Below are 57,671 nucleotides of genomic sequence, written 5' to 3'. Positions count from 1 at the left end.
ATTCTAAAAAATATTTTTTTAACATTTTCAGCTGGAATATTAAATTTTTAAGTCTAAATTTGTCGCTCCGATTATAACTTAAAAATTAGATAAATTATGGCTTACGTAATTAATGAAGATTGCATTGCTTGTGGAAGTTGTGTTGATGAATGTCCGGTTGAAGCTATTTCAGAAGGTGATATTTATACTATAGATGCAGATACCTGTACCGATTGTGGTACATGTGCTGATGTTTGTCCGACTGAAGCTATTAAACCGGCATAGTGCAATCAAAAAAATTTATTAGCCGCTTCGAGGAATTGAAGCGGCTTTTTTTATATTTGTTCACAAAGAAAAAAATAAATAGGTAACGATTGCGTTTCAAGATTAAAATACAGCCCATGAGGTCTACACTGATTGTTTTATTTATTATTTATTGTCTGTCTGGTTGGGCTCAGAAAGGTGAAAACACATATGAATTTTTAAACCTCCCGGGGTCGGCGCATACCGGAGCACTTGGTGGAACCAACGTTTCACTTCAGGACGTGGATCCTTCGATGGCTTTGGGAAATCCGGCACTTTTACGCGATACAATGCATAACAATCTGGCCGTCAACTATGTCAATTACATTGCGGATATAAATTTTGGCTACGCCACCTATTCCAGAGATTATAACGCTTTTGGAACATTTGCTTTAGGGGTTCAGTACATCAACCAGGGAAATTTTGATGGTTATGATGAGCTGGGCAATTTTACAGGCAATTTTGTAGCACAGGAAACGGCACTCAGCCTCATATGGAGTTATCCCATTAACGCAAAATGGAATGGCGGTCTGGCTTTTAAACAGGTGTTCTCTGCTTTTGAACAGTATTCATCCTACGGCATCCTGTTTGATGCCGGTATTAGCTATCTGAATAACAATTTTTCAGCTGGTCTGGTATTAAAGAATTTCGGAACACAGGTAAAAACATATACTGAAGATAATTTTGAGCCTATGCCCTTTGAAATACAGATGGGGTTTACACAGAAGCTGAATCATGCACCACTCCGTTTTTCATTGACTGCTAATCATATCCAGATGCCGGATCTGACTTATGCTTCAGGGCTGGATAAATATGCAAATCCTTTGTTAACTGAAACAGATAACGGACCTACAGTCGGCGCAAAGATACTACGGCATGTTGTGTTTGGAGTTGAATTTGTCCCCTCCAAAAACCTTTATGTGGCAGCAGGTTATAACTTTCAACGCCGTTATGAACTTGGTATTGAAAATGCCATGTCAACCGTTGGTTTTTCCTGGGGATTTGGAGTAAAAATCAGTAAGTTTCGGATCAGCTATGGTTCGGCCCGTTATCACCTGGCAGGAACCAGCAACCATATTTCCATTGCCACGAATCTGAGTAGTTTCTAAAACGTTAACGGGGCATATTATCGTAATCCGGCCACTTACAATTACTGAATACGCTGACTTACTATCGTTCTTCAAAGCCTGATCCGGTCAACACTCCAAAAACAATTTCAATTGAAAATACTTTTTAAAATTGAACGTCAGCGTTAATCTGCGAAAGTATTCTGCGTGTATCTGCGAGAAATTAACTGACACCCATATGTAATTGCCGGAACAATCCTTTTTTCAATACCTTCGCAATAAAAAGCTAAAACCATGTTTTTTCTGATCCGACATATCATTGACTTCCTGAAAATAAAACCGTACAGGAACCTCACCATTGCCACGTTCACTGTTTTGCTGAACGGGACTTTTATCTATCACTTTGTGGAACACTGGAAATGGTTGGATTCACTTTACTTTTCTGTGATGACACTAACCACGGTCGGCTACGGAGACTTTGTACCACAAACGGCCTTTGGTAAGATCTTTACCATGGTTTATGTATTAACCGGTATCGGCATTATCTTTGGGTTTATCAATTCATTTTACCAACACAGGACCAATAAAATGAAGGAAGTTGCTGAGAAAAGATCGAAAAATAACTTAAAAAAATAAGGTTTGTCCGGATCATATACCCTGTATTTGTTAGTTTTACCCTGAAAAAATAAACGCATGGATTCCGCACTACAAATTCTTAAAAAACAGTTTACCATCAATCCCAAAGATGTCGATTTTCGTTGCACGTTAAAAGTAAGTTCTCTTATTAATTATTATATTGAAGCTGCCTGGAATCATGCCGAGGCTTTAAACCTGGGATTCAGTCATCTGACACCTTTAGGATTAGCGTGGGTATTAACACGTTTAAAATTCATTATACACTCTGTGCCAACCTGGCCTGGTGAATTAGTCCTGGAAACCTGGCCAAAAGGCATGGACAGAATACAATACATAAGAGATGCCGAAATAAAAGATGGAAATAATAAAGCTGTTGCATCCATCACAAGTACCTGGATGATCATTGATGCAAAATCCAAAAGACCGAAAGTTCACCTGAAAGATGAGGAGTTATTATATAAACTAAAAGACAAACATGCAGTGGAGGAAACACTTCCTGCTTTATCCTTTTCCGGTGAACCGGAATCGGTTACACCATACACTGTCAGATACTCCGATGTAGATATGAATCATCATTTAACCACTCTTCGCTATCTGGAATTTATGTTCGACACCTATTCGGAAGACTTTATCCTCAAAAACCAGCCAAAAGAAATAACCGTAAATTTTCTAAGAGAAGTAATGTTTGGATCCAGGCTTGAGATGAAACGCTTTATCTCAGATAACTACCATGGATTCGAATTACTGAATACGGATACAGGAACTGTAAGTTTCAGGGGCGAAATTGTTTACTGATCCTTCTCACTCAGTTCAAGCCACCGCATTTCTGTCTCATCCAGTTCATCCATGATGATTTGAATCCGGTTCGATTTATCCATCAACTCGTCATTGCTTAAATTTCCTGAACTCAGGGCCGATTCGATCTCTGTTTTTTCAGTTTCGAGCTGACCAATTTTTTGTTCAAGCGCCTCCATTTCCTTACGCTCCTTCCAGGTTAGTTTGTTGGTTGCTTTTTTGGGTTCAGGCTTTTTGTCCGGCTGTTTTTTCTTCTGTTCATCCAGTTGTTCCTGTCGCTGTTCTTCCTTTATTTTCTGACGAAATTCCGTATAATTACCGGGAAAATCCCTGACAACGGCATTTCCTTCAAAAACAAACAGATGATCCACCACGCTGTCCATAAAAAAGCGGTCGTGCGACACCACAATCAGTGAACCCTGAAACTCCTGCAGATAACTCTCCAGGATGCCCAGCGTCATGATATCGAGATCGTTAGTCGGTTCATCCAGAATCAGAAAATTCGGATTCTTCATCAGTACCGTCATCAAATACAACCGTCGTTTTTCACCACCACTCAGCTTTTCAACCAATACATGGTGCATGGAATTTGGAAACAAAAAATGGTTCAGATATTGCGCCGGAGTGACCTTATGCCCGTCACCCAGTTCAATGTGCTCTGATATATCTGTAATCACCTCAATCACCTTTTTACCAGCACTGAAATCCATACCATCCTGTCTGAAATAACCTATATTAATGGTTTCACCGGTATCAATAGTACCGGAATCCGCTTTCAATGCTCCCGTTAGAATATTCAGGAAAGTCGATTTCCCGGTTCCGTTCTCTCCAACGATTCCGAGCTTTTCGAACCGTGAAAATATATATGAGAAATCTTCCAGAATCGTAAGATTACCGAATGATTTACCGATATGCTTCAGTTCGATGATCTTCTTACCCATACGTGATGATTTCACCCGGATATCCACCTGATCCTCGTTGAACCGCTGCGAAGCTTTATCCTTCAGGTTATAGTAATTATCTATCCTGTATTTGGCTTTATGGCTACGGGCTTTTGGCATCCGGTTCATCCAGTCCTGCTCTGTACGCAACAGGTTCTGGGCTTTCTCCACTTCGGCTTTCATCACCTCAATGCGCTCTTCTCTTTTCTTAAGAAAATAACTGTAATTGCCCTGGTAGGTATAAATGGTCTGATCCTCCAGTTCAATGATCTGGTTGCAGACACGGTCCAGAAAATAGCGGTCGTGTGTCACCATAAACAGTGCTGCAGACATCCGTTGAAGGTATTCCTCCAGCCACTCAATCATATCCAGGTCCAGATGGTTGGTCGGTTCATCCAGGATCATCAGATCAGGTTCACTGATCAGAATTACAGCCAGTGCCAGTCGTTTTTTCTGGCCTCCGGAAAGCTGTCCCACTTTCTGCTCAAAACGTGGTATTTTCAGTTTGGTCAACACCTGTTTTATCCTGACTTCATAGTCCCAGGCTTTGGCCACATCCATGGCATCAATGGCTTTATGAATACGGTCAGGATCATTGCTTTCAACAGCCTCTTCGTAGTCCCTGACAATTGTTGCTGTTTTATTGCTGACATCAAACAACGTATCCACTACAGTCAGTTCCGGATCAAATTCTATATCCTGCTTCAGGTAACCGATGGTCACATCCGGTAATACATTTACAGTACCACTATCCGCAATATCAAGACCGGTAAGGATGTTCAGTAATGATGTTTTGCCGGTACCATTACGCGCTATCAGCGCCATTCGGCTATCATCTGCTAGAGTAAAATTAATGGCATCAAACATTAATATCTCGCCCCAGTACTTACTTAAATCCTTAACTTCTAACAGTGCTCCCATCTTAAAATTTTATGGTGCAAAGAAACAAAATAAATGTTAGGGACATCCGATTCGGGTGTCCCTAACATTTATTATTTCATTTAATTTAATTCAGTACCTAGGAAAACAAAAAACCCGGCTAAAATTAGCCGGGCTATAGACTTGAAAATTTTTCTCAATTAAGCAAACTTATAATTGCTCATCTGATCAATGCTGAAGTTTTCAATGAAATCAGCATGTTTGTGGTTTTCAGATTTCGCAAACTGCAGGAATACCTGGGCAGACCTTCTGAAACGGTCGTCGCGGTTGGTATCCAGAACAAGTAAATAGCTCATAATAATGTTACCAGCCATTTCAACCAGACGACGTGCCTGGAAATCGAGGTATTCATTATCTTTTAAAGCCTGTACCTTATTAACTGTCTTTTCGTATTCCTCCGTCATTCCGATCAGTGTACGGCGCATCGGATGCAACTCAGGTACCAGATCCTGCATTTCGTATTCCCGCATCTGTGCCAGCAGACCATGCGTTGTTACACCACGGATGGCAGCAACCACCTGCAGCTGTGTCGTTCCTTCATAAATAGAAGTGATACGGGCATCACGGTAAATTCGCTCCACCGGATAATCCTTCATAAAACCGGATCCACCATGAATCTGCACAGCATCATACGCATTCTGGTTACAGAATTCACTGGATAATCCTTTTGCCAGTGGTGTAAACATATCGGCCAGCTTCTGATATTTCTTCATTTCCGCACGCTCATCCTTTTCAAGTGAACGCTCTTCGGCAATGTGCATATACGTTTTGTAAATATCCACAAAGCGCGATGTTTCATACAACAGAGTTCTGGAGGCATCCAGTTTGGCTTTCATGATGGACAGCATTTCGTAAACTGCCGGGAAATCCAGGATCGCCTTATCAAACTGCTGACGTTCTTTAGCATAAGCCAGTGCTTCCTGATATGCGGCTTCTGATACACCTACCGACTGGGCAGCAATACCCAGACGGGCACCGTTCATCAGGGCCATCACATATTTAATCAAACCCAGGCGGCGTGATCCAACCAGTTCTGCTTTGGCATTTTTGAAGACCAATTCACAGGTTGGCGACCCTTTGATCCCCATTTTATTTTCGATGCGGCGCACAGAAACACCACCATCATTTTTATCATAAATAAACATGGACAATCCACGACCGTCTGTTGTTCCTTCCTCGGAACGGGCAAGCACCAGTGAAATATCGCCGTCACCATTTGTAATGAAGCGTTTTACGCCATTCAGAATCCACTCGTCTTTCTTCTCATTGTAAGTCGCTTTCAGCATCACAGCCTGAAGGTCAGAACCGGCATCCGGCTCTGTCAGGTCCATAGCCATGGTTTCTCCTGCACAAACACGCGGCAGATATCTTTCCTTCTGTTCCTCAGACGCAAACTCATTTATGGTTTCGGCACAGTCCTGCAATCCCCAGATATTCACAAAACCGGCATCAGCACGCGATACGATGTCTGCTGCCATAATGTAAGGTACAATCGGGAAATTCAGTCCGTTATACTGACGGGGCAATGTTATCCCCATCAGACCAGCCTTAACCAGGGCGTCAATATTTTCTGCAGTTCCTTTGGCATACTGCACACCATGATCAACGAGTTTGGGACCTTCGGCATCAACCGATTCTGCATTCTCTGCAATGATATCCGCACTGATCTCTCCTACAATTTTCAGCACCTCATCGTAGCTGTTCATGGCATCCTCGAAATCTATCGGGGCATAATCGAACTTATCTTTTTCAGTAAAATTTCTCTCTTTTAACGCCACAATTTTTTTCATCAGTGGATGGTCGAGATGAAACCTTAAATCGGGGTTATCTGTATAATAATTAGCCATTGTTTCAAAATTTAAGATTAAACCTTACTTGGTGTTTTGTTTGTAGTATTTGATCATTTTCGGGATGATGTTCTCCAGGTTCCCGTGAATGGCATAATCGGCAATGCGATTGATCGGTGCATTCGGATCATTATTAATTGAAATAATCATGGCACTTTCCTCCATTCCGGCAACATGCTGAATCTGACCCGAAATACCGCAGGCAATATACAGCTTGGGCCTTACGGTAACACCGGTCTGTCCGATCTGACGATCCTTTTCGCAGAAACCGGCATCAACAGCCGCTCTGGATGCACCGACCTCGGCACCAAGTACAGAAGCCAGTTCAAACAACAGATCGAAATTCTCCTTTGAACCGACCCCATAACCACCGGATACGATAATGGATGAATTCTTGATGTTCACTTTGGATTTCTCCATGTGGCGCTCAATGATTTTCACCACCAGATCTTCCTCTGAAAGCATTTTATCCACATCAATCTTCTGGGTCTTTCCTTTATAAATGTCAGAAACGATTTCTTTTTTCATCACCCCTTCGCGAACTGTAGCCATTTGCGGACGACAGTCAGGATTGATAATAGTTGCCACGATGTTTCCACCAAAGGCCGGACGGATCTGATACAACAGATTTTCATACGTTTTACCTGCCTTTTTATCCACATGAGGACCAATTTCAAGAGAGGTACAATCTGCTGTTAAACCACTGTGCAAGGCCGAAGAAACACGCGGTCCAAGGTCGCGTCCCACACTCGATGCTCCCATAAGGCCAATCTGTGGCTTTTCTTCCTTAAACAGTTCAATCAATATTTTAGAATGCGGTAAAGTGGTGTACGGACTTAAACGAGGATCGTCGCCCACGTGAAGTACATCCACACCATATTTAAATACATATTTACCTATATTTTCCAGCTTTGACCCCAATGCTACAGCTTCGAGTTTACAGTTCAGCTCATTGGCGAGCGTACGTCCCTTGGTCAGTAGTTCAAGGCTGACATCAGCCACATGACCATCTTCAATTTCCAGATATACAAAAACGTTATTCATAATCCTGTGTTTTTCTGATGAGGTTTAACCTATAGTATGATTCAGAATCAGTTCCTTCATCAGATCTTCGATATCTTCATCGTTCGAAGTAAGGATCTTAGATTCTTTAGCCTGAAATACAATGTTCTCAATTGCTTTCACCTTTGTTGGTGATCCGGATAAACCAAGTTGTTCCGATTCGGCTTTGATATCCGCAGCTGTCACTTCCTGAATATTCAGGTACGGTCTTTCGCTATACATCACCATATAATCTTCATTCTCGTCTACCCGCTCAGTAACTGTTTTGGCATGCTTATACTTCATCAGCAAACGTGCGTTCCTAGGGCGACATGCAGCAGCTGAACTATTCACTGTAACCACTATTGGTAACGGACCTTCAACTGTTTCAACACCACGCTCTAAACGGCGTTTAACAACAACCTTGCCCTTTTCGGCAGATAAAATTTCCTCTGAATAGGTTACCTGTGGAATGCCAAGCTTTTCAGCCACCTGCGGACCTACCTGTGCAGTATCACCATCAATAGCCTGACGTCCCGCAACAATCAGATCAAACGGCCCGATTTTCTCTATGGTTCTTGCCAGTGCATAAGAGGTGGCCAATGTATCTGAACCGGCAAAGGCACGGTCTGTCAACAGAAAACCATTGTCCGCACCACGGTATAAACCTTCACGGATGATTTCAGAAGCACGGCCCGGTCCCATCGTCAGGATGGAAACTGTGGCTCCGGCATACTTATCTTTTAATCTTAGCGCCTGTTCGAGTGCATTCAAATCTTCAGGATTGAAGATGGCTGGCAGAGCGGCCCTGTTTACGGTACCATCTGCTTTCATGGCATCTTTCCCAACATTTCTGGTATCGGGAACCTGTTTTGCCAATACGAGAATTTTTAAACCCATAATGTATCAGTTTTTTAAAAAACAACACACAAAAATAGTCGCCAACCCATGTTAAGCAAGCCATCCCGGGAATCCACCGAATATGTTCTTTAGCATAAAAAGCATACTACCTATATAATTATCTGAATATCTATCTCTTACACTACGAGTCCATTCATTCTTTGGGGTTTTGCAAGCGTAGTTTATATTAATTCTGTTTAAAGATAGGCAGCTGATATAAAGTGATCCGGTTACTTTTGGTTCTTCAGTTAATAAAATTATACGCTATGCGAAACAGTATGAAATTTGATTATTATTTTTATTTAATCTAAATTTGTTATGATTTACCTTTTCAGGGCTTGCATTCATAACTCTCCTCCATTGAATTATTAACCTGAAAAGCGTTTTGCACATGAAAACACCATTACTTTATTTCCTTCTGGCTATGCCTATGGCTCTGTCTGCTCAGGATTGCTTTACGGATTACAAATTTAAGCGTACTGTCAGCCTGACAACAGAAACGGACGTAACAACAATTTCGGCTCACACCGTAGCTATACCGTGGCAAACCAAAGAATTGTATGATGCCGGCAAGCTTATGGCTGATGGAACCGATATCCGGGTCACCGATGCGTCATGTAACGAACTGCCCTTTTTTGTACAGGGTATACCTGATTATGAAAATAACGTGTTGTATGTTAGGGTTCCTGACATAACGGAAGAGGGTTTAACCCTGACTGTGTATTATGGTAAAAGCAGCGAAACAACCAGCAAAATTGACGGGCCCTCAGTCTTTGATCTTTTTTTTGATGATTTTGAAGATGGAGAACTCGGCACGGACAGATGGACTACTGTCGGGCAGTATACCAAATGGACTGAGGCTGACGGTAAGATGACCTACAATGGCGCTTACGGCAACGGCAACATGTTTTTATACGTTACCACAAAAGCCTATTTTGAAGGAAAACTCACATTCGATTTCACAGCCTCTGCCAGCAACTCCAAGTTTTTTGGAATAGCTGATACAGCAGGCCTGAACCGGTTTGGATTCAGATATAAATCCGGAGCCAGATCATATGATACCCTTGATATTGTAGCTACCCTGAAGGATACCATAAATGGTGGCACTTCGGATGGCAAGACCTACCCTTTTGTTAAAACACCGAGGGATATACCTAATATTGTCAGTATTTCGGCTTATGTAAACGAGCAAAACAAAGCGCAGGTTACCCACTTTAAGAATTTTAATACCGGTGATGAAAACAGAGATACATTTCAGGTCAGCTTTTTAGACATGTATGTGATGCGCCCGTTCTTTTCATCCTTTGGTGTAGATATTGATATGGATTTTGTGGGCATCAGAACGTCACCAGGCGGTTATCCGCTAATTGCATGGAACGATGAAGAATATCTGGCAACATCCACAAAAAATATTTCAGAAGAGAATAAACCACTAATTTATCCGAATCCCGGAAAGGGAATACTGAACTTCACTGAAGGTATTGAAAGACCGACCAGAATTACAATATTTGATATTTCAGGAAAGCTGGTTTACAGTTCAGATTTCAGACCTGTTCTCCATGTTCAGCACCTGAATTCAGGACAATATATACTAAAAGCAGACTACCCGGATCGGCAGGTAAACTATTCAAAATTCAGCATTGAAAAATAACATCATATACTGATCCGGTTACTGTTATTTCACCGGATTAATTAAAAGCAAAAGAGCTGCTACCGGAAAACCGGCAACAGCTCTTTTTATCGTTTGAAAAATCGCTAAATTATGCGTTCAAAAACTGGTGAACCTTTGCAGCCATCTGGCGGGCATCATCTATTGCACGAACAACCAGACTGGCACCCATAGCGGCATCACCCGCTGCAAACACCTTATCATTAGAGATGGATTGTCTGTTTTCGTTCACTTTAATGTTACCTCTACCGTCAAGTTCAAGTCCAAGTTCGTTTACAAGTCCTTCGTGTACACAATGTACAAAACCCATGGAAAGCAAAACCAGGTCACAATCAACCACCTTGTTTGATCCCTGTATTTCAACCATTTCCATGCGTCCGTCTGAATTTTTACGCCATTCCACTGTAACAACTTCAGCCTGTTTTACCTTTCCGTTTTCTCCGATAAAACGTTTAGTAGCCAAAGCCCATTCACGCTCGCAACCTTCCTCGTGTGACGATGAAGTCTTCATCACGTTTGGCCAGTAAGGCCATGGATTACCAAAAGCACGTTTTGTAGGTGGTTTTGGCATAATCTCGATCTGGCGAACCCCTTTAGCTTTCTGACGGATTGAAGTTCCCACACAGTCGCTACCGGTATCACCACCACCTATTACCAGTACGTTTTTATTTTCTGCCAGAATGCGCTCTTTAGCCTCATATTTCTGACCTCTGTTTACTTTGTTCTGCTGTTTAAGAAAGTCCATTGCATAGTGGATTCCATCCAGATCACGTCCTTCCGCAGGCAGATCTCTGGGTTTCATCGCACCGATAGCCAACACTACTGAATCATATTCTTTCAGTAGTTGTTCGCCGGTTATATCCACACCCACGTTGGTATTGGTTTTAAATTCAACACCTTCATCTACCAGAACCTCAAGGCGACGGTCAATAACTTTCTTGCTCAGCTTAAAATCCGGAATACCATAACGGAGCAACCCTCCGATGGCGTCGTCTTTTTCAAAAACGGTCACCGAGTGTCCCCAGGCATTCAGTCGTTCAGCAGCAGACAAACCTGCCGGTCCGCTACCGATGACGGCCACTTTTTTGCCAGTCCTCACCTTAGGTGGCTTCGGTACTACATACCCAAGTGCAAATGCTTTCTCTGCAACCGAGCACTCATTCTCACGAATGGTCACCGATTCGTTATGAATATTCAATACACATGATTTCTCGCACAAAGCCGGACAAATACGTCCTGTAAATTCAGGAAATGCGTTCGACTCTGTTAATATTTCATATGCTTCTTTGTAATTTCCTCTGTAAAGTGCATCCTGCCATTCCGGGATTTTACTTGCTACAGTACAAGCCCAGTGGCAAAAAGGTACACCACAATCCATACATCTGGAAGCCTGGAGTTTGCGATCCTCATCGTTTAGCGTCTGTTCCACTTCACTGAAGTCCTCAATACGCTCCTCAATCGGCCGGTATCCTCCATCTTTTTTGGCAACTTCCATAAAACCTTTTGGATTTCCCATCTTAATATATTTTTATTCGGGTCAAACCCTTGTAATCAATTAAATTTTATAACACTTATTAATAATGAACCGAAGGTGTATCTTCTGTCTGTTTCAGCTTCTTATTCAGTTCTCTGATCTTCATCTCTTCCATTACTTTCTTGTATTCGAACGGAATAACCTTAACAAACTTCGGCAGATACTCGTACCAGTTCACCAGGATTTCTCTTGCCTTATCACTGTTGGTATGCAACAGGTGGTTATTGATCATTTCCTGTAGTTCTGTGATATCTGCCCTGTCTTCCAGCGGACCGATTTCAACCAGACCTTTATTACAATAGAAATCAAAATCACCTCTTTCATCCAGCACATAAGCAATACCACCACTCATACCGGCAGCAAAGTTACGTCCGGTTGAACCGAGCACCACCACACGTCCACCAGTCATGTACTCACAACAGTGGTCTCCGGCACCTTCCACAACGGCGCTTGCTCCCGAGTTACGTACGGCAAAACGCTCACCGGCAACACCACGAATATAAACTTCACCGGCAGTTGCACCATACAACGATGTATTACCGATAATGATGTTCTCTTCAGGCTTAAATTTAGAACCTGACGGTGGAACAACGGTAATACGCCCTCCGGAAAGGCCTTTGGCTATGTAATCGTTGGTATCACCTTCCAGTCGAAATGAGACACCTTTTACAAGGAAGGCACCGAATGACTGACCGGCTGATCCTGTAAATGTACAGTTAATGGTATTTGCCGGCAGGCCTTCTTCGCCAAAGCGTTTGCTGATTGCTCCCGATAACATGGCACCAACAGTACGGTCAGTATTCTTGATATCTTTTGCAATCCAGACTTTTTCCTTGCTTCTGATAGCAGGATTTGCCAGTTTAATCAATTCTCTGTCAAGCACATCATCAATTTTATGTACCTGATCGTGTGTGTTATGAATATCGAATGTTTTTCCTTCTTCAGGGAAATAAAGTAAGGGTTTCAAATCAATTCCTTTGGCTTTCCATCCGATATTTTCTTTATCAATTTCAATCAGATCAGTACGACCAATAATTTCATCCATTTTACGGAATCCCATTTCAGCAAGGTTCTCCCTGACTTCCTGGGCAATAAAATGGAAGAAGTTTACCACAAATTCAGACTTACCTATAAAACGTTTTCTCAGTACTTTATTTTGTGTGGCAATACCGGCAGGACAAGTATTCAGGTGACATTTACGCATCATGATACATCCCAGTGTGATAAGTGCAGATGTTGCAAAACCAAACTCTTCAGCACCAAGTAATGCCAGCTTAATGACATCCGTACCGTTTTTAAGCTGTCCGTCGCTCTGAATTTTAACACGACCACGAAGGTTGTTCATCACCAGCGTTTGTTGTGTTTCTGCCAGACCAACTTCAACCGGCATACCGGCATGTTTAATAGAGCTGATCGGAGAGGCACCGGTTCCGCCATCACCACCAGAGATGATGATAAGGTCGGCATGTGCTTTAGAAACACCGGCAGCAATTGTACCTACGCCATTTTCCGAAACCAGTTTCACTGAGATTTTGGCATCCGGGTTAGTACATTTCAGGTCATAGATCAGCTGAGCCAAATCCTCGATAGAATAAATATCGTGATGCGGCGGAGGTGAAATCAATGTAATACCCGGTGTTGAATTACGGGTCTTTGCAATAATCCGGTTCACCTTATGCCCGGGCAACTGACCACCTTCACCAGGTTTTGCCCCCTGAGCTATTTTAATCTGAATTTCATCGGCATTCACAAGATAGTTGTTGGTCACACCAAAACGACCAGATGCGACCTGCTTGATAGAAGAACGCTTCGGTGTATTGAAACGCAACGGATCTTCACCACCTTCACCAGTGTTACTTCTACCGCCCACTTTATTCATGGCTACAGCCAGGGCTTCGTGCGCTTCTTTGGAAATTGAACCGTATGACATCGCTCCGGTAATAAAGCGCTTCATAATTTCGCTTACCGGCTCAACTTCGGAAATATCAATTGGATTGCGTTTAACCTTGAACGATCCTCTTAAGAATGCATGCCGGTTTTGCTTGTCAATGAGACGTGAATACTCTTTAAATTTTCCGTAATCATTATGGCTGGTAGCCCACTGCAATAAACCAATAGTTTCCGGGTTCCATGCATGATGCTCTCCGTTACGACGGTAAGCATACGTACCATTCATCTGGAAATTATCAGGTGTCATAACATCATAAGCTTTATTATGACGCATAATGGATTCCTTTGCAATTTCTTCCAATCCAACACCACCAATACGACTCATGGTTGTTGTAAAGTACTTTTCAACAACATCCAGCGATACGCCAACAGCCTCATACATCTGTGCACCATGGTACGAACGCAAAGTAGAAATACCCATTTTAGACATGATCTTCAGAAGCCCTTTACTTATCCCCTTGATATAATTTTCACGGGCTTTCGGATAATCCATCTTAATTTTTCCGGTTTCGCACTGATCACAAATAACGGCAAATGCCACATACGGATTAATTACCGATGCACCATAAGCCAGCAACAATGCAAAATGATTCACTTCCCTGGCCTCACCGGTCTCAACAATCAAACCGGTCTGCATACGTTTTTTTGCACGTATCAGGTAGTGGTGAACCGCTGAAACTGCCAGCAGCGAAGGAATTGCTATATGATCCTGATCGATGGCACGATCAGAAAGTATAATATAATTTTTATTCTCGTCAACTGCTTTCTCAGCATCCTTACACAAATTCTCAAGTGCTTTCTCCAACCCTTTCTCCCCTTCTTTTGCGGGGAACATCATTTTCAGGGTAACATGGGAAAACTCTTCATGCTTCAGATCTTTAATTTTGCCAAGGTCGGTATTTGTAATAATAGGCTGATCAAATTTTATCAGCTTACAAATGTCCGGCGATTCTTCCAGAATATTCTGGTTCACTGAACCAATATAATTGGTTAGAGACATTACCAGTCCTTCACGAATTGAGTCAATTGGTGGGTTAGTAACCTGGGCAAATGTTTGTTTAAAATAGTTGAAAAACAATTGTGAATTGGGCGACAATACAGCCAGTGGCGTATCATTACCCATGGAACCTGTTGGTTCCTGACCGTTAATGGCCATAGGCTCAAGAATATCCTTAACATCTTCTTTTGAATAATCGAAAACCTTAAGGTATTCACTGTATTTGTCCCCGAGCTGAGAAGGTACCCGTTTAATAACCTGAATATCTTCAAGTTCCATACGGTTTTCTTTCAACCAGTTCTGATAAGGGTTACGTCTTGTCAATTCTGCCTTAATTTCCTCATCCGGTATAATGATACCAAACTGAGTGTCGACCAGCAAAATTTTACCCGGACGCAAACGCCCTTTATATACGATGTCTTCAGCAGGAAATGTCTGAACACCAACTTCCGATCCCATAACAATAAGGTCATTCTTGGTGATCACATAACGCGATGGTCTTAAACCGTTTCTGTCGAGCGTTCCACCAATATAACGTCCATCGGAAAATACGATAGAAGCCGGACCATCCCATGCTTCCATAATGGTGGAATGATATTCGTAGAATGCTTTCAGGCTATCCGGAATCGGGTTCTTTTCGTTGAAAGATTCCGGGATCAGCATGCTGAGTGCATGCGGTAAAGACCTTCCTGCCATGAACAGAAATTCCATAGCATTGTCAAGCGACGCGGAGTCACTTTTGTTCGGCTCAATGATAGGAAATACTTTCTTAAGGTCATCCCCCAGAAGGTCAGACTTAAGAAGCGCTTCACGAGCCTGCATCCATAAACGGTTACCACGAATGGTGTTAATCTCGCCATTGTGTGCAATAAACCTGAATGGTTGCGCCAGATCCCATGTTGGGAATGTATTGGTAGAAAAGCGTGAATGCACCAGTGCAATGGCACTGATAAACTTAGGATGATTAAGGTCAAGATAATACTGCCCCACCTGTTCAGGTGTTAACATCCCTTTGTAAACCAATACTTTTGTTGATAAACTGGGTAAATAAAACTTACCCTTTTCCTGAAACTTGGAATCACGAATCTTCCGCTCTGTGATTTTACGCACCACATAAATTTTGCGTTCAAGCACATCCTGCTCCAGGTTTCCTGTAACAAAAACCTGTTTAATCTTCGGTTCTGTGCGCATAGCAATCTCACCTATCGCGGTACTGTCTACCGGTACATCACGATAACCGATGATTTGAAGACCTTCTTCCTTTGCCGTTTCGTTAAATACTCCCATGCAACTATCCGCTTCATACGGATCGTTGGGCAAAAACATTAACCCGGTACCATATCTTCCGGGTGATGGAACTTTTATTCCCTGCGACACGATAAAATCGTGTGGTACCTGCACCAAGATACCTGCTCCGTCTCCTGATTTATTATCAGCACTTTCTGCACCCCTGTGAGTCATATTCACAAGAACCTCTAATCCCCTCTGGATTATTTCCTGGGATTTATGTCCTTTGATATGAGCCACAAAGCCGATGCCACAATTGTCATGCTCATTAGCGGGATGGTACATTCCCTGAGCTTTTGGTAATCCACTCTGCATACTCTAATTTTTTAGGAACTCAGTCAAAAAAATATTTTAAAGAACGTCACCTAACATGGTGTTTTTCAAAAAGATAAAATCTTGTCTCTTGTCAAAATATCAAAATTTAACGGTTTTTGGCCGTTTTTATTGACAGTTTGTCGCAAAAATAGGCTAAATGCTTATAAGTTCCAAATATTAAAGTTACAATACATGTTTTATAACAATATTATAGAACAGTTTTAACAATTTTACATGAAACGAAACAAGGAAAAGGAAAAATATTTTTTAAGTGTATTATTTACATTTAACTTTTTACTATCTTTGTTGCTTAATTGAAATCAGTAAACAACATTAAATATACTAAAATGGAAAATCTTAAAAGTCTGGAAGTTTGGTTCATCACAGGTAGTCAGCATTTATATGGTCCAAAGACCCTTCAACAGGTTGATGAGCATTCTGCACAGATTGCAAAAGCATTCAATGACAATTCAAAAATTCCCGTTAAAATTGTATTTAAACCGGTTTTAAAAACTCCGGATGAAATTTACACGTGTTGTCTTGAAGCCAATACTGATCCGAACTGTATAGGTTTAATAACCTGGATGCATACCTTCTCTCCTGCAAAAATGTGGATCAATGGATTAAGTGTACTGAACAAGCCATTTGTGCATTTACATACACAGTTCAACCGGGATATTCCATGGAATGAAATCGATATGGACTTTATGAACCTGAATCAATCGGCACACGGAGACCGCGAATTTGGTTTCATTTGTACAAGGTTACGTAAGGAACGTAAGGTAATTGTTGGACACTGGCAGGATGAAAAAGTTGTGGATCAGTTGGCTGTATGGACAAGAGCAGCAGTCGGTTATCACGAATCCAAGAATCTTAAAATTTGTCGCTTTGGTGATAACATGCGTTATGTTGCAGTAACTGAAGGTGACAAAGTTGAAGCCAATAAAGTATTTGGCTGGCAGGTGAATGCACATGGTGTCGGTGAGCTTGTTAAGAGCATGGATAATGTAAAAGATGATGAAATTGACGCTGTTGTTAAGGAATACAACGAAAAATATAATCTGGAAGACATGTCCAGTAAAAATGTTCGTTACCAGGCTAAAATAGAGCTAGGGATGAAGAAGTTTTTGGACAAATTTGGTTACAAGGCATTTACAACCAACTTTGAAGATCTTCACGGTCTGGAACAACTTCCCGGACTTGCATCACAACGCTTAATGGAACAGGGATATGGTTTTGGTGCTGAAGGTGACTGGAAACAATCAGCACTGGTGCGCATTATGAAAGTGATGGCAACTGGCCTTGAAGGTGGTTGTTCTTTCATGGAGGACTATACATACCATTTGGATCCTGCCCAACCGGCTATTTTAAGTTCTCACATGCTGGAAATTTGTCCTTCCATCGCTAAAGGGAAACCAAATATTGAGGTTCATCCTTTAGGCATTGGTGGCAAAGATGATCCTGCCCGTCTCGTATTTGACGTACCGGAAGGACCTGGTGTAAATGCGTCCGTTGTTGATATGGGCGGCAGAATGCGTTTGATCGTTAACCCAGTTAACTGTATCAAGTCTAACCCTCTTCCGAAATTACCGGTTGCAAGGGCATTCTGGATTCCGGAACCAAATCTGGAAATCGGAGCTGCAGCGTGGATATTTGCTGGTGGTGCACACCATACCAGCTTCAGTATGGCACTGAACAAAGAATATTTCCAGGACTTCGCTGAAATGGCTGGACTGGAACTTGTCGTAATAGATAATAATACAACCATTCCTGAATTCAAAAAAGAGTTACGCTGGAATGACATGTACTATCTTTTAGCGAATGGTGTAAAATAAAATACACATACAATATTTGTTTAAAACCCGGTTCTTACCGGGTTTTATTTTTTTGAATTACTCCTTCTTCAAAAGCCTGTACAAAACAGTCACCGCTTAATATTTCTGAACCGAAATACTCAACGATATAATAATATATTTATCAACATTAAATAATTGTTAATTATTTTTTTGCTAAATTCGTAGCCTGTTTATCGTTTATGAAAAAAGTTGAAAACAAAGGCAATAAAAGGTCCAGGGTTGAATTAAGAATTGTTATTACATTTCTTATTGTAGGTGTATTGTGGATTATTGGTAGTGATTTCCTTGTTAATTTATTAACTACCGATCCCAAGATACAGACTTACAAAGGATTAATGTTTGTTATATTGACTACTACTCTCATATACTTTCTTGTCAGGAAGGAATCCGTTAAACAGGATAAAATAAAAGCACAGATAAAATTAAAGGAACTTGAATACGAACACCTTATTGAAAATCAGGATGATTTGCTGGTAAAAGTAGATAAGCAAGGTCGCTTCCTGTATATAAACGAGAAATACTGCACATTTTTTGGAAAATCAAAAGAGGAACTTCTCAACCAGAGTTTTATGCCACTGGTACATGAAGATGACAGACATTCAACGACCTTAAAAATGGAAGAATTGTATAAACCACCCTACAAAACAGTTGTGCAGCAAAGGGTTTATACACCAGACGGATGGAAATGGCTGGAATGGAAAGATACTGCTATTGTTAATGACAAAGATGAAGTATATGAGATTATTGCCATTGGCCGGGATATAACAGATAAAAAGGAGGCTGAATCTCTGATAAACACGGCGCATGAAGAACTCGAAACTTTCTTCGCTCTTACTCCGGACCTTTCCTGTATTGTCAAGTCTGACGGAACCTTTCTAAAAGTAAATAAATCGTGGGAGAGAATACTTGGATATTCAATCGATGAACTTCTCAGTTTTTCATTTACCGAATTAGTTCACCCGGAAGACCTCAATGACACCATGTTTCAGATGGATCAGCAAAAGACCGGGAAATATGTAAAAGGATTTATTAATAGATACAGGTGTAAGAACGGAGCTTATAAAACATTAGAATGGATGGGTACTCCCGCCAATGAAGAAGGAATAATATACGCAGTTGCCAGAGATATTACTGAACGAATTAAGATGGATCGCGAACTGAAGGAAAGCGAGGAGAAGTACAGAAAGCTTTTTGAGCAATCCAATGATCCGGTACTTTTAATTGAAGGCGAAAAATTTATTGAATGTAATCAGGCAACGGTTAAATTACTGGAATATAAAAGCAAAAAAGATATAGTCGGCAAACATCCATGGGATCTGTCTCCTGAATTTCAACCTGATGGGCAACCTTCATATAAAAAAGCCGTCGATCTAATTGAAGAAGCTTTAAAAAGTGGATACAGCAGGTTTGAATGGGTTCATCAGAAGAAAGGCGGAAGGAATTTATGGATTGAAGTTTCACTAACCCCACTGAAAGAAAGAGGAGTTGACATTATTTATACCATTTGGAGAGATATAACCAAACGGAAACAATATGAAAAGGAATTACAAACCAGTCAGAGGAACTTTGAAATTATTGCAGAGAATACCTCTGATTTCATTTTGATTGTTGATCCTGACTTTTTAATTACCTATGTAAGCCCTTCTGTAAATCAGGTATTAGGATATTCACATGAAGAAATAACAAACAAAAACATCCTTCTGTTTGTACATAATGATGACGTGGCATATGTAAAAAACAGAATTATGGAAGAGAGGCAGAAAAACATATTCTCTTCCACTTTTATTAATAAAGCCCGGAAAAAAGACGGAACTGAAATCTGGATTGAATTATCTATTGAACGTATTATAAACAGCAACAATAAACAGGAGTATTCTGTATGTATTGGTCGGGATGTAACAGAAAGGATTAAACATGAAGAAGAATTGAAGCAGGCGCTTGCCAAGGCACGTGAAAGTGATAAACTGAAATCTTCATTTCTTGCCAATATGAGCCATGAAATACGGACTCCTCTGAATGGAATTATCGGATTTTCCGAAATTCTTGCAACAGATTCAGAAATGGATGAAGACACCCGTCAGTCGTACAGTAATATTATCAGAAAAAGCAGCAATCAGTTATTATCCATTTTGAATGACATACTTGATATTTCAAAAATTGAATCTCAGCAAATTGATTTAACGATTGAAGAAAACGAAGTTAATACGCTGCTAAACGATATTTATGATCAATTCAAACCCAATGTAGAAGCAAAAGGACTTGATTTTAAACTCATAATACCTAAAAAAGCGGGTAAATTGAAAGTGATGGGAGACAACCAGCGCATTCTTCAGATATTTGGAAATCTTCTTACTAATGCAATTAAATTCACATCTACAGGTTCAATAGAACTAGGTATTGAACAGTTGAATAATGACTGGGTATTTTTTGTTGCAGATACAGGAAAAGGCATTAAGGATGAATATAAAGAAACTGTTTGGGACCGATTCATACAGGGAGATAGGCTCAGTTCTGATCAACACGGTGGCACAGGGCTTGGATTATCTATATGTAAAAGTCTGACGGAATTGATGCATGGAAAAATATGGTTGACATCTGAATATGGAAAGGGAAGTACTTTTTATTTTACGCTTCCGAAAAAACGGGTATGAAAAGAACGATTATTGAAAACGAATTAATTTTTAATTTCACCAGAAGTTCAGGCGCCGGAGGGCAGCACGTCAATAAAGTCAGTACAAGGGTGGAATTAAGATTTAATGTATCCTCTTCTTCAGGCTTGTCTGACAGTGAGAAACATTTAATTTTTCACAAACTTAGAAATCGAATCAACAATGATGATGAATTTATTGTAACATCACAGGCCTCGCGCTCTCAATTTAAAAATAAGGAATCGGCAACAGAACGTTTTTTCAGCCTGATTGAGTCTGCTCTAAAACCGCAAAAAAAGAGAAAACCTACGCATCCTTCCCGCCAATCGGTCGCTAAGCGGCTTGAACGTAAGCATCAAAAATCAGAATTAAAGCAATTGCGCCGTAAACCCGATTTGTGAAGTTTTGCCAGTGCCCGATTAGTTGTTACCTTTGCGGCCTATAATGTATAATATGAGAAAATTTCTTTTCCTTCTTATAGCAGTTTTTTTGCTTTCATCGTGTGGAACACCAAAGCAAATTACGGAACTTAACACAGAAGCCTACAGGCTGGCTGCTGAAAGCAATACACAGGGTGCACTTCAAAGGACTGAGGATATAATTGCCTTCTATGAATCAAAACATAAAGTTGCAAGTGATTCAACGTATGCTTTTGCAGGTGAACTGGCTTTAAAATCAGGCAACAATGATAAAGCACTTACCTATCTCAACAAAGCAATTGAGAACGGTAACAGCAGGCCGGAAACCTATTATAATATCTCTCAGGCGTATAAAAGATCCAATAATCTGTCTTATGAAATCTCTTCTCTGGAAAAGTTTTTAGAAAAGTTTCCGGACAATGAACTAAAAAATTCGGCACAAAAAAAACTTATGACTGCATACATAGAAAGTGAAAACTGGACAAAAGCAGAAAACCTTTGGAAAAATATTGATGATAGCCAAAAATCTGATGCCGGTCTGCTTGAAGACTATGTCATCCTTCAGAACAATCTTGAAAACCCAGAAGAAGCTTATAATTATGCTGCCAAACTGTTTGCTGCAGATCAAAAAAACAGTACTGCGCTGTTTACACTCGGATCGCATTATTACAACAAGGCCGAAAACCTTTACAATACTGAAATGGCAGCTTACGAAAAGCACAAAACACGCCGCCAGTATGCCTATCTTGTTGATCAATTGAAGATTGCAACAAAAGATTATCAGACAGCAAAAAAATACTTTGAAAAGCTATATAAACTTAACCCTCAAAAAGAATATGCCGGATACCTGGCAAATATAAACGCACGGCTCAACAATAAAAAACAAGCCGATTATTACCGAAATTTAGCTAAGTAACATTTTTAGGGATGTGTAATTTACCCATATAAATGTTAAATTTACAAACTATAAACTACGTGTATTTACCTAGTTAATCAACATGAATTAACAATTTACTGCTATTAAATTCAATTTAAATAAACATTGCATTTATTAGATTAACAATCCATTAAACCTTTTCAGCAAAGTCAATAGCTATTATAATATTCGTATTTTTACATTAACGCTTGGAATGTAGATTTATTAAAGCTACTTGCAATTTTAATTAATAGTTAACCCACGATAGTAATGTCGGATCGAATCTTAATTAAGAAAGGCCTAACTATATTGCATAGCAGAATTCATTCGCCTTTGGCAACCTGGGAATGGAATGCTGCTTTGGGGGTTATTACATGCTCTTCCAGGTTCTTTGAAATCCTGAACATTCCACCTGAAAAACACTATCTTTCCGTAGAGGAACAATCCGCATTTTTTACCTATAATGAACTCAAAAAATTAGTCGATATATTAACGTTGGCCTTTACCGAAGGTGTACCCTTTGAAACAGAAATAAAGGTACGAAGAGGAAATGATGATTTCTTTTACTGCATGGTTTACGGTTATCCTCTACTGAATAAGAATAATGAAGTAATATCCGTTAACGGAACGCTGAAGGATATCACAAAAGTCAATGAGGATAAATCGATTTTAAAAGAAGTACTTCAGTATCAGAAGGAGATATTTGATTTCAGTACCGAATCAATTTTCATCCTTGAAACAGAGGATCACAAAATTGTTGAAATAAACAAAACATGTGAGGAACTCATCGGATATACTCAGGATGAGTTGTCGGGGAAGACCATTTTTGACCTGTGTGGTGAAAAAACTGTAAAAACTCTTGATAAGGTATCTTCATATTTCAAAAAAGCTATAATAGACGATGAGCCCCAGACCTTTGACTGTCTCATACAAACCAAATCCGGTGAAGAAATCTGGTTAGAAGTTTTGGCAAAATATGTTGAGATCAATAACATTGAAAGAATCATATTGTCTGCCAGGGATATTTCACAAAGAAAACAGACCGAACAGCAAAGCCAGATTAATGAACTGAGGCAGAAGTTCCTGATCAACATCTCGCTCTTTAAGGCTAAGGGCATGGAAGATCTGCTTGATTACGTACTGGGAGAGGTTTTAAAGAATACTAAAAGTATATTTGGATATCTGCATTACGTGGATGAAGACAGGAAAGGAATTCTGGTTCTTAAAAATCTGAAAGACAGATTTGAATCACTAAGCAACGAGGAAAAAGAAACTTTTGGTTTACTGGAAGATAAATCGATATGGAATGATCTGGTATTACTTCGCAGGCCCATTATTGATAACGATTTTAATATTCATCTGCATAAGAAAGATGTATTTACTGCTGACAGTAGCCATCCCCTGAAATTCATGAGTATTCCGATTTTTAAAAATAATCGTATTGTAGCAACTATAGCGGTTACAAATTCTAAAAAGGATTACCGGAATACTGATGTGGAACAGCTGATTTCTTTTATGGAGTCCATCTGGGAGATAATCGATTTGAAAGAATTCTCTGAGCGTAACAAAGGAGAAGAAAACATCTATATGTCGGCTATCGATCAGGCGCCGTACATCATAGAACAATATAATAAAGAGGGTTTACAGGTTGCTGCAAATAAGGCCTACGAAAAACTGTGGGGTTTTCCGGCATCAACAACCGTTAATTCCTTTAATATTCTGAAAAGCATTGAGATCAGAAATTCGGGTTTATATGAATATGTTCTGAAAGCGTATGACGGAGAATCTGTGATTGTACCGGAATATCTGTACGACGCATCATACAATACCAGAACGCCACTCTGGTTCAATACGCGAATATATCCTGTAACAGATGATAAGGGATTTGTTAAAGGAATTACAGTTGTACATGAAGATGTTACCGAACGTAAGCTTACAGAAATCAAAAATAATGGTGAACGGGAAAGTTTAAAAGAAAGATCACGGTTAATATCAGGAATTATCGATAATATTCCGGCCTGCATATTCTGGAAAGATTCCAAAGGGGTATATAAAGGTTGTAATAAACAATTTGCAAATCAGGCAGGCTTAAGTACAACGGAAGATATTGCTGGTAAAACAGATGACAACTTAAACTGGCCGAGACAATTGAGAAAATATCGCAGCAGAGATATTGAAGTTTTAAATTCTGGTGGTCCTATTCTTAACTCCGAGCTTAGCTACACGGCAGAAAACGGGAATACTGTGTGGTTGAATACCTCTTTATTTCCACTTCGTAAATCAGAAAACGGATTTGATGGTGTTTTGGGAATCTACGAAGATATCTCTTCATTAAAACAACTGGAGCTCTCGCTTGAAGAAAAAATTGAAAAAACACAACAACTACGTTTTTCTTTAGCAGAGCTAATCAACATTGAAGATCTTGAATCAATCTATAAATATGTTTCTGATACGCTTTACAGTCAGTTTCCTGAATCCGTACTTGCATTTACAAGCACAAATCAGAGCGAAACAAAACTCACTGTTAAATGTATTCGGGGTGTAGGTAAAGATGAAGAAGATGAGATCAGAACCATTACCAAATACAATATTTTTGGTAAAAACATAAACATCTACCCTACCAACTACGAAATTTACAAACGGAGTAAACTGGTTGGGTTTAAAGGCGGACTTGACTTGTATTTCGGGATACAGTTTCCATCCTCAGATGCCCGTAAAATAGAAAATATTCTTAGTATCAATAACATCTATACCATGGGAGTTAACCATGGTGATAAGCTATTAGGGGTTGTACATTTCTTTTCCAAAAAGACCTTAACCTCAGAAGAAAAAAGTGATATTGAATCCATTCTCCGTCAGGCAGCCTTTGTTATTGAACGACGAACCCTGGATTTCAAGGATACTACGAGTCTGGACAGTATTTATCATACAATTGAAAATGCCAGCGATGCTATGCTGGTATTAGAAACAAAAAATGGTATAGTTGCTGCTACCAATAAAAAATCAGAGGAACTGTTTAACAGGGTGACAGAAGATATGATCGGCTTTCATTATTCTTCCTTAATTCCTGCACCATTCCGTGATGATTTTAACAAAAAACTCAATGAAGCCATTAAGCAAAATAGTCCGTTAAACGGTGAATTTTGGGTTGATCATGTGCATGGAGATCATATTCCTGTTATCATTAGCAGTTCATTTATTTCAGCCTCAAATAAAAGTTACGCCCTGTTGGTACTGCATAATATAGATAAACGTAAAGAGGCTGAAACACTGATAGAACAACAGAATAAAGAGTTGCAACAACTCATTTCCACAAAAGACAAGCTATTTTCAATAATCAGTCACGACTTAAAAAATCCATTAACCGGAATCGTAGGCTTTGCTGAAGTTGTAAAAGAAGAATTACCGGAAGATGAAGATTCAGAATTGACTAAATTTATGGATATCATTATCCGTTCAGCCGATTCCATGGTTTACCTTATCAATAACCTGTTACACTGGTCACGAATTCAACAGGGTGTGATACAGCCAAAATTTGTTCGGGTAAATATTTATGATATCGTTGAACGGGAATTTGAATTATTATACACTGCTGCGAATAATAAAAAAATTGATCTCATAAACCAGGTAGATGTCAACACACAGGCCTATGCAGATGGGGAAATGATATCAACCGTAATCCGTAACCTTGTTTCCAATTCTATAAAATTCACGCAAAACGAAGGCACTATTTCTGTCAGAACTCTCACCAAAGGAAATACCATTGAAGTAACCATTAGTGACACAGGTATTGGTATGGACGAAGAGATCGCAAACAACCTGTTTAAAATAAACAACGAGACCCAGCGAAAAGGAACGTCAGGGGAAAAAGGTACGGGCCTTGGATTGGTAATTTGTAAGGATTTTGTGGAACAAAACAACGGAACAATCTGGGTAGACAGCACGATTAATGTAGGTTCAAGCTTCCATTTTACCTTGCCAAAATATAACGGCTGATCTTTCTTTCATAAATCTTTAGTACTTTTAGAACCAAACCCCTTTTGCAGGGTTAAATAATTACATGAAATTTTTGACTATGAAACATCGTCACTTTGCATGGGTAATTTACGGTGTGCTGTCTATTGCATTTTTTAGCAGCTGTAAAAAATATCCACCTATTGAACCAAAAAATCTCGATAGTAAATCCTTTATGGATTCTTCCTTAATTGTCCCGTCACAATATCTTATTTCAGCACTTGACACAACTCATGACATAACAAAACCGGTTATTATAGCGGCCCATGGCTATACAGCTACTCCCTTCGAATGGTTTGAATTCGCACAATACCTGTCAAAACAGGATAGCGCTGTTTATATCTCCCGCGTTCTGCTTGGAGGGCATGGCAGGGATTATGATGCATTTAATAAAACAACCTGGCAGGACTGGCAAAAGCCCATACTGAATGAATATGAAAAACTTTATCATGAAGGATTCAGGAATATCTCCCTTGCAGGATCATCAACAGGGTGTCCGCTTATTCTTGATCTGATAGCCAAAAATGCTTTCGACACACTGGTGGAACCTGAAAATGTATTTTTTATTGATCCCATAATTGAACCATCCAATAAGCTGTTAAATTATGTAGGCATACTTGGAAAATTTCTGCCGTATGTGGAAGTGGATGTTACAGATTATGAAGCCCGGTACTGGTATAAATACCGGGGAGAAAAAAGTCTTATTCAGCTGAATAAATTATTGAAAGTAAGCCGTAAGAATTTGAAAAAAGGAATTATTCTACCGTCAGATACACAGCATTTTATTGTATGGAAGGTTAAACAGGATGACTCTGCTGCCCCCGAAAGTGCCCGCTGGCTGTACGATGGTGTGCATTTTAGCGACGGATCTGCCATTGACACTGTCATGCTCAATTCCAATCTTCATGTGTTTACCCGTTTAACGGGAAGAGCTGCTTCTTCGGATCAGGACAAAAAGTTACAACAGGAAGCGTTTAATACTATTTATCACACAATTACAGACACTAAATGAAACACTTTATTTTACTATCGGGACTTGTACTGACCATATTGGCATGTCAACCAAAACCACGCCCCATTAAACTGAACAAATTTGAGGATATTCAACTCCAGAAAATATACACCTATCAGTACAACAGGCAACCAGACAGCCTGATAAGTTATCTGAAAAGTGAAAATCCGGTGTATCGTTCCGAAGCGGCATTATCCTTCTCATCCATACAGGATAGTGGTTACCTGTCATATATTTATCCATTATTAAATGATCCCGACACATCTGTTCGCATTAATGCGGCCTTTTCCATCGGTCAGTGTGGCGCCATATCGGCAGAACCCGAATTAATTGCATCCATTTCATCCGAAGTTGATTCAAAAGTTAAAGCCACCAAGCTTGAGGCATTGGGCAGGGTTGCGACTTCCAAAGGATTAGCATTCATTGCCAAATACCCGGAAGCAAATGACACCGTTAAAGGAGGAATAGCCTGGGGAATATACCGTGCAGGACTGAGAAATATTAACAGCGACGAAGCTCAGTCGATCATGCTGAATTATGCGAATGAAAAAGCACCTTTTGAAGCCAGACTGGCGTCAGGACATTATTTTTACAGAATACGAAAATATCCTGCTGATCTCAAAACAAAAGCTTTGCTCCTTTCCGTTTCTGACAGGAGTCCTGAGATAAGAATGATTTATACACGGGTTCTTTCCGGTTATCAGGATGCCGATGTTCAAACCAGGCTGTTAAATATTCTGAATGAGGATTCGGTTTACAATGTCCGCATCTCAGCCATTAATGCATTAAAACCGTTTTCAAATCCTCAGGTATACCAGGCCATTTGGAATTCACTTCAAAACGATAAACACATTAGTGTAAAGCTTGCTGCGGCTCAATACATTGCAGCATCTAACATTAAACCTGATGATAATCTGATCAATTATGTTCAGACTGAAGAAAATGAAATTATCCGTGCCACATTGCTGGGTGCCTTTATGCAAAACGACATTGCTGAAACTGTTACGTCCATTGCGACTGACTATTTAAAAGCGTCTGATGACAGATTTGAGAAACAGTTACTGATCAAATCACTTTTAATGCGGAAAGAGAACTTCAAAAAGGTATTTGATGACATGAAATCTATTGAGGATCGGGATTTTATTCTTTCTGTTGCCTATACGCTCAACGACATGCTCAATAATGGAAAAATTGCTGCGGGAGAATTTACATCCCTTCTGTCAGGATGGCTTACAACAAATAATCCGTATCTGGTAAGACAAGCCGCATGGTTCACAACAAAACCGGGATTTATTCACAGTGCGCTTTTAAGCGGACAATTGAAGGATGCATTTAGCAAATTTGAAAACTATAAAGACAAAACGATTCCTGATGCCATAAAAAAGGCAATTGAACAATCTCAAAATGGTGAAGTAACTGATGAAAACTGGGATCCCGAATATTACGAGCAACCCGAAACCTTTGAATCCTTTAACTGGAATAAAATTGTTACCATTCCATCGGATCTTAAAATAGATGTATATACCGAAAAGGGGAAATTTACCATGCAGCTGATGGTGGAAGATGCGCCGTTTTCTGTACGTCACTTTGTTGATCTGATTAAGGAAGATTTTTTTGAAGGAGCACCATTTTACAGGGTCATACCCAATTATGTAAAACAGGCTGGAGGAGCCAAAGAACCAGGTTTTGATGCATTGGCCAATGAGCGCATAAGATCAGAATTCAACCGCTACAAATTCAGAAGTAATGTCGTGGTAATGGCCTCTGCCGGTCGAGATACGGAATCCAGCCATTTTGCAATTATGATATCACCTGCTCCGTGGAACGATAACCGATATACTGTATTTGGAAAAATAACCGGCAATAAGAAAGTAGTTCAGCATTTAATGCCCGGCGATCTGATTTATGGGATGGAAATTTTGTGCAAATATAAGATCTGATATTACATCTCATCTAAAGAAAGTACAACTGTAGAGGACGCAAAATCATGAATCCCTCTTCTGTTTTTGTTAAATGTAATGGTAAAAAACGAGATCCAACCAAGAAGTACTTTCAACGTAAAACGCACACAGGCAGACCAAAAGCTAATTTTTTTGTCCGGGTCACTTATTTTTCGCACCCTTATATTGGTTAGCAATTGTCCAAAAGTAGATCCGGTGGTTATTAAAATAGGTTCATAAAAGAAAATTACAAGAAAAAAGGTGATTCCCCTTATGATACCCGGTACGTTTTCAATCACTTCGTACATATAAGATATTGAAAGTGAAATTACAACAATGGCACATGCATCAATTAAAGTAGATACATATCTTCTTTTAATGGTTGGCATGTGATAAACCGACGAATAATCAATATTTTTTGGCTTTTCTTCGTTGGGTTGAATTATTTGGAAATTAGTTTTCTCAAGTCCAAGGACATCCTTTTCAATGACAAAATCTACTCTCTGATCGTTCATAGCAACAGATAATAAATTAATATTTACTCCTGTAAATATTTAGGTTTAAGCCTTAAAGATAAGAGTTTTATTTTGAAAAGTTATTCAGCTGCGTCTGATTTTTTGATATTTTCCAGAATACTCTTTTTAACTTTAAATACAGAACCATGTCTGGTACCAGCAGGGAAGCTTAATTTATCAGATATTTCAGTCCAGTTTTTTAAATCATCAGATAACACGGCTCCCATGCTATGGCGGGTATATTTATCAAAGTAAACCACCCAGCCCATATCTGTTTTGGCTACTGTTGGTCCTTCCACCCAATTATCGGTAATTGGCTTAGAAGGCTCAGAATAACCACCGGTCAGATAATCGCTGGTTGCAACTCTGATATTTTTTTCCGCTTTTGGATATTTGGTTTCATTTTTAACAAACATCACGTATTTCCCGTCTATTTTCTGAATAGTAGCATCAATGGCATTAAAGCCTTTATCGTAAAGCAATTTTGTATCCGTAAATGTTTTAAAATCCTTAGTTGTTGTATAGTACATTCTGTGATTATACCCACTGTCTCCCGTTGAATCCGTTTCAGCAAATCGGCCCGGAAGTGTTGTAGCCCAGTAAATCATATACCGGCTGGAATCCCTGTCGTAAAACAACTCAGGAGCCCAGCAGTTTCGGGCACCCTTTTCATGTTCCATTACAGGTATAAACTGCTGTTCGGACCAGTGAATCAAATCAGGAGAACTGGCATAACCAATCCCCTTATCATTCCAGCTCACTGTCCACACCATGTGAAACAAACCATCGCCGCCCTTAATAATACAAGGATCCCGCATCAGTTTAGCATTTCCAACTTCTGGTGCTAAAAACGACTTATTGTCATTAAGAGCAGTCCAGGACAAACCATCATAACTATATGCCAGGTGCAAACCATCCTGACCATTATTTTGAAAAAAGGAGAACATATAGACTTCCTGTTCCGGTTTTGCACAGGAGAAAAACAGCAAAATAACAACGAGTGTAGAGAATAGTTTTTTCATTATAATTACAGTAAATCTTAATGGCAACTAAAATATAAAAAAGATAGCTGGAAGCCATCAGATAAGAACAATAAGTTCAGGATTTCTGATAATTTGTTATTTTGTGGTAATTAATACTGCCCCATTTGATCCTTTTTCTCCATAAAATCCCTTAGCGACTTCAGGATCATGGTAGGTCATCGTAGCTATTGTACTCGTGTCGAAATTTTCAAGGGAACTAAACTGTTTTCCGTCAATTACATATAAAATATCCTCCAGGTGTGCAAGTTTTTCCCGATTTGTCATATATCTGTCTTTAAATCTATAACTCAACACTATTGGGTTCATAATCCGCTTAACCTCGGTTTTTTCCTGTCTGTAATCCAGAAATTTTTCGAGTAACTCAGCCTGACCTAATCCGGAACGAATCTGGGAAATTGTCTCTTCTACCTTGTCCCTTTTACTTTCTTCATACGCAAGTACTTTGGGATCTGTAAACAATAAACTATCCGGAGTTTCGTCTCCCTGAAGTCTGCCTACAATCTTTTCCATTATTTTGTTGTAATAGTATATCCGGGCTGTATACATGGATGTATTTTCATCTATATTCTTCCGAATGAAACTAAAACATTCTATCCTGTAATTTGCATAGCGCTCAAATAAAGATGCCATGTAGTAATGTTCATCTGTTAAACCTTCTATCTGATTTATTTTAGTAGCAATCTCTGTACATTTTTCAAATTCAGGGATACTTATATCATCTATGTAACTGATATACTCATTCTGACTTGTAGTTCTGCCGAGCTCATAAAATTTAAGTGCCTTATTTTCGTGGAAAGTAAACTGCTGGTATAGTTTATCCATTTCTGCCAATTTATCAGGAGACCTAAAAACTACTACAGCAGAGGCAATAAATAACAATATAACCGGAGCCGAACCAACAATATATTCATGGAACACGGAATCCTTATGTTTTAAGGACGGATACAAGGCATATCCTATTAGCAAACCGCTGCATAATCCTCCAATATGAGCTGCATTATCGATGCCTTCTTCCATTCCACCCAGCAAATTATACGCCACAAAAACAATCACACTGGTTAATAATCCTGCTCGGAGTTTCTTCTCTACAAAACCCGTTGTCAGAACAGCAATGTACACACCAAACAGTCCGAATATAGCACCGGATGCACCGGCTGAAACCATACCACTTTCGTGCCAGAGTGCACTTGTAATTGCAGAAACTATAGCGGTAATCATAAATGAAATGAATAATCTGTAATGCCCGATTAAACGTTCCAGTTGCATTCCTACGAATATTAAGGCGTATAGATTGAAGAGCAAATGGATAATTCCAAAATGAATAAAATTGCTTGTGATTCATCTCCAGAACTGTCCGCCAAAGGATAACAATTTTGTATTGGCACCCCACTTAACCATGGATTGTATATCCGGATCCAAAACATGGACACCCGAAAAAATCATTACTAAAAATACGATTAAAAGGGCAGCCGCAAGAAATGTTGTAACCAGATGCTGTACCAGGAATTTTAAAATAGGTTTCTCCTTATTTACTTCGGGTTCAGAATTTAACAAAGTTTCCAGAGAATCATTACGCTTTGATTCTGGCAATACAATTTTACTCCTGTCTCCGGAAAAATTAATACAGTCCTCGTCAAAGTCTGCAAGGTCATCCGTCAGGCCACAAATAAGCCCTTTTTCTTTACTGAATTTACTGTTATCACAAACACGGCAAAAACAAACATGTTCTTTTCTGGTCATCACAGGCAATTATAACATTATATCTGTGGATGAAATTATAAGAAAAAACAGTTAAATCCAAATTCTCTGATTAATCTGAGGTGAGTCTATTTACAATTTCAGTTTATTTTTCCTCCTCTCTCCCATCTGCATAAATCGCAAACCTTCCTTTATCGCGTGGATGAACCATTTCGTAACTTTCCCATGGCCATCCGCCAAACTGTGTCTGCCGGTACTCGCTATAGGCCTCACGAATTTCCGCTTCATAATTCATAACAAACGGACCATACTGTGCCACAGGCTCATTAATTGGTTTACCTTGCAACAAAACCAAATAGGCTGTTTCTGAACCGTTCAGAACCTGAACGTTTTCATCTGCCTTAAGACTTACAGAATGATATGTTTTGACGTTTTTACCATCAATTTCCAGCGTTGAACCTTTGTAAAAAAACAGGTCCCTGTTTACGTTGGGAGATGTTTCCGGGATCTGCCATTCAGCCTCAGGATCCAACTTAATTAGCCATACAGCCACATTATTTTCAGGATCAGCAGCCCAGGAATCCGGTGATGGTTTTAAGGCATTTGTTTCGTTTATCTTCCCTGCTATTACATTAATCTCAATCTGTTTATCTTTTGAATCTTTCAAATTAACCTTGGGAATATCTTCTGCCCAGAACATGGTGTAATACGGATCACACAGTTTGCTTTTCCGGGGCAAATTAAGCCATATCTGGAATAATTCCAACGGATTGTCTTCATTCTTGTTCAACAACGGGAACATTTCAGCATGTTGCAATCCTGAACCGGCAGTCATCCACTGCACGTCGCCATTGCCATAACGGCAAGCTGCACTGGCAGAATCAGAATGATCGATAAAGCCTTTCAATACAATAGTAATCGTTTCAAATCCCCGGTGTGGATGGGCAGGGAATCCAGGGACCTTTTCGCCGTGATACATCCGCCAGCCGTCCTTAACAGTAAAGTCGTTCCCCATGTTCCTTCCGGCAAGAGAAGCATCCGGTCCCATATGCTCATTGCCATGGGGATAATGATCATTATGATGAACACAAAATAAAAACGGATCGCGTGTTTCCCAGTTAAATCCCAAAGGTTTTATACTTTTAATTACATTGCTCATAGTTCTGCTTTCTTTATCACTAATAACATAATAACCGGCATATATTGTTTAACCCGAAGGCATATAATAATCCTTAAAATGGCAAAATAGTGTTGAAGCCTACCTAAAACCAAGTGTTAATTAATCTGGTAATTAACTTAAAACCGTTACCTTTGGCACTAACGGAAATCAGTTAATTACGAACCTGACTACACGTTTGGTTCAAACAGGTTTAAGGATATTATTATGAGGTATATATTAGCTTTGTTGCTTTTTTCTGTGCAATGCACAATTCAGTTAGCACAAATTCCTTCAGGTTACTACAGCTCTGCTGAAGGAAAAACCGGCGAACAGTTAAAAACAGCGTTATACAACATTATCAAAGGTCATGTGGAATATCCGTATACAGCAAATACAACAGATACATGGGATATTTTAAAAGACGCTGACAGGGATCCGGAAAATTCTGACAATGTAATCCTTATTTACACCGCCAGGAGTGTTAACGGAGCTCAGGAATACAACAATGCACAGGGTTGGACCCGTGAACATGTATGGGCCAAATCGCGTGGTGATTTTGGGACAGAAACAGGAACAGGAACGGATGCCCATAATCTTAAACCCTGCGACGTCAGCGTGAATTCTCTGCGCAGCAACCGCAGTTTTGCAGCTTCTGTGAATCCGGTAAATGACGATGGTGTGTTTACCGGCTGTTATATTGGCGATGATTTTACGTTTGAACCAAGAGACGCCGTAAAAGGTGATGTGGCCAGGATTATATTTTATATGGCAACACGATACGAAGGCGAAAATGGTGAACCTGATCTGGAGCCAATTGATGAGGTAATGTCATCCAGTGATAAAAGTCCGTTTCATGGTGTACTTTCAGATCTTTTGAGCTGGAATGATGCTGATCCGGTAGATGCATTTGAGCAAAACAGGAACAATGTCATTTACAGCTATCAGCAAAACCGAAATCCGTTTATTGATCATCCTGAATGGGTAAATGCCATCTGGGGAACTGCAACAAACCTACAGAACAACAATCTGGTTCCGGAAGATGACAATATTGAAATCTTTGATCTTTCAGGAAGAAGCGTCTACAAAGGAAAACGGAACCCGGGTTTTCGCAGCCAGCTCAAACCGAATTCCGTTTATATTATAAAAGACAGTTCAGGAACACATAAAATCATTATTCAGAATAAATAATGAGGTCCTGAACCAATTCTATTTTTCAATTTCTGCCAGGTTCCATACAAAACAGGCACCGCCTTTCCTGTCGGGTCGTGCACCTCTTGCATCGGCTGAACACAAACTGTTTGCGAACGGATCCACAAACAAATACCGGTTTGTGTATAATGACATCAGCATCAGGTCACCTTTCAGCATATCGGTCCACTGAAACATGGATGCCTCACCTTGATCTTCCGGTTCAATGCGAACTTCTGCCATTCCTCCCAAACCTTTAACTGTAACAAAACCACCGGTTGCAACTGACTGAAGTGCAATTCTGCCCTGCCCCCGATCAAGCACCCTGAATTTTGCCAGGTCACCATTAGCAAAACGGCTGCCCTCTTCCACCGGACGCAGATGATTTCTCCAGTTCACTAATACAGAACCATCAGCCAGACTGTTTAAGGTAATCACCTCATCGTATGGAATTGGCCTGGTCAGACTCTGGCATCTGGGCTCTATAACCCTGAAGCTGTTGAAATCAGCATAACCGCCATCCTTCCCGCCTGTATTGTAGTTAAATAAGGCATACCTTACCCCCTGAAATGTTCTTAGCTGGTATGGCATCAGAATCTCACCTCCCAGGTCTGTAAAGTTCTCCCCGTCCAGACTGTAGCTCAGTTTGCCCATATCGGTATCAAAATTACAATACGCTCTGAACCATATCTTTTTAGCTTTTGTATCCACAGTCAGTGTTTTCTGCTCCTGCTGGTTATAAAACTGAATTTCACGAACCTTTCCTTTCTGAGCCACTCCAATCCAGGCATAAGGCAGGTTCAACAATGCCAGGCCTGTTATGTCTCCATCCTTCAGTCCTTTTAAATCAAGTTCAGTGACAGCAAATGATTCCGGTCCGATACCTCTCTGTGTCAGAGAATTTCTGGCATGCCAGAATGTTTCAGCCGGAAGGGAATGCAATCTCAGATATCCCTTGCGCTCTTTAAGCGACCATTTCTTATCTACCGGTACATGGTTCCATTGCCAGACATTTTTAAGTTTCGGTCCGCTGAAATCATCATCCCTATCAAACGGGGCATGCGGTTCGGATGTAAATCCGGTATTCGGTTTGATCCAGGTTCTTGGTGAACGGGTCAGGTTACCCGGAAGTCCAAAATATGGCCATCCATCCTGCCATGTTACAGGAGATAACCCAACTACTCTGCCAATGGAATTGTAGTCCAGCATAGACCAGCCCCACCATTCACCGGACTGGACCTGCACAATTCCTCCCTGATGCATTGGAATACATCCCACATAATTTTCAGGGAATTTCACAATGTCAAACGGAGGTCCCTGGCGTGTATTGAAAATACGCATACGCTGACCTTCACCAAAATTTTCTTCAGCACTCATCACGTTTACCTCATAGGGACCATAAGGTTTATCTGCCCTCAAACAAACCTGGTAACACAGGGGATCATAATTGGTGTTGGTAATGTAATATTTCCCGTTGATTTTATAAATATGGCTTCCTTCTCCGGCACCACTTCCTGCCTCAACTATTACATGTTCGGTTCCGGGCACCACATCCATTAAATCATCTGTCAGTTGAACCATTTTCACTTCGTTATATCCCCATACCGCATATATTTTTCCATCATCATCAAATAAAACGGTTACATCATGCAGGCGTGCATTCATGGTGCGTTGCTTCCACGGTCCCTTAGGATCAGCGGACGTAAAAATCTGCGTACCATGCCCATTGACATTCGAGAATATATAAAAGGTATCTTTATGGTATCTGAAACAAGGCGCCCAGATTCCCTGCCCATAAAAATCCCGTCCGTCTTCCAGACGCATTTCCGGCCCCATATCCAAACGTTCCACTGCATAGCTCAACAATTCCCAGTTTACGAGATCCTTTGAATGCAATACAGGCAATCCGGGCATGGTGTGCATGGTCGTCCCTGTCAGGTAATAGTCGTCTCCCACCCGGATCATGTCCGGATCCGAAAATTCTTCATAAAATAAGGGATTTGTAAAAGTACCATTTCCATTATCGGCTGTCCAAGTACAATCAGGAACAGGTTCAACCGGATCAGTAGCCGTACTTTTAACACTAAATAGGAACAGGATTATCACTAATATCCACGTAATATTAAGGATACCAAATTTATTTCCCGTAAAAAAATGAGGTTTCAAATGTTTCATATTTTTATCGTTAATGTTGCAGGGCTATAAAGATAAGACTTTTTAGTGTTACAATTACACTTTATTGTATTTTTAGACCGATCCAAAACAATATAAATATTAAATTTTTGAACAAACTCCTGCCGGATAAGTTAAAATAAAGTCCTCCCTGTTTTAAACGTTCATTTAACCAAACACCAAATATAAACACATAATAAACACGTTATGCAATACAACTTATTAGGAAACACGGGATTAAAAGTATCTGAATTATGTCTCGGCACCATGACATTTGGTGGTAAAGGCATGTGGACCGCTATCGGAACTCTTCCTCAGGATCAGGTAAATGTACTTATTAAACAAGCTGTAGATGCTGGTATTAACTTTATTGATACCGCAAATGTATACAGTGAAGGACTAAGTGAGCAAATGACTGGAAAAGCTATCCGGGAGTTGGGCCTCAATCGCGATGAACTGGTGATTGCCACCAAAGTCCGGGGTAAAATGGGTGACGGTCCAAATGACATTGGATTGAGCCGCAAACATATCCTGCAACAAGCCGATGAAAGCCTTGAGCGTTTACAGCTGGATTATATTGACTTGTATCAGATTCATGGTTTTGATAGCTTAACGCCACTGGAAGAAACACTGGAAGCACTTGATCTGCTTGTAAAAAGTGGGAAAGTGCGTTATATCGGCTGCAGTAACCTTGCAGCGTGGCAAATCATGAAAGCCCTTGGGATTTCGGCTAAAGAGCATTTGAATAAATTTGTTTCGTTACAGGCATATTATACCATCGCCGGACGTGACCTGGAACGGGAAATTGTGCCCTTGCTTTTGGATCAGAAACTGGGATTAATGGTATGGAGTCCTCTTGCAGGTGGGTTATTAAGTGGTAAATACAACCGATCTATGGAAAACAGTGAAGGCCGCAGGGCTACTTTCGATTTTCCACCGGTGAATAAAGAGAAGGCATTCGACATCATCGATGTGATGAAACCCATTGCTGAATCTAAAAACGTATCGGTTGCTCAGATTGCACTGGCCTGGCTCCTGCACCAGTCTGCAGTAACTTCCGTAATTGTAGGGGCTAACAAACCAGAACAGCTCTCTGACAATATTAGCGCTGTAAACGTGAAGTTGAGCGATGAAGAACTACAAAAGCTGGATGAAGTCAGTCAACTGAATCCTGAATATCCGGGATGGATGATTAATAGACAGGGGACGGATAGAAAATAGTAAAAGATCATAAGGAGTTAAAGCGTCATAGCTATATGGCGCTTTTTTTATATCTTTGAGGTAATCATCTAAATTACCTTATTATGAAACTAACTGTAAAACCAATTCAATTTATTATTCTGTGTGTGTTTATTTCATTTATTTTCTTCAGTTGTAAACCCAAACCTGAAAAAAATAAATTGAGGTACACCGCAAACTCACATTATAAGATCGATATCAGTCATTCTGATGGCATACGCTTTAAAAGGGAACTATTCAAATCAAATACCTTCGGAACCTATTCAATTACCTCTTTGAAAACGAATAACAGCCTGACCAGAGTACGCAATGGGAAGGATTCCACAGCACATTACAACGATTCTAAATTAACCGGATATACGCTATCAAAATATACCTGCAAACTGGATTCTATACATGAAACAGACATGAATAAAAGTTCCGGTTATCAATATTCGTTTGCTGCAAACGGACATTGTGAATACAGTATTTTGAAGATTACTGAAAAAATGGATACGGTTCCTTATCAGATCAACATTATTTATACCGATACGCTTTATTTAAATTGCCCGGAAAAACTTAAAAATGATCTGTTATCTGACGTTATTAATAAAGAATCTCCGAAAGCTCTTAAAAAGCATATTGCAGAAACAATTAAAAATCTTCCGTTTAAAAAACCTTAATATACCGTCCAGAATGATTAATATCACAGGGATGATACGGTATATTTAAATAATTGACTTTCCTGAATAAAAAATGCTTTTTGCTATTTTTTTATAAATGTTCGTGTCTGTGTAAAATGTTCTCCTGACGGGCAAATAAAATACAATCCGGAATCCAGATCACTCACATCAATTTCTGTAGTTAAGTTCAAATGATCAAATTTATCACTTTTCAACACCTTTCCTGTCATACCGGAAAGATAAAAGCGGTCAAAACCGGAAGTTATTTTATCCCAAAGCTCCAGCTTTCAGGATATAACACAATTTTATTATTGCTTGATTCCAAATCGCATTTTAATTAATGAAACCATTCATTTTTTGTAGCTTTGAAGGTGAAAACACAAAACTGAAATGTTATTTACAGTACTAATCAGAAAAAGCCTTATGAATCTTCTCAAAATGTGTGCATCCACATACTCTGCAGGCGCATTAATAGTTTTACTTTCTATTTTTTCCGGGCACCTTTATGCAGAAAATATTACGGGAGTTTACAATGTTCGTGACTTTGGGGCAACTGCGAACGGCAAAACCGTCGATTCAGATGCCATAAATCTGGCCATACATGCGGCGTATAAAGCCGGAGGTGGCACCATTGTTTTTCCTGCCGGAGATTACCTCAGCTATTCCTTACGGTTAAAAAGCAACATTTCAATTTATCTGAGCCAGGGTGCTACCATTATTGCAGCCGAGCCAACAGACAGTAGTGGTTATGATCCCCCTGAAGAAGGCCCGGGAAACAGGTATCAGGACTATGGACACAGCCATTGGCATAACAGTCTTATCTGGGGAGAAGATCTTGAAAATATTTCCATTACAGGTCCCGGAATGATCCATGGGAAAGGTTTGAAACGCTCACGTCCATACCGTTTTCCCCACGCAAACAAAGCCATTGCGTTGAAAAACTGCCGCAATGTAATTTTAAGGGATTTTACCGTTTTAATGGGTGGCCATTTTGGAATTCTGGCAACAGGTGTGGATAATATGACGATTGATAATCTAAAAATGGATACAAACCGTGATGGTATAGATGTGGACTGTTGCAGGAATGTACATATTTCAAACTGCAGCATTAACTCGCCATGGGATGATGCCATTTGTCTGAAAAGTTCCTATGCGCTTGGATATGCGAGAGCTACGGAAAATGTTACCATAACAAACTGTCAGGTATCGGGTTATGACCGCGGAACATTTCTGGACGGAACATATCAGAAAAAGGAAGCACATCTGGCTCCTGATCATGAAGGACCGACAGGACGCATTAAATTCGGCACTGAATCCAATGGAGGGTTTAAAAATATTACCATTTCTAACTGTGTATTTGATTATTGCCGGGGACTGGCTCTTGAAACAGTCGATGGCGGATTACTGGAAGATGTAACAATTTCAAATATTACCATGAGAAATACCATCAACTCCCCCATATTCTTACGTTTGGGAGCACGCATGCGGGGACCGGATAACACCCCTGTTGGAAAACTGCGAAGGATCAATATCAGCAATGTTGTGGTATATAATGCAGACTCCCGTTTTTCCTGTCTTATCACAGGCATTCCGGATCACCACATAGAAGATATTACACTCAGTAACATAAATATCTGGTACAAACCATTGGATGCTGAATCTGGCACCATTCCTGAGAATGTTCCCGAAATGGCTGATGGCTATCCGGAACCACAAAAATTCGGATTAATTCCATCCTATGGTTTCTTCATAAGGCATGTTAAAAATGTAAAAATGCATAATATAAATATATACCACACAGGCAACGAAAAACGTCCGGCCATCTTGCTTGACGATGTTCATGGTTTATATCTGACAAACTCTGAATTTCAACAACCTGAAAACGGTGAGAGTATGCATATTATGCATTCTGCCAATATTAAAATAAAAGGCTGTGAAAACATGCGGGACACAGAGTTAGAACAAATTGAAAATAAAATCATTAAATAACACAACAGGTTAATTATGAAAGTTAATACTATATTCAGAATTACATTGTACCTTATTTCCGTTTTTGTGTTTTCTACATTCAGTACCGAAGCACAGATTGGTACACGTTTCCCGTCAGAAAAAAAGATTATCACAGATCCGGTTACAGGGGTAAAACTCGCATTCCTGACCAGCACCCCCATGGGCGACTCCAAGATTTACCAGACACATAACCAGTGGACATCTGATGGCAAATGGCTAATATTCAGATCGAATCGTGTAAGAGGAGAAGCTATGGCTGTTAATGAAGAAACAGGCGACATTGTGCAGATTACGGAAGGAGGTTTCATCGGAATGCTGAATGTAGCACGTAAATCCATGAAGTTGTATTACATGCATCCTTCAGATAAAGAAAGGCGACGCAACCGCGCTATCCAGGTCATTGAAGTGGATCTGAAAAAACTTTTCAGTGACAGTGAAACGGGATCTTTAAAGGATGTAGATTCCTACCAGAGGATTTGCGGAACTATTCCTGCAGAATATGGTGCCGGCGGTGATATGACCCTGGATGGCGATGAAGAACAGGTTTGGTTCAGGGTAGGTAAAACCATGGCCGGCAAACACCTGCCAGACAGTGTTAAAATTGAACCGAATTTCGGACCCCGGCATATGGGTTCAGGTCCCGGTGGTATTGCAGGCATGAATTTAAGAACCGGTGAAATATCCTATGTGATTTCTGTACCATTCCAGGTTGGACATATACAATCGAATCCCTGGGTTCCGGGTCAGATTGTATTTTGCTGGGAAACCGGAGGGAAATCGCCACAACGTACATGGATTGTTAATGCAGACGGAACCGGACTCAGGCCCTTATATCCTGAATCACCCTACGAATGGGTGACGCATGAAGCTGTCATTACACCCGATGAGGTGGCTTTTGCAATTATGGGTCACCGCAAAATACCCGGAACGAATGACACTGCTAAACCCGGCACAGGGGTAAAAGGCAGTAATCCCGGACAGGAAACAGAATGGGGACCATGCGGAACACGTGAAAAACCGACGGGATTAGGTATTGTAAATATCAATACGCGCGAAATGACCATAGCCGGACAAATCCCCTACGGAAGCGGATTCTGGCACGTAAGTGGATCACCCGACAAACGGTTTGTTGTGGGAGATAATTTCAACCGTGATATCTACCTTATCAACAGGGATACTCACCAGATGCGATTGTTGTCAACGGGTCATAAACCAACAGCATCTGATCACCCTCACCCCACCTTCAGCCCGGATGGCACCAGGGTAGAAATTCAGTCTGCAATGTTGTCTGAGGATAACAAATCCATGAATATTTGTGTTATCTATATACCGGAAGCCTGGTTAGAGGAGAAATAAGGATAATATGTCAGAAAAATTAACATTCAGAAGTAAAAGAGACGTCTCATTTGGTATTTTACTTGTTGTATTCAGTTTAGTTATTACAGGTGTGGGATTTGTATTGCCCTACCTTAAAAGTGAAGAGGAAGAACTGTCGCAACTTGTCATTTCTTCTGTAATTGCATTCAGTTTTGTCATTCTCATGATCTGGATATGGTTCAACACAAAATATAAAATTAAAAACGAGAAATTACATATTTCCACCGGACCATTTTACTGGAACGTACTTATTACTGAGATTAATACAATCCGTTTGAATCAACAAACTTTTGGAGGTGTATACAAACTTTCACTTTCATGGAGATGCATGCAGGTTACCTATAAATCCACGCGTACAATTTACATTTCTCCACTTAATGAACCCGAATTTTTAGCTCAATTGTTAAAAATTAATCCTAATATTGCAATCATAAACCACTGATAAAATACAATAATTAATACATAACCTTTAACATTAAAAACGATGAAACCGATTTACGTCCTCATTTTAACAACATTACTTATTGCTGCTTGTAAACCGCAAAAACTTGAACTGTCCCTGAATCTTGAGAAAGACAAAGACTACAAACAGATTAGTGTTACTAAGGTTGACATGACCCAAAATTTTATGGGTCAAAGTCTTGATATGGTCATGACAATGAAAAGCAGCATGAATTACAAGGTTAATGATATTAAAGATACCATCTATGATATCAGTGCACAGTACGACAACATCTCCATGAAAATGGAATCAAACATGTTTAATATGACTGCTGATTCCGAATCAGGAGACGATGCAAATCCTTTGACCAGTCTTATGACCGGAATGACCAATAAGCCTTTTACACTTCAGCTCACCAAACACGGTGAAATTGAGGGAGTTTCGGGGATGGACAAACTTTTTGAGACGGAAAACCCAATGGCACAGGCACAGGTGGAACAGGTAAAAGCTCAGCTTAAGAATACATTTGGAGAGGAATCTATGAAAGGAAATCTGGAAATGAGTACAGATATCTTCCCGGACCATCCAGTAAAGGTTGGTGATTCATGGATAAAACATACAACACAAAGTTCAACCTTTAAAGTTGACTTCACAACAACCTACACACTGGTTGAAAAAACAGATGACTATTATCTGATTAAAGGAAATTCGACTATTTCAACTCCTGATTCCACTGGTTATACAGAAATGAATGGAATGTCAATGCAAACCAATATGAAAGGTACCATGTCATCATCAATTAAAATTGATAAAAATACAGGTTGGCCCATAGAGTCAAAACTTGATCAGGATTTAACCGGTTTGAGTAAGGTTAAAGGTAATTCCATGATGCCTGATGGTATGGAGATTTCCATGAAAATCAAATCAAGCACCATCGTAACTGATAAATAAATTTATTTCAGAATTAGTTAATGCATAAAACCAGCAAAAGATTCTATCTGTTTCTGCTGATCTTTGCTGCCATCAACCTGGTTCAGGCATTCATTACGCCTGTAACGTCTGATGAAGCGTATTATCTCGCATTTGCACAGCAACCTGCCTGGGGATACTTTGACCATCCTCCAATGGTTGCCTGGATAATTTATATCGGATCACTTATATTTAAAGGTATTGCAGGGCTGAGGATTATGACAGTACTCCTCTCCTCTTTTACCGTTTTATGTATATGGAAACTGATGCCGGAAGAAACAATAAACCGGAAGAACGCAGAGTGGCTGTTTTTTCTGTTGATCCTAGCCTTCCCGGTTTTCAACATGTATGGTTTTATTACCACGCCGGATGTTCCTCTGTTGTTTTTCGGCACATTGTATGTATTGGTTTTCAGAAAATTATTAATCAGGCCCGGAGTAAACAATACGATTTTACTCGGCATAATTGCAGCTGCCCTTATCTATTCAAAATATCACGGAGGTATTATCATTCTGCTAAGTGTAATACTGAATCTTAAAATCTTAAAAAAGCCGCACATTTATTTTGCCGGCCTTATTGCATTAACAGCATTGATTCCTCATCTGATCTGGCAGATGAATCATGATTTTATAACGTTCAACTATCACTTGTTTGAACGCACCAAAGGGACGTTTGAAATAAAACATGTACTGGAATATGTAATTGGTACAATCGGCGTACTGAATCCGTTCATCATCCTGTTTCTCATATATTTGTCCGTTAAAAATTCAGGTCTACTCCATTCTTCCGACCCCTTCTGGAAAAGATTGTTTACAGGGTTCATTCTTTTCTTCTTTTTGTATTCTTTCAGAAGTAAAACAGAAGCTCACTGGGTTGCATTCGCAGCTATACCCTTGCTTGTTATGACATATGCAATCATTTTGAAGAACGAAAAGTACGTCAGACAAATCAAGGTGATTTCCATTATTTCTGCATCACTTATTGTACTGGCCAGAATTAGTATCGCTCTGCCTTTACCATTGAAAACAGATTTTCATGAAGAAAAGCGGGATTACTTTGAAGCCATTGCAGACCTTGCAAATGGCAGAAATGTTGTATTCGTAAACTCTTATCAAAGAGCTGCAAAATATGCATTTTACACGGGCAATAAATCAATGTCGCTAAACAATGTGTTTTACCGCAAAAATCAGTATGACCTGTGGAACTGTGAAGAGGATTTTAATAATAAAGACATCCTGTTAATTGGTAACTGGCCATCCACTTTTTTCGATACTCTGACCACAAATCATAATGAACTCATTCTTTTTAAGCAGATTGACAAATTCCCTCTCATCAGTAAAATGAATGCATCCCTTCAACCCGAAACGTTAATGCTGGATACCCGGAAAGCTAATCAGGTTGATTTTGAACTGCATAATCCATATGAGACGATTATAACGCTCAACAGATCCGATTTTCCAGTAAATTTTTTCGTGATGTTTGAAAACGCTGAGAAAAAATATTTTGTCCCTCTCACCATTAGCAATAAACCGGATGAGTTATTACCGGATCACACCCTGAATTTAAAGGCAGAAATTGACGCACAGACTCTACCTAAAGGAGCCTATTCATTTTGTTTTGTGTTCAAAACCGGATATCTTTATCATCAGCAGATCAGCAAAAGATATGAGGCTGAAATCCATTGACTGTTCTGTTTCCCCAGCAAACAATAAAACGTTATAAACATACAATTATAACTATTAAATAGTATAGCCGACAATGCCTTTATTACTCGAAGAGGAGAACCGGATTAAAGCATTAGACGAGGAAGAGTAAATATTTTATTATTTTTATTTTCAAAATCAGCACTTTAAACATCGTTATGAATATAAAACTGATTGTAGCAGGCATTTTATTATTGATGTTGTTTTTCGTTCTGGGAGTTTTAAGCTACCGGTCCCAGCTATTTCCGGTAAAACAATTCCGGAATTTTTATCATGCAATTAAGGCCAGTACAGTCAAACAGATTAAAATGGATATGACCCGGTTTAATAACGACGCATACACTGTAATTTTTGCATTTGGACAGTCAAATTCGGCTAACTATGGTCAGACACTCTACCAGTGCAAAGAAGAGGTATATAACTGGTACGACGGCAAAATTTACGAAGCAGGAGACCCGTTGAAAGGTGCAGGTGGTTTCGGAGGTTCACCATGGACGAGACAGGGGGATTTAATGATTCAGAATAATCTGGATCAAAAGGTATTAATCGTACCTATCGGTCGCGGAGGAACTACGGTTTCGGGATGGGCCGAAGGCGGAAAACAACATAAACTGATTTTAAATGCTATCCGTCAGCCAAATAGTCAGGGAATTAAAATCGATTACGTATTATGGCACCAGGGGGAAACTGATAATCAATACAATACCTCAAAAGAAACCTACATAGAGAAGTTTAAAACCATTCGATCAGCCTTCAGATCCAATCATGTGGATGCACCAATCTTTGTGGCTGTCGCCTCTTATATACCGGTTGAAGACATTCTGCTGAGAAAAAATAACGGATGTGATCCGAATATTCAAAATGCTCAAAAACAGTTGGCGGAATTGTTCCCTGATGTATTTCAGGGCGCCAACACGGATTCTATGGATAAAACTTACTATCGCAACGATGGCCTCCACTTTTCAGATGCAGGGCTTTGGAAACATGCCGAATTATGGTTGGAGGTACTGAAAAGTTATTCAAAATAATGTCCATGACGATTCACTTAAAACTTTCCATATTATTTACTTGATATGTTTTCGTTTCAAAAGGAGGTGTCCCGATAAATCAGGGAGGAGGATTTCGTTCAGCCCTACAGGCTGAATCGCCGCACAGATCTGCAACCCGGCACTACGTACCGGGTTTTATGCTGCCAGTCCTTCAGACTGGATTTCGACCTTAAGTCTTTTACTCCGCGGTGCATTGCACAGGACTTTTGCAGCCAGTCCGTTGGACATAAACTTAACAACATTGCAAGTTGCTACAAAGGCTGAAAGCCTTTCTGATTCAAGCTTGGCATGCAATGCCAGGCTGATGAGCACAGCGAATATCCACCCTGAAGGTGTGAGTGAAATTAACATCAATATTTCCAACTGTTTCAATCGCCTATGTTTGAACACGTCTCACATTTAACCGTCTTATTTACAATAAGAAAAACCTATATAAAACATCATCATTAAACAAAATTGTCTTAATTTTATATACCTCAAAAATTGTACTCAGTTTAAACTCTCTAATATAACTTCAAATGAAAAAGTCACAGAACCGTAAGCCATTAAGAGTTATCATCATTCTATTGTTCTGCTTTTCCTTTATTGGTCTTCAGTCACAGGTTACAGTACAACATACACCTGCTATATTTATCGGACTTGGAGGCGGACTAAATGAAATGGGTATTGCGGGTATTGCTATGGAACTTCCAGTTGGCGGTAAGAATTCATTCGGTGCCTCTGCCGGAATTGGCAGCTGGGGCTATAAATTGCGTGGTAGTCTGAACTTTTATACAAAAGAAGCCAGCTATAAATCATGCTTTAGTCTTGGCGTCAGCTATGCGACAGGAATGGACAATTTCTCAAGCGAACTACCGGTCGAACCGGATGATGAAATGGTAGAACTGGAAATGGATCTACTTCCGGTTTTAAGTATCGATTTGGTTTACTCCTATAATATAAGAGTAGGAAAATCATCCAAAGTCGTATTATCCTTAGGTTATTCCATCAACACAAAATCGAATGCTTATACCCTGCATGACAGCTATTATCAGTTAAGTGACACAGGCAAACAGGCTATGAATTTAGCTCAACCCGGAGGCCTGCTCCTTGGTCTGAAGTTCATGTTCGGCGTTGGATAAAATCGTTTAGTGCTTTACATATAATATCTCCTCTTTTTTTAAGGAAGTGTCCCTTCCGATAGCTATCGGAATTATCGGGGCTGAGGATTTCGTTCAGCCCTACAGGCTGAACCACCACACAGATCTGCAACCCGGCACTACATTTAACAGATTCATCGGATGACTCGGAGTCATCCGATGAATTTACTCTGGATTTCGACCTTAAGTCTTTTACTCCGCGGTGCATTGCACCGGACTTTTGCTGCCAGTCCGTTGGCATGGAAACTAATCAACCTTGCTGGTTAAAATAAAGGCTGAAAGCCTTGCTGATTCCAGCCTGGCATGCAATGCCAGGCTGATGAGCTCAGCGAATATCCACGCTGAAGGTGTGGCTGTTATCGAATATCAACAAACATTTTGCACATATCCGTTGTTTACAAATAAATCTCTATTAATTACTCTTTACTTTCCGGTGTTCGCACAAAACAGAACAGAATTATGGCATACGATGAATATTTAGCAGATCGCATTCGAATAACATTCAAACATAAAAACGTATCCTTCGAAGAAAAGAAAATGATGGGTGGACTGTGCTTTATGGTCAACGACAAAATGTGCACGGGCATCATCAGGAACAATCTGATGGCACGTATTGACCCGGAAATTTACCAAGAGGCACTTAAGAAGAAGGGATGCAGGGAAATGGATTTTACAAAACGTCCCATGATCGGCTATGTGTATGTTGAACCCGAAAGTCTCGACACGGAAAAAGATCTGGAATACTGGATACAGCTTTGCCTTGATTTTAATCCAAAAGCGAAAGCAAGCAAAAAACGCAATAAAATTTAATACATTTTTCCTGTAAGGTTAATGCCACAATTTCGTCTGAATCCTTAAAAATTTCAAATGAAATCTGTTATAATCACACTTCTGTTTACATTATCGTTCTCATTTTTGCATGCGCAGGAAACGAGACGTGCTGAGGATGCAAAGGGTTTAAATACCGGTACAAAAGCGCCATTGTTTTCCGCTATTGATGCGGATAGTTCTGAATTTAATCTTTCGGCAGCGCTGAAAGACGGTCCCGTAGTATTAATATTTTACCGTGGTTTTTGGTGTCCTGTATGCAATAAACACCTCGCCACTATTCAGGATAGTCTGTCACTTGTTACTAAAAAAGGGGCAACTGTGATTGCCGTCTCACCAGAGAAACCTGAGTACCTGAATAAAATGAAAGAAAAAACCGGGGCGCAATTCCGTTTATTATATGATGAAGGATACAAAATAGCCGATGCCTACGATGTTACTTTTACACCTCCGCCGGCAACACTTTTTACATATAATACCGTTTTGAACGCAAAGTTAAAGGAAACCCATTCCGATGACTCACAACGACTGCCGATACCGGCGACATATATTATCAACACAAAAAGTACTATTATCTGGCGGCAGTTTGATCCGGATTATCACAACCGGTCAACAGTTAAAGACATCCTGAAAAATCTGCCAGTCAAATAAACCGACATAAACATTAAAAGCAATGAAAGCTATATGGAACAATAAAATAATTGCAGAAAGCGATGACATTGTCACTATCGAAGGGAACAGTTACTTCCCTGTTGATTCAGCAGATCCCGATATTTTGAAAATAAGTGATACTCATACTGTTTGTCACTGGAAAGGGACAGCATCATATTACAATATTGACGTTGACGGGAAAACCAATAAGGATGCTGCCTGGTATTATCCTGACCCCAAAGAACAGGCAAAAGGAATTAAAGGAAGGGTTGCATTCTGGAAAGGGGTAAAAATTACAGATTAGTGATAATTATAAACCATAAAATATGAATCAGGAATACAACGTAATTACAACATCTCAACTTATCCGAAAACTTAACGGCAACACAGTAAAACTTATCGATATCCGGCCGGTTGATGCCTATAATGGATGGAAGCCCGGAAATGAGTCCAGGGAGGGCCATATTAAAGGGGCGAAAAGTCTTCCGCATAAATGGACAAAATATATGGACTGGATAGAAATGGTAAGGCATAAAAACATTCTCCCCACCGATGAGATTATTATCTACGGATACGGAAAAGAAGGAATTAAAACGGTAGCAGATAGTTTTTTAAAATTCGGATATAAAAACATCAGCCTTTACCTTAATTTTATGGATGAGTGGGCCACCGACGATTCATTACCTATGGATCATCTTAAACGTTACCAAAATCTTGTCTCCGCACAATGGGTGAACCGGTTAATTTCAGGAGAAAAACCTGAGCATTACACGAACACCAGGTACAAGGTTATCCATGCACATTACAGAAACAGAGATGCCTATCTTACGGGACATATCCCGGGAGCCATCGATATGGATACCCTTGCAGTGGAAGCGCCTGAAACATGGAACCGACGATCTCCTGAAGAATTAAAAGCAACGTTTGAGCAACACGGCATCACGTCTGATACAACCGTAGTTGTCTATGGAAAATTTATGTATCCTGACAATAATGATCCTTTCCCCGGCAGTGCAGCAGGCGATATCGGAGCCATACGAATCGCGTTTATCATGCTTTATGCGGGCGTTAAGGATGTGCGCATTCTGAACGGTGGATTTCAGGCATGGACAGATGAAGGTTTTGAAGTATCTTATACGGATGAACCTAAAATACCGGTCCCTGATTTCGGATCCGCAATACCGGTACATCCCGAACTGGCCGTAGATACTCCGGAGGCAAAGGAGATACTTGCCGCAACTAATGCAGAACTGGTGTGTGTACGAAGCTGGCCTGAATACATCGGCGAAGTCAGCGGGTATAATTATATTGAACCCAAAGGCCGCATTCCCGGTGCCGTGTTTGCCGATTGCGGAAGCGATGCCTACCATATGGAAAACTACAGGAATTTTGATCATACCACCCGTGAGTTTCATGAGACGGCAGATATATGGATAAATCGTGGGATTACACCTGATAAACATCTGGCCTTTTACTGTGGAACCGGATGGCGGGGCAGCGAAGCATGGTTTAATGCATGGTTGATGGGCTGGCCAAACGTATCGGTTTACGACGGCGGATGGTTTGAATGGAGCGCCGATCCATCCAACCCGTTCGAAACAGGAATCCCTGAAGAATATCTCATAACAAATAAATCGTAAACTATTTCAACATGAATAATTCTGATATTGCCATACAGGTAAATCCGCATCTGACCATAAGTAATTATCTGTCCACCGAGAATGAAAGTGATGTGTTGCATGAGATTCTGGACGGGCTAAAAGCAGAACAAAAATATATTTCGAGCCGCTTTTTTTATGATGAAAAAGGATCCGCACTTTTTGAAGAAATCACATCCTTACCGGAATATTATCCTACAAAAACCGAGACAGCCATTTTAAAAGCTAACGCTACCAATATTCCGGGTCATTATACCAATATTGACATTATAGAACTTGGCAGCGGTGACTGCACAAAAATATCGGTTCTGCTTGACGCAGTTCAAAAAAACAGGATGAAACATATTAATTACATTCCTGTAGATGTGAGCGAGGCCGCAGTGTTAAAGTCAGCGGATATCCTTTCGCTCAAATATCCGGGACTAACGATTCATGGGTTACTCGCCGATTTTTTAAAACATCTTGATCAGTTACCCGGGGAGCAAAAACGACTGATATGCTTTTTCGGCAGCACGCTTGGCAACCTTGACAGAAAGCAGGCAACGAATTTTTTGATGAACCTGAAACGTATCATGAATCCCGGAGACCAGCTGATACTCGGCCTTGATATGGTGAAAGATTCAAGCATATTACATAAAGCGTATAACGACTCGCAGGAAATTACGGCCCGGTTTAACAAAAATATCCTGAATGTAATCAACGAAATCATTCAGACGGACTTTGACACACATAATTTTGAACATTACGCTTTTTATAATGAACAGGAAGCCCGAATAGAAATGCACCTTAAAGCAGCAAAAGACATGCGTATTTCAAGTCCGTTGTTCGTAGAAAAAATAGATATTAAAGCCGGCGAAACAATCCACACAGAGAACTCTCATAAATTCACATTAGCTGATATCCGTAAGTTTGAAACATTGACAGGGTTAAAAATTCAAAACATTTACACCGATAAAGAACAATGGTTTTCGCTGGTAAGTTTTATAAATATATAAACGCATAAATCCTGATTGATGGAATTAACAATAAGTATTATATATGGTTCTGTACGAACGGAAAGACGAGGCATTAAAGTGGCAAAATACCTTGAGCAAAAATTAACAGACCGGAATTTAAATGTCCGTTTTATTGATCCTAAAATGTACAACTTGCCCTTACTGGATAAAATGTTTAAAGAGTATGAACCGGGAACAGCTCCCGAAGTAATGGAGGAATTATCGGGTATATTTAAAAGTTCGGATGCGTTTTTAATTGTTTCCGGAGAATATAACCACAGCATTCCACCTGCGCTAAAAAATTTACTGGATCATTTTCAACGCGAATATTATTTTAAACCGTCGGCCATAGCAACATATTCGGCCGGTTCATTCGGAGGTGTAAGAGCAGGTGTTCACCTGAGAGCAATCCTCGGAGAACTGGGGATGCCTGCTATTTCTTCTATGCTCCCGTTTCCGGTTGTCGGTAGTTTATTCGATGAAAACCTTGAACCGAACAATAATAGAATTGAATCTTCTACAGCAAAGTTCATTGATGAATTAATATGGTATGCCGAAGCCTTTAAACGACAACGGGAAATATCGGTGCCGTATTAATAAGCCAACCATATATAATACGTCCTCTTTTTTCAAAAGGAGGTGTCCGTCAGTTGACGGACAGAGGATTTCTTCCAGCCCAACAGGCTGATCCTCCATGCATGCCTGCAACCCGGCACTCCGTACTGTTTTGGTGCTCCCGGTCCTTCAGACCGGATTTCAAACTAACACTTTTACTCCGGTGCGTTGTACCTGACTTTTGCTGCCAGTCCGTTGGACTGAAACTTAACAACTTTGCAAGTTAAACCAAAGGCTGAAAGCCTTGGCGATTCCAGCCAGACATGCAATGTCAGGCTGATGAGCACAGCGAATAAGAACACTGAAGGTGTGGTTGAATATATCCTGGCCTGGATAAATTGCATTTCCATAAAAATTTCCGAAGAATAATTATTTTTTTTGACATACATAAAAAAGTTCAATCCCGTATTTTACGGAATGATTATTGAATTATATTTGTTTTATGGTTACTCCACTTTCCACAGAGCATACTATTCCTGATGGATTAAAAGATGTAATTATACAAATAACATCCACTCAGTTTACAACAAACGGGGAAACGCTGGAAGATAAATTTATACCCAATTGTTGTACAGGATGGGTTATACATTTTAAAAAAACTTTCACCTTATCGGGTGCCAATCTCAGTCCGTTTATCCTGCCAACCACATTTTTTATCGGCAATATTAACCATTTCCTGTTCCTGCGTTCCCTGGGCGATTCCGATAGCATTGTTATCATATGTAAACCTTATGGATTGTACCGGATTTTCGGGATCAACATGGGATATATTTCCCAAAACTACTGTGTTGATGCCATGCCCTTTATTACCCGTGATTTTTACGACCTGATAAAAAATTGTAGTACAACAACACAACGCATAAACCTTTTAACCGGATATATTGAACAGAAGTTGCAAACATCACATAAACCGCCCCACATAGTTGATAGTATTTGCGACGAGTTAACCGCTCATAACGGCAACATAAAAATACAGGAACTAGCTGCCAGATATAACCTGAATGAACGCTATCTGCGTCGCCTGTTTAAGGAGCGCATAGGGTTATCTGCAAAACAACTGGCAAGAATTGCCCGCATAAGTTATATGATCAGAAATCTGCCGGTAAAAACAAAACCGGAATGGCTCTCACTCGTCAATGAATGCGGATATTCGGATCAGGCTCATCTTATCAACGATTTTAAAGCAGTTACGGGAGAAACACCCAACACATTATTTAACAGGGACCGCCGGTATATGAACTTCATAACCTTTCTCAAACAGGATGAAATAACATTTCCATGAAATAATATGCCCTCAATTTATGTCCGTTTTTTACAATTTTTTGGTTCAGCCATCTTCTAATTTTGCTTATAACAATGCTTAGCCTGACTATTGCAAATAAGTAAAGCCAGCTTGTAAACAAACCATTATTATTCACTAAAACAATTTTAAAATGAACCGAAAAATTCTGATGTTGACAGCGTTCGGGCTTATTGCCCTTATTACCTCGTGTGTTAAAGTAAAAGAAAACATAACCGAAAATATTGTAACAGACGTTAACTCTCCCACCACTTTATCGGTAGACAAAGAGTGGACCATTGAAGGATATGTTTCTGTTAATTCGGATCTGGTTATTGAACCAGGAACCGTTATAAAGTTCAAAGAAGACGCCTCTCTGAATATTGGAAACGGACAATATGGTTCACTTAAAGCCATTGGTACCGCCGACAAACCTATCATCTTTACTTCAGCATCTTCCAATCCCGAAGCCGGTGACTGGGACGGGATTTATTTTTACGATAAAAATTCAGCATCGGCAAGCGAACTGACTTACTGTACCGTTGAATATGGAGGTAAAGAATCTGCATACGATGATGAAACTGCTGCTATTGAACTGTATTATACAAAAGTAAAAATGTCTCATTGTACAATCCGTCATATTAAGAATTGTGGGATCTACCTGAACAACGAATCTGAATTTAATGCGTTCACCAACAACCGAATCGAAGATTGTGAAAAACATCTTATGATTCTTTCAGCAACAGCTGCAGGCAATATCGGATCGGGCAACACCTTTACACCAAACGGGAACTATGGCATCCTGATCCTTATTTCTGATGTCACAACCAACGTAACCTGGCAGCCTCAAACAGCACCTTATTTTGTAAATGACTGGATAAGCATAAACGGAAATAATGCCGTAATGACAATAAACGCCGGAACTACTATTAAACTAAAAGCTAACGGGGCCTTTGTGGTAGGAAACGAAGACAGCGGAATTCTAAAAGCTACAGGCACAACATCCAATCCTGTTACATTTACGTCTGCCGCGTCATATCCATCCAAAGGAGACTGGCAGCTGATTCTTTTTGGTTCATACACCAAAACAGGTTCTAAACTGGATAATTGCATTATAGAATACGGGGCCGGTGCTAACAGCGATGACGAAGATGCTGCAATAGAAATTCATTCGTCAAATGTAAGTGTAACAAATTGCGCAATAAGAGAAAACGAAGGGTATGGTATTTATATTTGGTATGATATTACTCCCGTTATTTCGAATAACACATTTGAAAACAATAACAACAGCGATATTTACAGAAACGAGTAACCTATGTCTTATTAACCATATGAAGGTTCGTTTTAATTAACCCGACAACCGTAGCGTAACTGCTACGGTTTTTTACTTTTCCTTTCTCCAGTCGTTTGATTTTAACGATGCTAATATTTACGGGCAACTTTTAACAGATTCATCGGATGACTCGGAGTCATCCGATGAATTTACTCTGAATTTCGCCCTTAACATTTTTAATCCGGTGCGTTGCAACGGACTTTTGCTACCAGTCCGTTGGACTGAAACTTAACAACTTTGCAAGTTAAACCAAAGACTGAAAGCCTTCGCGATTCCAGCCTGACATGCAATGTCTGGCTGATGAGCACAGCGAATATCCACACTGAAAGTGTGATTGAATATGTCCTTGCCTGAATAAATTGCATTTCCATAAAATATTCCCCAATTTTATGACACGAAACAAACTAAGATGGAACCAAAACAAGTCATTGAAAAATTCGTGGAGTATTTTAACAACGCGGATGCAGATGCCCTGGCCGAACTATATGCAGATAATGCCGTTAACCATCAGGTAGCAAACGAACCCATAAAAGGCAAAGAAAATATCCGGCAGATGTTTAAGAATGAATTTGCGGCTGCTGATATGGTGTGCATTGTAGAGCAGATATTACAGGATGGAGAATGGGGCATCCTGGAATGGAAAGATCCGCTGGGTTTGCGTGGTTGCGGTGTCTTCCACGTTGTAAATGGCAAAATAGAGTTTCAGCGCGGCTACTGGGACAAACTCTCATTCCTGCGACAGCATAATATGCCAATTCCCAACGAATAAAATAAATGCACTCATGGGCTTACAACTAAGGGTTCGTTGTTTGTAACGACGCATTTCATACCCAAATCTTCGGGAAACGGGTAATACACGTTAAGGCATAAAATTTTGATTATCTTTAGTAACAATAAAAACTAAATAAAAATGAGTACAGATAAGAAATCTTTTTTTGGTGTCATGAAATCCTTTAAAGGAGGATTTTGGATTGCAAGTACGATGGAACTCCTTGAGCGTTGGGCCTGGTATGGATTATTTGCAGTTTTGGCACTCTATTTAACCGGATCAACAGACGAAGGTGGACTGGGACTTTCACATATAGAGAAAGGACAAATTATGGGAATTGTAACTGCAATTCTGTACTTATTGCCATTGTTTACCGGGGTCATTGCAGATAAAATTGGCTATAAGAAATCATTAATAATAGCCTATGTATTATTGATTTCCGGATACTATGTAATGGGCGAAGTGCAATCATATGCCATGGTATTTATTGTGTTTTTATGGGTAGCTGTTGGTGCAGCTATGTTTAAACCTGTTGCTTCTGGTATTGTTGCCAAAAATACCGATGAGTCTAATTCTGTCTTAGGTTTCGGGATTTTTTATATGATGGTAAATATTGGTGGTTTTATTGGACCAGCTCTCTCATCAACTCTGCGTACTCAGTTTGGTTGGAAATTAATATTTCTTCAGGCAGCTACCGTTATTACATTAAACCTGGTAATCGTTTTACTACTTTATAAAGAAAAGGACAGGGAGAAAAATACAGAAACAATTTCAGAAGCCATTAAAAGTTCCCTGCTTAAAATCTGGGAAGCAGTTAAAGACAGCCGTCTTTCAGTATTGCTTATTATAATGGTGGGGTTCTGGACAATGTTTAATCAACTGTTCTATACCCTACCAACTTTTATTGAAGATTGGGTCAATACCAAAGCACTACATGACTCAATTGCACAGATTTCACCATGGATTGCCAACGCCATGAGTGGCGGCGGTGATTCCGTTAAACCGGAGATGTTAGTTAATCTTGATGCAGGCTCTATCATATTGTTCCAGTTAATCGTGTCGTATTTTGTGTTAAAAATGCGTCATGTAAGTGCCATGATAACCGGATTTTTTATTGCCGCAATAGGTATTGGGATTACGTTCTATACAGGGAATGGCTTTTATACAATACTGGGAATAATGATTTTTGCCATTGGTGAAATGATGACAAATCCAACGTTCTCTTCATTTATTGCATTGATATCTCCAAAAGGGAAAGAAGCCTTATACCAGGGGACTTATTTCCTGCCGGTTTTCCTGGGTAATTTCTTAACAACATTTGTTTCAGGGAATCTCTACGAGGCATGGTCTGATAAATTAAGTTTGTTGCAATTAGAAGTGGCCAACAGAGGAATTGCAATGCCGGAAATAACTCAAACTTTTACAAAAAACGATTACTTCGCTACGGCTGCTGAAAAGCTCGGAATGACCCAAACTGAAATGACACAATTCATTTGGGATAACTATAATCCTAATAGAATTTGGTATGTAATTGTAGGGATAGGTGTTATTACTATTTTAGCTTTAATAATTTACGATAGAATGGTAATCAGGCCAAAAGAGGCGAAATTAAAATAATATTCGTTTTGCGAATTAACTAAGACCAACATTATCATTACTGTCTATTTTCTCGCTATAGTTTGATTTTAACGATGCCAATAATTCCAGGCAACCACTTGTAAATATGTCCTCCTTATTCTTATGATATGGACAAAGGATTAGTATAGTTTTGTATAAAAAGTCTATCATTTTTAATAACGGCAAACATTCTTAAGACCAATTTAGCACGAATGGCATTGAGAACTGTCATTTTGTTCTTGCCTTTAGCTACTTTTCGAGCATAGTATTGTCCCAGATCTCCTTTTGTTTTAATGGCAGATAATGCAGCCATATGTAATAGGGCCTTAATACTCTTATCTGCTCTTTTAGAGACCTTTCGTTTGGATCGGATACTACTTCCAGATGTGTATGAAAATGGAGCTACGCCTGCATGACAACAAAACTTCCGGGGATCTTTAAAGTCTCTAAACGCATTTGTTTCCAATATCATTTTTATTGATGTTCTTTCACCAATTCCGTCGATTGAACATAATAGCTGGTGTTGTCTGGATAATGTCTCATCGCCATCAATTAT

At 39.8% G+C, this 57,671-nt stretch carries 49 protein-coding genes; 32 read left to right on the top strand and 17 right to left on the bottom strand.

All coding sequences use genetic code 11. The features are described 5' to 3' along the window. Positions 1–96: 96 nt before the first annotated feature. From ACE01N_RS03705 to ACE01N_RS03690, 4 genes are all read left to right on the top strand, one after another. A complete protein-coding gene (locus ACE01N_RS03705) occupies positions 97–264 on the top strand; it encodes a DUF362 domain-containing protein (RefSeq protein ID WP_380584954.1) in 168 nt (55 codons plus the stop codon). 116 nt (positions 265–380) lie between these two features. Next, positions 381–1,391, top strand: coding sequence for a type IX secretion system protein PorQ (gene porQ, locus ACE01N_RS03700; RefSeq protein ID WP_380584952.1), 1,011 nt, complete (start codon positions 381–383; stop codon positions 1,389–1,391). Positions 1,392–1,643: 252 nt separating this feature from the next. Then, on the top strand, positions 1,644–1,985 hold the full coding sequence (locus ACE01N_RS03695) for a potassium channel family protein (protein ID WP_375726413.1): 342 nt from the start codon (positions 1,644–1,646) through the stop codon (positions 1,983–1,985). A gap of 57 nt (positions 1,986–2,042) precedes the next feature. Further along, complete coding sequence (locus ACE01N_RS03690) at positions 2,043–2,780, top strand: acyl-[acyl-carrier-protein] thioesterase (RefSeq protein WP_380584950.1); 738 nt, start codon at positions 2,043–2,045, stop codon at positions 2,778–2,780. Here ACE01N_RS03690 and abc-f read toward each other — a convergent pair. The 4 genes from abc-f to ACE01N_RS03670 form a co-directional block, all read right to left on the bottom strand. Further along, entirely contained in the window at positions 2,774–4,642 is a 1,869-nt protein-coding gene (gene abc-f, locus ACE01N_RS03685; protein WP_380584948.1) for a ribosomal protection-like ABC-F family protein, read from the bottom strand. The genes ACE01N_RS03690 and abc-f overlap by 7 nt on opposite strands. Positions 4,643–4,800: 158 nt before the next feature. Then, positions 4,801–6,507, bottom strand: coding sequence for an acyl-CoA dehydrogenase family protein (locus ACE01N_RS03680; protein ID WP_380584946.1), 1,707 nt, complete (start codon positions 6,505–6,507; stop codon positions 4,801–4,803). A gap of 24 nt (positions 6,508–6,531) precedes the next feature. Then, positions 6,532–7,551 carry an electron transfer flavoprotein subunit alpha/FixB family protein gene (locus ACE01N_RS03675; RefSeq protein WP_375719475.1) on the bottom strand — a complete coding sequence of 340 codons (1,020 nt, stop codon included), beginning with the start codon at positions 7,549–7,551 and terminating at the stop codon, positions 6,532–6,534. A 24-nt stretch (positions 7,552–7,575) separates the two neighbouring features. Then, on the bottom strand, positions 7,576–8,448 hold the full coding sequence (locus tag ACE01N_RS03670) for an electron transfer flavoprotein subunit beta/FixA family protein (protein ID WP_375719476.1): 873 nt from the start codon (positions 8,446–8,448) through the stop codon (positions 7,576–7,578). A gap of 391 nt (positions 8,449–8,839) precedes the next feature. On the opposite strand from ACE01N_RS03670, the gene ACE01N_RS03665 reads away from it, so the two are divergent. Continuing rightward, the gene (locus ACE01N_RS03665) at positions 8,840–10,099 is read left to right on the top strand and encodes a DUF2341 domain-containing protein (protein ID WP_380584943.1); all 1,260 of its coding nucleotides are present in this window, start codon (positions 8,840–8,842) and stop codon (positions 10,097–10,099) included. 109 nt (positions 10,100–10,208) lie between these two features. On the opposite strand, the gene ACE01N_RS03660 is transcribed toward ACE01N_RS03665, so the two are convergent. Then, complete coding sequence (locus ACE01N_RS03660) at positions 10,209–11,633, bottom strand: glutamate synthase subunit beta (RefSeq protein WP_380584941.1); 1,425 nt, start codon at positions 11,631–11,633, stop codon at positions 10,209–10,211. Positions 11,634–11,691: 58 nt separating this feature from the next. Further along, complete coding sequence (gltB, locus tag ACE01N_RS03655) at positions 11,692–16,200, bottom strand: glutamate synthase large subunit (protein WP_380584939.1); 4,509 nt, start codon at positions 16,198–16,200, stop codon at positions 11,692–11,694. A 347-nt stretch (positions 16,201–16,547) separates the two neighbouring features. Here gltB and araA point away from each other — a divergent pair, with 347 nt between their 5' ends. From araA to ACE01N_RS03625, 7 genes are all read left to right on the top strand, one after another. Beyond that, entirely contained in the window at positions 16,548–18,035 is a 1,488-nt protein-coding gene (gene araA, locus ACE01N_RS03650) for an L-arabinose isomerase (protein ID WP_380584937.1), read from the top strand. Between the two features lie 200 nt (positions 18,036–18,235). Further along, positions 18,236–20,707, top strand: a complete 2,472-nt coding sequence (locus ACE01N_RS03645) for a PAS domain-containing protein (RefSeq protein ID WP_380584935.1) — start codon at positions 18,236–18,238, stop codon at positions 20,705–20,707. After that, entirely contained in the window at positions 20,704–21,105 is a 402-nt protein-coding gene (gene arfB, locus ACE01N_RS03640) for an alternative ribosome rescue aminoacyl-tRNA hydrolase ArfB (protein WP_380584933.1), read from the top strand. The genes ACE01N_RS03645 and arfB overlap by 4 nt, the downstream gene beginning before the upstream one ends. A gap of 52 nt (positions 21,106–21,157) precedes the next feature. Continuing rightward, on the top strand, positions 21,158–22,039 hold the full coding sequence (locus ACE01N_RS03635) for a tetratricopeptide repeat protein (protein WP_380584931.1): 882 nt from the start codon (positions 21,158–21,160) through the stop codon (positions 22,037–22,039). 270 nt (positions 22,040–22,309) lie between these two features. Then, complete coding sequence (locus tag ACE01N_RS03630; protein ID WP_380584929.1) at positions 22,310–26,035, top strand: PAS domain S-box protein; 3,726 nt, start codon at positions 22,310–22,312, stop codon at positions 26,033–26,035. Between the two features lie 79 nt (positions 26,036–26,114). Beyond that, complete coding sequence (locus ACE01N_RS20680; protein WP_438826941.1) at positions 26,115–27,065, top strand: alpha/beta hydrolase; 951 nt, start codon at positions 26,115–26,117, stop codon at positions 27,063–27,065. Continuing rightward, positions 27,062–29,005 carry a peptidylprolyl isomerase gene (locus ACE01N_RS03625; RefSeq protein WP_380584927.1) on the top strand — a complete coding sequence of 648 codons (1,944 nt, stop codon included), beginning with the start codon at positions 27,062–27,064 and terminating at the stop codon, positions 29,003–29,005. Before ACE01N_RS20680 ends, ACE01N_RS03625 begins: the two co-directional genes overlap by 4 nt. 2 nt (positions 29,006–29,007) lie before the next feature. Here ACE01N_RS03625 and ACE01N_RS03620 read toward each other — a convergent pair whose 3' ends face one another. The 5 genes from ACE01N_RS03620 to ACE01N_RS03600 all read right to left on the bottom strand — a co-directional run bounded on the left by ACE01N_RS03620 (position 29,008) and on the right by ACE01N_RS03600 (position 33,420). Next, complete coding sequence (locus ACE01N_RS03620; RefSeq protein WP_380584925.1) at positions 29,008–29,520, bottom strand: RDD family protein; 513 nt, start codon at positions 29,518–29,520, stop codon at positions 29,008–29,010. 80 nt (positions 29,521–29,600) lie between these two features. Then, a complete protein-coding gene (locus ACE01N_RS03615; RefSeq protein WP_380584923.1) occupies positions 29,601–30,542 on the bottom strand; it encodes a glycoside hydrolase family 43 protein in 942 nt (313 codons plus the stop codon). Positions 30,543–30,638: 96 nt separating this feature from the next. Beyond that, positions 30,639–31,901: a rhomboid family intramembrane serine protease gene (locus ACE01N_RS03610; RefSeq protein ID WP_380585880.1), complete on the bottom strand. Its 1,263-nt coding sequence runs from the start codon at positions 31,899–31,901 to the stop codon at positions 30,639–30,641. Beyond that, the gene (locus ACE01N_RS03605) at positions 31,902–32,303 is read right to left on the bottom strand and encodes a hypothetical protein (protein WP_380584922.1); all 402 of its coding nucleotides are present in this window, start codon (positions 32,301–32,303) and stop codon (positions 31,902–31,904) included. 103 nt (positions 32,304–32,406) lie between these two features. Continuing rightward, complete coding sequence (locus ACE01N_RS03600) at positions 32,407–33,420, bottom strand: pirin family protein (RefSeq protein WP_380584920.1); 1,014 nt, start codon at positions 33,418–33,420, stop codon at positions 32,407–32,409. A gap of 225 nt (positions 33,421–33,645) precedes the next feature. Here ACE01N_RS03600 and ACE01N_RS03595 point away from each other — a divergent pair, with 225 nt between their 5' ends. After that, positions 33,646–34,608 carry an endonuclease gene (locus ACE01N_RS03595; protein ID WP_380584918.1) on the top strand — a complete coding sequence of 321 codons (963 nt, stop codon included), beginning with the start codon at positions 33,646–33,648 and terminating at the stop codon, positions 34,606–34,608. Between the two features lie 18 nt (positions 34,609–34,626). Here ACE01N_RS03595 and ACE01N_RS03590 read toward each other — a convergent pair whose 3' ends face one another. After that, the gene (locus ACE01N_RS03590) at positions 34,627–36,783 is read right to left on the bottom strand and encodes a family 43 glycosylhydrolase (protein WP_380584916.1); all 2,157 of its coding nucleotides are present in this window, start codon (positions 36,781–36,783) and stop codon (positions 34,627–34,629) included. Positions 36,784–36,987: 204 nt separating this feature from the next. Between ACE01N_RS03590 and ACE01N_RS03585 the strand changes: the two genes are divergently transcribed. Then, a complete protein-coding gene (locus tag ACE01N_RS03585) occupies positions 36,988–38,001 on the top strand; it encodes an aldo/keto reductase (RefSeq protein ID WP_380584914.1) in 1,014 nt (337 codons plus the stop codon). An 83-nt stretch (positions 38,002–38,084) separates the two neighbouring features. Further along, positions 38,085–38,681 carry a hypothetical protein gene (locus ACE01N_RS03580; protein WP_380584912.1) on the top strand — a complete coding sequence of 199 codons (597 nt, stop codon included), beginning with the start codon at positions 38,085–38,087 and terminating at the stop codon, positions 38,679–38,681. Positions 38,682–38,764: 83 nt separating this feature from the next. Here the strand turns inward: ACE01N_RS03580 and ACE01N_RS03575 are convergent, their stop codons facing one another. Continuing rightward, the gene (locus ACE01N_RS03575) at positions 38,765–38,947 is read right to left on the bottom strand and encodes a T9SS type A sorting domain-containing protein (RefSeq protein WP_380585878.1); all 183 of its coding nucleotides are present in this window, start codon (positions 38,945–38,947) and stop codon (positions 38,765–38,767) included. A gap of 157 nt (positions 38,948–39,104) precedes the next feature. Here ACE01N_RS03575 and ACE01N_RS03570 point away from each other — a divergent pair, with 157 nt between their 5' ends. The 6 genes from ACE01N_RS03570 to ACE01N_RS03545 all read left to right on the top strand — a co-directional run bounded on the left by ACE01N_RS03570 (position 39,105) and on the right by ACE01N_RS03545 (position 46,210). Further along, positions 39,105–40,670: a rhamnogalacturonidase gene (locus ACE01N_RS03570; protein WP_380584910.1), complete on the top strand. Its 1,566-nt coding sequence runs from the start codon at positions 39,105–39,107 to the stop codon at positions 40,668–40,670. A gap of 15 nt (positions 40,671–40,685) precedes the next feature. Beyond that, complete coding sequence (locus ACE01N_RS03565) at positions 40,686–42,047, top strand: hypothetical protein (protein WP_380584908.1); 1,362 nt, start codon at positions 40,686–40,688, stop codon at positions 42,045–42,047. 7 nt (positions 42,048–42,054) lie between these two features. After that, positions 42,055–42,510 carry a PH domain-containing protein gene (locus ACE01N_RS03560; protein WP_380584906.1) on the top strand — a complete coding sequence of 152 codons (456 nt, stop codon included), beginning with the start codon at positions 42,055–42,057 and terminating at the stop codon, positions 42,508–42,510. A 42-nt stretch (positions 42,511–42,552) separates the two neighbouring features. Next, the gene (locus tag ACE01N_RS03555; RefSeq protein ID WP_380584904.1) at positions 42,553–43,461 is read left to right on the top strand and encodes a DUF6263 family protein; all 909 of its coding nucleotides are present in this window, start codon (positions 42,553–42,555) and stop codon (positions 43,459–43,461) included. A gap of 20 nt (positions 43,462–43,481) precedes the next feature. Next, on the top strand, positions 43,482–45,164 hold the full coding sequence (locus tag ACE01N_RS03550) for an ArnT family glycosyltransferase (protein ID WP_380584902.1): 1,683 nt from the start codon (positions 43,482–43,484) through the stop codon (positions 45,162–45,164). A gap of 176 nt (positions 45,165–45,340) precedes the next feature. Then, positions 45,341–46,210 carry a sialate O-acetylesterase gene (locus tag ACE01N_RS03545; RefSeq protein ID WP_380584900.1) on the top strand — a complete coding sequence of 290 codons (870 nt, stop codon included), beginning with the start codon at positions 45,341–45,343 and terminating at the stop codon, positions 46,208–46,210. 156 nt (positions 46,211–46,366) lie between these two features. Here ACE01N_RS03545 and ACE01N_RS03540 read toward each other — a convergent pair whose 3' ends face one another. Then, on the bottom strand, positions 46,367–46,582 hold the full coding sequence (locus ACE01N_RS03540; RefSeq protein WP_380584898.1) for a hypothetical protein: 216 nt from the start codon (positions 46,580–46,582) through the stop codon (positions 46,367–46,369). 167 nt (positions 46,583–46,749) lie between these two features. On the opposite strand from ACE01N_RS03540, the gene ACE01N_RS03535 reads away from it, so the two are divergent. Next, positions 46,750–47,352, top strand: a complete 603-nt coding sequence (locus ACE01N_RS03535) for a hypothetical protein (RefSeq protein WP_380584896.1) — start codon at positions 46,750–46,752, stop codon at positions 47,350–47,352. Here the strand turns inward: ACE01N_RS03535 and ACE01N_RS03530 are convergent. Next, positions 47,333–47,578, bottom strand: a complete 246-nt coding sequence (locus ACE01N_RS03530; RefSeq protein WP_380584894.1) for a hypothetical protein — start codon at positions 47,576–47,578, stop codon at positions 47,333–47,335. The two genes, ACE01N_RS03535 and ACE01N_RS03530, sit on opposite strands and share 20 nt — an antisense overlap. A 251-nt stretch (positions 47,579–47,829) precedes the next feature. On the opposite strand from ACE01N_RS03530, the gene ACE01N_RS03525 reads away from it, so the two are divergent. The 6 genes from ACE01N_RS03525 to ACE01N_RS03500 are packed head-to-tail and all read left to right on the top strand — an operon-like array spanning position 47,830 to position 52,099. Next, entirely contained in the window at positions 47,830–48,180 is a 351-nt protein-coding gene (locus tag ACE01N_RS03525; RefSeq protein ID WP_380584892.1) for a TfoX/Sxy family protein, read from the top strand. 57 nt (positions 48,181–48,237) lie between these two features. Then, a complete protein-coding gene (locus ACE01N_RS03520; RefSeq protein ID WP_380584890.1) occupies positions 48,238–48,849 on the top strand; it encodes a peroxiredoxin-like family protein in 612 nt (203 codons plus the stop codon). Between the two features lie 22 nt (positions 48,850–48,871). Then, a complete protein-coding gene (locus ACE01N_RS03515; RefSeq protein WP_380584888.1) occupies positions 48,872–49,153 on the top strand; it encodes a DUF427 domain-containing protein in 282 nt (93 codons plus the stop codon). Positions 49,154–49,175: 22 nt separating this feature from the next. Continuing rightward, positions 49,176–50,489: a rhodanese-like domain-containing protein gene (locus ACE01N_RS03510; RefSeq protein ID WP_380584886.1), complete on the top strand. Its 1,314-nt coding sequence runs from the start codon at positions 49,176–49,178 to the stop codon at positions 50,487–50,489. An 11-nt stretch (positions 50,490–50,500) separates the two neighbouring features. Continuing rightward, positions 50,501–51,502: an L-histidine N(alpha)-methyltransferase gene (gene egtD / locus ACE01N_RS03505; RefSeq protein WP_380584884.1), complete on the top strand. Its 1,002-nt coding sequence runs from the start codon at positions 50,501–50,503 to the stop codon at positions 51,500–51,502. An 18-nt stretch (positions 51,503–51,520) separates the two neighbouring features. Beyond that, positions 51,521–52,099, top strand: a complete 579-nt coding sequence (locus ACE01N_RS03500) for an NADPH-dependent FMN reductase (protein ID WP_380584882.1) — start codon at positions 51,521–51,523, stop codon at positions 52,097–52,099. Positions 52,100–52,272: 173 nt separating this feature from the next. Here ACE01N_RS03500 and ACE01N_RS03495 read toward each other — a convergent pair whose 3' ends face one another. Next, a complete protein-coding gene (locus ACE01N_RS03495; protein WP_380584880.1) occupies positions 52,273–52,461 on the bottom strand; it encodes a hypothetical protein in 189 nt (62 codons plus the stop codon). A 98-nt stretch (positions 52,462–52,559) separates the two neighbouring features. Between ACE01N_RS03495 and ACE01N_RS03490 the strand changes: the two genes are divergently transcribed. The 4 genes from ACE01N_RS03490 (at position 52,560) to ACE01N_RS03475 (ending at position 57,115) form a co-directional block, all read left to right on the top strand. Beyond that, positions 52,560–53,399 (top strand): helix-turn-helix domain-containing protein, encoded by an 840-nt coding sequence (locus ACE01N_RS03490; RefSeq protein ID WP_380584878.1) that lies wholly within the window; start codon positions 52,560–52,562, stop codon positions 53,397–53,399. Positions 53,400–53,550: 151 nt separating this feature from the next. After that, positions 53,551–54,708 (top strand): right-handed parallel beta-helix repeat-containing protein, encoded by a 1,158-nt coding sequence (locus ACE01N_RS03485; RefSeq protein WP_380584876.1) that lies wholly within the window; start codon positions 53,551–53,553, stop codon positions 54,706–54,708. Between the two features lie 430 nt (positions 54,709–55,138). After that, complete coding sequence (locus ACE01N_RS03480) at positions 55,139–55,498, top strand: nuclear transport factor 2 family protein (RefSeq protein WP_380584873.1); 360 nt, start codon at positions 55,139–55,141, stop codon at positions 55,496–55,498. 141 nt (positions 55,499–55,639) lie between these two features. Beyond that, the gene (locus ACE01N_RS03475; RefSeq protein ID WP_380584871.1) at positions 55,640–57,115 is read left to right on the top strand and encodes an MFS transporter; all 1,476 of its coding nucleotides are present in this window, start codon (positions 55,640–55,642) and stop codon (positions 57,113–57,115) included. A 121-nt stretch (positions 57,116–57,236) separates the two neighbouring features. Here ACE01N_RS03475 and ACE01N_RS03470 read toward each other — a convergent pair. Continuing rightward, a partial coding sequence (locus ACE01N_RS03470; RefSeq protein WP_380584869.1) for a transposase occupies positions 57,237–57,671 on the bottom strand: 435 nt, incomplete at its 5' end.

This window comes from Quyinboa ferrireducens (assembly GCF_042436675.1).
Lineage (GTDB): Bacteria > Bacteroidota > Bacteroidia > Bacteroidales > UBA5342 > JBHJHP01.
The sequence above is the reverse complement of the archived record's forward strand: the minus strand, read 5'-3'. Positions and strand labels throughout refer to the sequence as shown.

What these genes read in the sequence shown, in the direction of transcription:
- ACE01N_RS03525 (WP_380584892.1), top strand. Translation starts at nt 47,830, where the DNA reads ATGGCATACGATGAATATTTAGCAGATCGCATTCGAATAACATTCAAA.
- ACE01N_RS20680 (WP_438826941.1), top strand. Translation starts at nt 26,115, where the DNA reads ATGAAACATCGTCACTTTGCATGGGTAATTTACGGTGTGCTGTCTATT.
- ACE01N_RS03480 (WP_380584873.1), top strand. Translation starts at nt 55,139, where the DNA reads ATGGAACCAAAACAAGTCATTGAAAAATTCGTGGAGTATTTTAACAAC.
- ACE01N_RS03515 (WP_380584888.1), top strand. Translation starts at nt 48,872, where the DNA reads ATGAAAGCTATATGGAACAATAAAATAATTGCAGAAAGCGATGACATT.
- ACE01N_RS03590 (WP_380584916.1), bottom strand. Translation starts at nt 36,783, where the DNA reads ATGAAACATTTGAAACCTCATTTTTTTACGGGAAATAAATTTGGTATC.
- ACE01N_RS03690 (WP_380584950.1), top strand. Translation starts at nt 2,043, where the DNA reads ATGGATTCCGCACTACAAATTCTTAAAAAACAGTTTACCATCAATCCC.
- ACE01N_RS03475 (WP_380584871.1), top strand. Translation starts at nt 55,640, where the DNA reads ATGAGTACAGATAAGAAATCTTTTTTTGGTGTCATGAAATCCTTTAAA.
- ACE01N_RS03605 (WP_380584922.1), bottom strand. Translation starts at nt 32,303, where the DNA reads ATGACCAGAAAAGAACATGTTTGTTTTTGCCGTGTTTGTGATAACAGT.
- ACE01N_RS03570 (WP_380584910.1), top strand. Translation starts at nt 39,105, where the DNA reads ATGAATCTTCTCAAAATGTGTGCATCCACATACTCTGCAGGCGCATTA.
- ACE01N_RS03490 (WP_380584878.1), top strand. Translation starts at nt 52,560, where the DNA reads ATGGTTACTCCACTTTCCACAGAGCATACTATTCCTGATGGATTAAAA.
- ACE01N_RS03630 (WP_380584929.1), top strand. Translation starts at nt 22,310, where the DNA reads ATGTCGGATCGAATCTTAATTAAGAAAGGCCTAACTATATTGCATAGC.
- araA (WP_380584937.1), top strand. Translation starts at nt 16,548, where the DNA reads ATGGAAAATCTTAAAAGTCTGGAAGTTTGGTTCATCACAGGTAGTCAG.
- ACE01N_RS03595 (WP_380584918.1), top strand. Translation starts at nt 33,646, where the DNA reads ATGAGGTATATATTAGCTTTGTTGCTTTTTTCTGTGCAATGCACAATT.
- ACE01N_RS03535 (WP_380584896.1), top strand. Translation starts at nt 46,750, where the DNA reads ATGAAAAAGTCACAGAACCGTAAGCCATTAAGAGTTATCATCATTCTA.
- ACE01N_RS03680 (WP_380584946.1), bottom strand. Translation starts at nt 6,507, where the DNA reads ATGGCTAATTATTATACAGATAACCCCGATTTAAGGTTTCATCTCGAC.
- ACE01N_RS03560 (WP_380584906.1), top strand. Translation starts at nt 42,055, where the DNA reads ATGTCAGAAAAATTAACATTCAGAAGTAAAAGAGACGTCTCATTTGGT.
- ACE01N_RS03550 (WP_380584902.1), top strand. Translation starts at nt 43,482, where the DNA reads ATGCATAAAACCAGCAAAAGATTCTATCTGTTTCTGCTGATCTTTGCT.
- ACE01N_RS03555 (WP_380584904.1), top strand. Translation starts at nt 42,553, where the DNA reads ATGAAACCGATTTACGTCCTCATTTTAACAACATTACTTATTGCTGCT.
- ACE01N_RS03540 (WP_380584898.1), bottom strand. Translation starts at nt 46,582, where the DNA reads ATGTTAATTTCACTCACACCTTCAGGGTGGATATTCGCTGTGCTCATC.
- ACE01N_RS03705 (WP_380584954.1), top strand. Translation starts at nt 97, where the DNA reads ATGGCTTACGTAATTAATGAAGATTGCATTGCTTGTGGAAGTTGTGTT.
- porQ (WP_380584952.1), top strand. Translation starts at nt 381, where the DNA reads ATGAGGTCTACACTGATTGTTTTATTTATTATTTATTGTCTGTCTGGT.
- ACE01N_RS03600 (WP_380584920.1), bottom strand. Translation starts at nt 33,420, where the DNA reads ATGAGCAATGTAATTAAAAGTATAAAACCTTTGGGATTTAACTGGGAA.
- ACE01N_RS03530 (WP_380584894.1), bottom strand. Translation starts at nt 47,578, where the DNA reads ATGCACCGCGGAGTAAAAGACTTAAGGTCGAAATCCAGAGTAAATTCA.
- ACE01N_RS03485 (WP_380584876.1), top strand. Translation starts at nt 53,551, where the DNA reads ATGAACCGAAAAATTCTGATGTTGACAGCGTTCGGGCTTATTGCCCTT.
- arfB (WP_380584933.1), top strand. Translation starts at nt 20,704, where the DNA reads ATGAAAAGAACGATTATTGAAAACGAATTAATTTTTAATTTCACCAGA.
- ACE01N_RS03520 (WP_380584890.1), top strand. Translation starts at nt 48,238, where the DNA reads ATGAAATCTGTTATAATCACACTTCTGTTTACATTATCGTTCTCATTT.
- ACE01N_RS03545 (WP_380584900.1), top strand. Translation starts at nt 45,341, where the DNA reads ATGAATATAAAACTGATTGTAGCAGGCATTTTATTATTGATGTTGTTT.
- ACE01N_RS03615 (WP_380584923.1), bottom strand. Translation starts at nt 30,542, where the DNA reads ATGAAAAAACTATTCTCTACACTCGTTGTTATTTTGCTGTTTTTCTCC.
- egtD (WP_380584884.1), top strand. Translation starts at nt 50,501, where the DNA reads ATGAATAATTCTGATATTGCCATACAGGTAAATCCGCATCTGACCATA.
- ACE01N_RS03660 (WP_380584941.1), bottom strand. Translation starts at nt 11,633, where the DNA reads ATGGGAAATCCAAAAGGTTTTATGGAAGTTGCCAAAAAAGATGGAGGA.
- ACE01N_RS03635 (WP_380584931.1), top strand. Translation starts at nt 21,158, where the DNA reads ATGAGAAAATTTCTTTTCCTTCTTATAGCAGTTTTTTTGCTTTCATCG.
- ACE01N_RS03695 (WP_375726413.1), top strand. Translation starts at nt 1,644, where the DNA reads ATGTTTTTTCTGATCCGACATATCATTGACTTCCTGAAAATAAAACCG.
- ACE01N_RS03565 (WP_380584908.1), top strand. Translation starts at nt 40,686, where the DNA reads ATGAAAGTTAATACTATATTCAGAATTACATTGTACCTTATTTCCGTT.
- ACE01N_RS03645 (WP_380584935.1), top strand. Translation starts at nt 18,236, where the DNA reads ATGAAAAAAGTTGAAAACAAAGGCAATAAAAGGTCCAGGGTTGAATTA.
- ACE01N_RS03670 (WP_375719476.1), bottom strand. Translation starts at nt 8,448, where the DNA reads ATGGGTTTAAAAATTCTCGTATTGGCAAAACAGGTTCCCGATACCAGA.
- ACE01N_RS03675 (WP_375719475.1), bottom strand. Translation starts at nt 7,551, where the DNA reads ATGAATAACGTTTTTGTATATCTGGAAATTGAAGATGGTCATGTGGCT.
- ACE01N_RS03495 (WP_380584880.1), bottom strand. Translation starts at nt 52,461, where the DNA reads ATGCAATTTATCCAGGCCAGGATATATTCAACCACACCTTCAGTGTTC.
- ACE01N_RS03620 (WP_380584925.1), bottom strand. Translation starts at nt 29,520, where the DNA reads ATGAACGATCAGAGAGTAGATTTTGTCATTGAAAAGGATGTCCTTGGA.
- ACE01N_RS03585 (WP_380584914.1), top strand. Translation starts at nt 36,988, where the DNA reads ATGCAATACAACTTATTAGGAAACACGGGATTAAAAGTATCTGAATTA.
- ACE01N_RS03500 (WP_380584882.1), top strand. Translation starts at nt 51,521, where the DNA reads ATGGAATTAACAATAAGTATTATATATGGTTCTGTACGAACGGAAAGA.
- ACE01N_RS03580 (WP_380584912.1), top strand. Translation starts at nt 38,085, where the DNA reads ATGAAACTAACTGTAAAACCAATTCAATTTATTATTCTGTGTGTGTTT.
- abc-f (WP_380584948.1), bottom strand. Translation starts at nt 4,642, where the DNA reads ATGGGAGCACTGTTAGAAGTTAAGGATTTAAGTAAGTACTGGGGCGAG.
- ACE01N_RS03665 (WP_380584943.1), top strand. Translation starts at nt 8,840, where the DNA reads ATGAAAACACCATTACTTTATTTCCTTCTGGCTATGCCTATGGCTCTG.
- ACE01N_RS03510 (WP_380584886.1), top strand. Translation starts at nt 49,176, where the DNA reads ATGAATCAGGAATACAACGTAATTACAACATCTCAACTTATCCGAAAA.
- ACE01N_RS03625 (WP_380584927.1), top strand. Translation starts at nt 27,062, where the DNA reads ATGAAACACTTTATTTTACTATCGGGACTTGTACTGACCATATTGGCA.
- gltB (WP_380584939.1), bottom strand. Translation starts at nt 16,200, where the DNA reads ATGCAGAGTGGATTACCAAAAGCTCAGGGAATGTACCATCCCGCTAAT.